This is a genomic window from Lysinibacillus sp. GW247-5R2A (genome assembly GCF_059424475.1).
This window is the reverse complement of sequence record NZ_JBWKZL010000018.1, coordinates 457-57,985: the sequence shown is the minus strand read 5'-3', so window position 1 is coordinate 57,985 and position 57,529 is coordinate 457. Positions and strand designations below refer to the sequence as shown.

The window sequence follows — 57,529 nt, the reverse complement described above, 5'->3', positions numbered from 1 at the left end:
CCACCTGTCACATGCTGTACCTCTAATACTGACATAACCTCACTCCTCTTCTTGTTTTATATTTTATCAAAAATTAGCAAATGATACAGGTTTGAGTATGATAGAATGAATTTACATATACGATAAGGGGGAAATTCTCATGAGCGATTGCCTATTTTGCAAAATTATCGATGGATCCATTCCAAGTACAAAAGTTTATGAAGACGATCATGTTTATGCATTTACAGACATTTCACCAGTTGCAAAAGGTCATACTTTACTAATTCCAAAGCATCACTGCCAAGATCTATACGAAATGCCAGAGGATGTTGCACGCAACTTATATGCTGCGGCACCGAAAATTGCGAATGCCATTAAGGTAGCGTTTGAGCCAATCGGATTGAATACCATTAATAATAATGGGGCAGCGGCTGGACAAACTGTGTTCCACTATCATCTACATTTTATTCCGCGTTATGACGAAAAAGAAGGCTTAGGTTTAGTTTGGCAAACACAAAAATATTCACCAGAACAATTGGCTGAAGTGGCAGAAAGTATTAAGGCCAACCTTTAACGGTTTTTGTCATATATTAACATTTTAATAACCCACATACTGTATTGCAAATATAAAATTTTTAGCGTACAATCACAAATAAGTTTCGCTAACGGTCAAGAGGACACGTTGGGAAACTAATAGATTAGCTCAGTCGAGGAGAGATAAAAATGAATACAAAGAATTTAGTATTAATGGCCCTTTTAGTTGGGATCGGTGCGGCACTATATGTCGTTACACCGGGAATGATTAACGGCATGAAACCCGATTTCATGTTAACAATGATGTTCATTGGCATTTTATTGTTTCCTACAGTGAAAGAAACGTTTTTACTTTCGCTAGCAACAGGGGTACTTTCAGGTTTGTTCACCACATTTCCTGCCGGTCTAGTTCCAAACATTATCGATAAAGCTGTAACAGGCTTTGTGTTTTTAGCTGCTGTAATTGTTCTAAAAAAGATAGCAAATAGTTTCGCTGTCTCTGCAGTTTTAGTTAGTTTGGGTACTATACTATCAGGTACGGTCTTTTTAACAGTGGCACTTTTTGTTTTTAATGCAAATGTAGGTGCAACGTTTGCGATGCTATTTATTGGGGTTGTCCTTCCAGCGGTAGCATTTAATGTCGTTGCTTTTGCTATTATTTATCCTATTGTTGCAAAATTAGTGAAGCGCTCTAAATTTGTGACTGCCATTTCTCAGATTTCATAAATACTAACTTTAAAATAATCGAAAGAAACTGAACGGTGATGCTCTATCACTTACTCAGTTTCTTTTTCTTTTTCTTTTTCTTTTTGTATTTATGCAATTCATGGTTTAATAGTAGTTAATCATGACAAGAAATGAGGTATATAATATGAAAGCAAAACCATTCTTAATTGGACTAGCAACAGGTATTATTGGTGGAACAGTTGCTGTTCTGTTCTCAACCCCACAATCAGGCCAGCAGTTACGCACAACGTTAAAACAAAATGCAGACCAAACAAAAGGTATGCTCCTTGATGTTAAACAACAAGTAGGGACTGTGAAACATTCTGTCAATACATTAACAAACGAAGTTAAAAATAATATCCCACAAATAATAAATGATTTAAAACAAACAATTACGACTTTTACAGAAGAAATAGAGCCAAATAAAAATAATTTGCAACAAGAATTAGATGCTTTACAGAATTCGATAAGCGAAATCGAGAAAAACATTGCACAATTCACAGAAAACAAGAAAAAACCGCAAGAAAAAATCAGCGACTAAAGTCCTCTTCGGACGCTAATTAATCTATTTTTTCATCAAAAACTATTGCTATAATATTATTTTTTAACCACTTTTCAATTTTTTAATTTTTCTAACTTTAAACTTTTTTTCTTTACTGCTATAATATTTTTAAAAATGTGAAAGAAAGCAGTAGGTGATGGTTTTGTCAGAGGAATTATACACACAAAAAGAAGCAATGCTTTATAGTCAAAGAATCGCACAATTATCGAAGGCGCTATGGAAAGCGGTTGAAAAAGATTGGCAACAATGGATTAAACCATATGATTTAAATATTAATGAACACCATATTTTGTGGATTTCCTATCATTTAAAAGGAGCCTCTATTTCTGATGTAGCAAAGTTCGGAGTCATGCATGTATCTACAGCATTTAATTTCTCCAAAAAATTAGAAGAGCGAGGCTTCCTTAAGTTTTCGAAGCGAGATGATGATAAGCGTAATACGTATGTTGAGCTAACTGAAGCTGGTACAGAGCTTATTGTAGAGATGAATAAAAACTACCATAATACTTATCATTCTGTATTAGAAGGATCATTGGCCTTAAAAGACTTATACGGCCGTTTCCCAGACTTTTTAGACGTAATGGCTGTCATTCGAAATATTTATGGTGAGGATTTCATCGATATTTTTGAACGCTCCTTCCAGCATTTCCGTGATTCCTTTGACACGCTTGAAGAACGTCCAACTGTAAAAGGATAAAATAAGGCTATCGATCGTACCGTTATTTTTCTGCGGATTCTAGCTGTTCATTCAGAAATAAATCATGTGAAAGGAGGTATTTCAGAAATATTTCTGAAGTACCTCCTTTCTCTTGCATTCTAAGACAATTCAATTTACATTAAATAGGACACTTCCTATTTTCGGAGTTGATAATAAACCATGCATTGTTGGAAAATTTTAAATCTTGAACATCATTACGGCACTACGCGTATTATTATAATGGGTGTTATTACTTTTTTATCCGTTTTTTCAGTATCGTATGTGACGTTTAATTTATTCAATGAAGAGCATTATACAGATCGTTTATTCTGGCTCTTTGTAATAGCTGTATTAACACTTTATCCGGTTCACAAGTTTTTACACTTTCTCGCTCTTTACGATTTACGCCAGCATCTTAAATTGCGCGTCCGTACGCAATTTTATCTAATTCCAGTATTACACATGCGTATTCGTGAGCCTTTATCCAAAAACCGTTATATACTAGCACTTCTTACGCCTTTTATCGTTCTTAATACTAGTATTATAATAGGTACTTGGCTACTACCAGCATACACACATTACGGTACTTTGCTGTTAGCGTATCATTGTAGTCTATGTTTGATTGATATACTTTACGTGAAATATTTATTGAATTCACCAAAAAACTCACAAATTGAAGAAACACCAAAGGGCTATGAAATTTTAGTTCCACCAACTGTTCACTAAATTGCTTGTACTTGTTTTTTAATGGCGTTCTTTGTTATGCTATTACTATTGAAAGAGGGGAGGAATAGACTTGCTATTAATGATTGTAGTTCTATTCTCGGTATTCTATTTATTTCAAATTAACCGTATGACATATGCTCTATGTATGCGACGTGAAATTCCCGAAGAAAACCAGCCAAAAATATTCCGAACTATAAATATACTTATTACCATTTTACTTGTCTCATTTTATATTGAAATTTTATATGCAGTATAACAATTGAAAAGTAAATTATATTCACATCCGCATGCGACAAGATAAGTTGAGTCCCCATAAAACAACTTACTCAAACCATTACTAATGGCTTGAATCTCTAGCATGCGGCGTGAATGTCTAACATTGTTAAGAAAAGCTAAGAGTTAATGAAGCTCTTAGCTTTTCACTGTTTTATTAATTAGTATAGGAACGCTGCACCAACGATAATTAATAAAATAAATAACACAACTAATAAAGCAAAGCCTGAGCCGTAGCCACCGCCACCGTATCCTCCGTTGCCCATAACTTCACCCCCTTTCTTTTCTATATCCTATGCGCTTCAAAAATTGAAATATAGGCAATACTCAAGGGGGAACCATTTTGTTTTTAAAACGTTTATGTTATAGTAAAAAATGGACGAAACCATGTTAGGAGAGAATATCCACTATGAAAAAGACAGTTTTATCTTTAACTTTAGCTGCTTCTGTTTTAGCGCTTGGTGCGTGTAGCGGCGGAGATAGCAAAGCAATCGTTACTTCTAAAGTTGGCGATATTTCAGTTGCTGACTTTAATGAAAAAGCCAAATCTTTAACAGGCTCATATGTATTACAACAAATGGTGACTGAAAAAGTATTGTCTGACAAATATGAAGTAACAGATAAAGAACTTAAAGAAGCTTATGATACTACAGCTTCACAATTTGGTGATGGTTTTGCACAAGCACTTGCTGAAAGTGGCTTAACAGAACAAGGCTTTAAAGATTCTTTACGCGTTCAACTTCTTCAAGAAAAAGCTTTAAAAGATCAAGCTATTAAAGAAGAAGATGTAAAAAAATACTATGAGCAAATGAAAACAGAATTAAATGGTCGTCATATTTTAGTAGCAGATGAAAAAACAGCAAAAGAAGCTATTGAGAAAATTAAAGGTGGCGCTAAATTTGCTGATGTAGCAAAAGAGTACTCTACAGATACAGCTTCTGCACAAAATGGTGGAGAGCTTGGTTGGTTCTCTGTTGGTTCAATGGTTGATGAGTTTAACGATGCGGCTTATGCACTTGAATTAAACACGTTAAGTGAACCAGTAAAGTCTAGCTTCGGTTATCACGTAATCGAAATTACGGACAAGCGTGACGTGAAAGATGTTGGTGAATTTAAAGATGAAGAAGAAAAAATTCGTACATCGATGTTAAGCAAACTGAACCAAACGGGTGAAGCACAAACTATTCTAAAAGACATCGTTGCGAAAATGGCAAAAGATGCAAATGTTAAAACTTCTGATAAGGATTTAAAAGATTCCCTAGATTTCTTTACTACAACAAGTGAAGAACAAGCTAAGGCAGCTGAAGAAGCAGCTAAAAAAGCAGAAGAAAATGCTAAGGAAGAATCTAGCGACAAAGCAGAAGATACAGATAAAGAATCTAAATAATGAGGATGATTAACCTTTTCCATTAAAGGAGCAATATCCTCAAAAAAAGGGAGCATCTTAAAATACAGATGCTCCCTTTCTCTTTTGCTATTTTACTTTAAATTGGCTTATTTCGGCTTGTAAGTCATTTGACATCGTCTGGAGGACATTTGCTGCACTTGCAATTTCCTCGTTAGAAGCCGTTTGCTGCTCAATAGAGAGCGCGATATGCTGTATACCTGAAGAGGTGCTATTTGCAATACCTACAATTTCTTTCGTGGCATAATCAGTTTGGCTGGCCTTCTCATTTACACGCAATACTATATCGGTAACTTCCTTTGTACGATGGCTAATTTGTTGGAGATATTCTACAATATTTTTAAAGGCACCGCCTGTTTGTTCAACAGCCTCTCGCCCTTCCTCTACAAATTGTGTACCACTATTAATAGCATAAACTGCGCTTGATGTTTGGCTTAAGATATCATCTACTATTGTTCTAATATTGTCAGCAGCCTTCCCAGATTCCTCAGCTAGTTTTCTTACTTCATCCGCGACAACCGCAAATCCTTTTCCTGCTTCTCCTGCACGTGCTGCCTCAATGGAAGCATTCAATGCAAGTAAATTTGTTTGATCCGTTATGCTTGTAATGAGTGCCACAATTGTACTAATTTCCTTCGATTTTTCCCCTAATGCATTGACAACCTCTGTTGATTGGTGAACAGATTCATTAATAGTATTCATTTTTCCAATCGTTTGTTCAATTAACTGTAATCCTAAATCAGCCTTTTGGTTCGTTTCATTCGCTATATCCGCTACTGCCTGTACTGCGGATGAAGCATAATCCATATCTTTGGAAATTAAGTTAGCAGAATCAGATAATAAGTCCATTTGCTCCAATTGACCTTCCGCACTAGCGGCAATTTCTCGAATTGCAACAGAGATGGTTTCAACTGTGTTACTACTTTGCTCTGTAATCGTAGTAAACTCATTTGTATAAGCAGAGACATCCGTAGATGCCTTATTCGCCTTTTCAATAACTGAGCCGATTTGCTCTAACATATGATTAAATTCAGTCGATAATTGACCAATTTCATCTTTCAATTTATCATCTATACGTACTGTTAAATCGCCATCTGCAGCTTGCGTCATTGCTTTTAACACACGCTTTACACGCTTTAAGACGATATATCTTGTACATAAGGAAATAATTACCGTCCCGATAAATAGCGAAATAAATGTATTGATGGCAACACCTGCGCTACCGTTTAACTCCACTACCTTTTCGATTTGTTGGCTAACGAACTCAGAAATATGTGAGCTAATAAATAAACTGATACCAATCGCTAGTATCATTTTGAAAATCAAACTTTTCCAAAACTTTATTTTACGTGAAACAAGTCCCTCTTTATCCATTGTTTTTCCCCATTCCTATAAATTCTTCCTATATTCTAAAATAAATACAGTATTGGTACAATGGATAGGTACTGAAATTCCACAGATATATAATTAGACTTATATAAAAGCTCGCCCACACAGTTATTTAGAAACAAAAAATTCACAAATAATGTGTTGAATGATTAAAATGTTGGCTTATAAAACGATCGGTTATCCAGAGGGAATAGTCGCTCTGTAAATTCACCAGGTGCCGTTTTACCTAATGCTCTAGTCAGCATATTCATCTTAGCATCGATGTTATCAATATAATGTAAAATTTCTGCTTCTTGAACCATCGGCTTTTTCGGACTACCCCACTCTTCCTTACCGTGGTGAGATAATACCATGTGCTGTAAGAGCATCACTTCTTCACCTTCGATTTCTAGCTCACTAGCAATCTTAGCAATTTCATTCACCATTATTGTAATATGTCCTAACAGGTTGCCCTCCACTGTATATGTCGTGGCAACTGGTCCTGACAGCTCCACAACTTTTCCAATATCGTGCAAAATAATACCTGCATATAACAGGTCTCGATTAAGAGTCGGATATAAATCAGCAATGGCTTTACCTAGTTTTAACATGGACACCATATGATCTAATAAGCCGGAAGCATAATCATGATGATTTTTAGTTGCCGCTGGAAAAACTAATATAGCATCCTGATGTTTTTTAATGGCTGCTCTCGTTATACGTGAAATATTTGGATTTTTAATATCAAAGAAAAATTGATTCAACTCTTCAAATAGTTGTTCCTTCGGTGTTGCAGAGGAGGGTACTAAATCATGAATGGCAATTCCTTCTTCTGGCTTTGCCACACGAATGGCTTTAATGCGCAATTGATTTTTCCCTCTGTAGTCGTGAATTTCTCCACCGACACGTACAATGGCTTCAGCATGATACATCTTTTCATGATCCTCATTTGTATCCCAAAGCTTTGCCTCAATATCTCCACTTTTATCTTGTAATATTAGCGACATAAATGGCTTCCCAACAGTAGTAACTCCTTTTGTCGCTTGTTTAATTAATAAAAATTGATCAACTGCTTCTCCAACCTGGAGCGTTGTAATTCCTTTCATGTTGACGCCACTCCCCTTTCATTTGCTAGTGCTCCTACATCAATAATTTGCTCTTTCGGCCAATGTTTGAGCATTTCATCATGGCAAGTAAAATATAAAATTTGACGTTCATATCCTACTTCTTTCATTAATTGTACCATTTTGTCTGTACGGTTTCGATCAAAATGGACAAACGGATCATCCATAATAATCGGGAATGGTGCAGAGGTCATCAACGTTTGCGCAAGTGCCATACGTAATGCCATGTAGGCTTGCTCCTTAGTCGCCTGTGATAATTCAACCATTTGATAACGAATTCCTGCCACATCTTTCGCAATGAAGTAGCCCTCTTCATGAATCGTAAGTTGATCGTAGCGCCCTCCAGTAAGTAATTGGAATATCGCATTAACCTTCGATAAAACATGTGGTAATTTTTCTTCTCGAAGACGAAATAATGTTTCATGAATAGCAGTCGCCACAGCTTTTTTCGTTGCCCAATGCTCAATCAATTGCTGTAACTCCGATTTTTCTTGTTCAAACTGTTGAAGCATTTGGCCATATTTTTCGTCATTTAATAACTGTTCCTTTTCAATTTGCAAGGCAGCACGATGTTCAAGACATCGGTCTATATCCACTTGCAAAGAAGTTTGCTCCTGCTCTAAAACACGCATATTATCCATAACAGAGTCCTCTATTAACTCATCGTGTTCAGATAAACTCAACGAGCCTAGTTGAGCCTGAACTGTTTGAAGCTCTGTCGTAATTTTTCTCTGCTGCTCAAATTGCTCATATTTCTCATAATAATCTCGTTCGTTTTGCACCTGTGCTTCGTTCAATAGCTGTGTCATATCAGCGGTATAACGATCTATTCGTGTTTGTCCACTTTGTAGTTTAATCTTGATGTCAGCTAGCTGCGCTTGTGCTTGCTGTACTTGCTGTTGCTGTTGCTGTGCTTCCAGGTAGGCTGTACGCAAATACATATATATTTCATGTTCATTATAAATTTCATTTAGTACTTGTTGAAGCTGTTCATAAAGGCCGTTCTTTTCAGCCTGAATTTCTTGCAAAAGGCTAATGGAGCCGTCCCTTTTAACCGCCAGTTCTTGCACATTTCGTATGCGCATAAATAATTCTGGCATTAACGTTCTAGCGATCGTACCTTGTAAGCGATAGCGTTTTAAAAATTGCTGCAATGACTGAGTAGTTTCTTCACTCTCTAACTCTGCTTGCTGAATTTTATATTCCAATTGGGCATACTGCTGCTCCTTCTCGCTTTGCTGGTCATGGACATGTAACCAGCGATCTTCCAATCTTTGTTTTTTTAGACGTATAGTTTGTACAGTCATTTCATCTTGCTCTAATTGTCGTAAGAGGTGACTATTTTCTTTATTGGGCTCCTCTGTGGCTTGTCTAACAACCTTCATCAACAATATTGTTATGATTGTTAAAACTACCCCAATAATGGCCACCGCCACATTTTTTTGAATAACTCCATAAACAAATGACAATACACCCATTAATAAAATCATCCAAGAAAAATAATTAGGCTGCCTTTGTTTAGTCCGTTGTGATTTGGCAGCACGCAATTGCTCAAGCCTCCGCTTTCGTTGAGGCCACTGTGCTAAAATATGTTCTTCTTCCTTTGTTAATGACTCCTGCTTTAGCCTTTGCTGTTGTTGTGTTATAGCATCTAACTCTTGATGGACTTGCTCTAGCGAACGTAAATGAAACTTTAGCTCATCCTCCGCCTCCTCCAGCCTTTTTAATTGCTGTTGAAATTGCTGTTCCTGTTGTAAGGATACTGTTTCTCCAAGAAGAATGTTCTGTGCCTCTTTTTCTTGCACACCTAATAAACGAAACTGCGTATCAATTTCTTGCTCCAGCATAAAGAGATCATCTCGTAAGTTTTTCTCCTTCACGATCAGCTGATGCCATGTTGCCTCCTTTTGCATAAGGCGGCCCATTTCATTTACGGTTTGCTCATTCATAGTGGCTAGCACTTTGTCCTGTAGCAATTGATATTGTTCTTTTAATTGCAGCAACTGCTGACTTTCGTGTAAAAGACGGTCTTTTGCTTGTTCATATCGTCTTACACCTTCTGCTGGAAATTGAACATATTGATCATCCCCTAATGCTTGCTGCAACATCTGTTGTTGCTTAATAAGAGGCAGGGCCTGCTTTTGAACCGTTAAGTATTGCCATTGCTGTTGTTGCTTTTTTTGAGTGGCATAAAATTTCTCTAGGTTTTGCTCAAGGAGTTGCAATTGTTGTAATTTATCCTCAAAAGTTTGGATTTTACCTTGCTCGAGTCTAATCGTTCGCTCCAATTGCTTTAACTGCTCAATTTTTTGATTGATTACTGGAACTTTACCTGTTTTCTTAAATAACTCGTTCGCCTCTTTATCCATTTTTTTCTCAAGAGCAGACAGGTGCTGGATACCTGTTGTGCCAGAGGAGAGGAGAAGATGTGTTAATTCCTCCTCTGACATTTTTTCAATGCCTTGAAGCTCATGCAATGAAAAGGAAAAAATAGATTCAAAGGATGCTCTAGAATAGCCATATAAAAGCTTAGCTAACAGCTCCTCCTGTCCCGTTGTACCATCTTCAAGATAAACAGTAACATCACCTGTGGCCTTGCCTTTCACACGTTCAATAATGCATAAACCATGAATTGGGTGTAATAGTGTCAGTTGACCACCAAACTTCGTCGATGCTTTTGGTTCATATTTGCGCTGAGTCTGCTGCCTTGTTGGAAAGCCAAAGAGCATCTGTAAAACAAATTGCTGAATCGTTGTTTTCCCTGCCTCATTTAAACCATAAAAAATTGTAACGCCTTCATTTAAGGGAATTGTCAGGTTTTCATGCTTACCAAAGCCATAAATTTGTAGTTTTTTGATTGTTAGCATGTGCATCACGCCCTTTGAATTTCTTCCGCCAATAGTGACTGTGCGTTGTGCGTTAAATTCTTTATATCCTTTTCAGACAAAGGCTCGATCAGCCTAGCACCACCAGCATACTGGTACAAGTCTTTTAGTATATCCTTCCAGTCAGTACTATCCCATTGCTCCATTAAACTTACGACTGATTGCGTAGCAGCAGAATATTCACCGTGACTCGAAGGTTTTTGTAACACCATTTTTTGTACCCAGCACATTGGCTCAATCCCTTCTTCTGCCTCGCGAATGGTCTCCAGCCATGCGTCCACCGTCGCATGCTCAAACAAGGCCTCTGTTTGCTCATCAATATTTTTTAAATAAAGCTCCACTACCGCCGCTCCCAATGAAGTTCGATTGACAGCAATTGCTTCCTCGCATCTTTTAAGTAATTCATTAGCATGGACGATATTCGTACAATCCACCTCTATCGTGTTATAAACAATGGCGGAGGTAGGAATAAAATCTAATTCACATGCTGTTTGAGATAAAGTTACATCATAGCAACCTTTTATTCCTTGTTCTTTACGATGGCGGCTTTGAATATTGCCTGGATAAACGATAGGAGGGTTTTCATGTAAGAGCTGTCGTTTATGAATATGCCCCAACGCCCAATAATGATAGTTCCGTTCAAGGAGCTGCTGTTTTGTAAATGGAGCATATAAAGCGTGTGAAGTATCGCTAGCCTCACTGCCATGCAGCATGCCAATATGAATTGCATGAGAATCTTGAGCGATTGGATACGTATCAATAACCGACTCCTTTAAGTGGCGTTCACTATAGCTAAAGCCGTATATACAGACTTGCTGACCGCGGATTTTCAACTGGACAACACTCGTCTCAGCCGGTAATTCATACACATTGCTTGGTAAAGAAAAACGTGTCCAAGTCCCTTTTAAATGATCATGGTTCCCATAGCTAATAATTACAGGAATATTGTGTTGAAACAGTTTCTCCATTGCTTCTTGAAATTTCCTTTGGGCTTGTAAACTGCGATTTTCACCATCGTAAATATCTCCGACAATTAATAAAAAGTCGGGCTGCTCCTGAATGGCCTTTTGAATAATTTTATCAAAAGCATCAAACGTACTTGATCGAATCTCCTTCAAAATGTGTTCAGGTAAGCCAAATAAGCCCTTAAATGGACTATCTAAATGTAAATCTGCCATATGGAAAAAACGAATTGCTGACATCCAATCACCCCAACTATAGATAATTTCCACCTTAGTTAGTTACTACAAACTATCAACCAAAGCAGTCATATGATTACAAAACCGAATATTTGTTCTATTTTATCATACTTCCCTATTTATGAAAAATGGTAATGCTTAAAAAAATGGGTCGACTTACTTTTTCCACAATTTTCGTAATTTATCAAATAGTTTACTAGTTTTACCGTGAAGTTTATAAATCTTCTATGTATAATAGATATATATTTAAATAAAAGGGTGGGGTTTGTATGGAGAATTACCGTTTCACAGCTTTCGAAAAAACAGGGGAAACATTGTTTGATGAAACATGGACATTTGAAAATGATGAGGCTGCTAAATTAAATGGTCAACAACAAATTGAAGAAAAAGGTGTTGCCAACAAAACTCATCGTCTTGTAAACGCTTCAGGTAAATTAATTTTATTCCATGTTTAATAATTGAGAAAAGGCACGTAGGATATCTACATGCCTTTTCTTATTTTTATTTCCCGACAAAGACAGGTGTTCTTTTCTCTACAAAGGCATGAATTCCTTCTAAATGATCTGTCGATTTACGCATAGATGATTGACCTTCCGCTTCCATTGCAAGGATATTTTCGAGCTGTGCTAAATTTTGAGCGTGTAAAATATTTTTTGTCGTAATCATAGAAGAAATAGGTGAGGCAAGCATTTTACCAACAAGCTGATCTGCCATTGCAAAGACAGTGCCATCTGGGGCTATATAGTCGATTAATCCTGCATCTAATGCTTCTTGTGCTGTAAGGACCTTACCTTCCCAAATCATTTGTTTCGCTTTCACCGTACCGACACGTTCCTTCATAAAGAAGTGACCTCCTCCATCTGGAATCAGTCCTATGCCTATGAAATTCATAGCTAGCTTACTCTTTTCACATGCCACAACAATGTCTGCCCCTAGTGTTAAACTAAAGCCTAGACCTGCCGATGCACCATGAACTGCCGCAATGACGATCATTGGTAGCTGATAATAGGCCTTAACGATGCGTGTCAGATATACCATCGCTTCATCAATATTTAGAGGCTTATTTGAATCAAGCATCGCCTTAATATCGCCCCCAGCAGAAAAGACCTTCCCTTCTCCACGAATAACAAGTACTTGTATATCTTTTTCCTGTTGCAAAGCCTCAAAGCATTCAGCGAGTTCTCGCATCATAACGTCATCCATCGCATTCATCGCCTGAGGACGGTTCAAAGTTAACGTTGCACGGCGATCTAACATTTCTAAAGTAATCGTTGAAAATTCCATCTCCATTACCCCCAAATATGAATAGTCATTCACTATGTACTATTCGTGTTTTTTTAGAAAACTCCTTCTCCGCTAAACAAATTCGCTTTTGTTATGCTATATTAAAGGACGAATATTGTTATAAAGGTGGTTACACATTTTGACGCAAAAAGACTATCGTATATTACTTTATTATAAATATGTTACGATTGAAGACCCTATAGCATTTGCTGAAGAGCATTTAGCATTATGTCAAGAACTCGGACTTCTTGGCCGCATTTTAGTTGGTCATGAAGGAATTAACGGAACTGTTTCGGGGACTATTGAACAAACTGACGCTTACATGAATCATATGAAAGAAGATCCTCGATTTAGCGATATTATGTGGAAAATTGACGAAGCTGATGGGCATGCCTTCAAAAAAATGCACGTTCGCCCTCGCCACGAGATCGTTCACTTAGGTTTGGAAAATGATATTAATCCATTAGAAATAACAGGGGAATATTTATCTCCTAAGGAATTTATGGAACAAATGCAAGAAGAAAATACAATCATTATCGATGCACGGAATGACTATGAATTCGACCTTGGTCATTTTAGAGGCGCTATTCGACCGGATATAGAAAATTTCCGTGACTTACCAGCATGGATGGAAACACATAAAGAAGAATTTGTGGATAAAAAGATTTTAACTTATTGCACAGGTGGAATTCGTTGTGAAAAATTTTCTGGTTGGTTAAAACGTGAGGGCTACGGAAAAAGTGTTGGTCAATTACATGGTGGAATTGCCACATACGCAAAAGATTCCGAGGTAAAAGGTCAACTCTGGGATGGGCAAATGTTTGTTTTTGATCGTCGTCGCAGTGTGCCTATCAATCAAGTGGAGCATGTCGTTATCGGAAAAGATTATTTCACAGGTGAGCCTTCCGAACGTTATACGAACTGTGCAAACCCCGAATGCCATAAATTAATGCTTTGTGAAGAAAAGCATGAAGACTTTTATATGCGTAGCTGTTCTGATGAATGCCGTCGTGCCAAACGTAATTTTTTCGTTGAGGAGCATGACTGGACAGTAAATCAAATCGAAGAGCAAATCGCAAAAATTGCAGATGTCCAAAACGTAAATTCCTAATAGACGTCACCCCATTACTTGGGGACAAAAAGAGCATCGTTTATGACGATGCTCTTTTTCTACTGGCATTAAACTTCTCCTAAAAAACGTCCTACCTGCCTACCACTAAATATACAACCACCAACAAACGTTCCTTCTAAAGCGCGGTAGCCATGAACACCACCGCCTCCGAAGCCGCTTACTTCCCCAGCTGCAAATAATCCTGGAATAGGCTGACCATCCATCCCTAACACTGCCCCATTTAAGTTTGTTTGTAAGCCACCTAAGGTTTTTCTTGTTAAAATATTTAATCGTACCGCAATTAAAGGCCAATTTTTAGTGTCTAAAATTTTATGTGGCTTAGCAACACGTACTAGCTTATCCCCAATATAATTTCTAGCACCGTGAATGGCGTTCACCTGTAAATCTTTTGTAAACTTATTATCCATTTCTCGATCCCTTGCTAAAATTTGCTCTTTAATTTTCATGAAATCGAGTAAATCATTGCCTGCTAGTTTATTCATTCCATCTACTAGTTCTCTTAAATCATTTGCAATCACAAAATCCTCACCATGATTTTTAAAGGCTTGGATTGGAGCAGGTGGTCCAGGCATGATCCTTTTTAAAACATCACCAATGCTCTTGTTTGTTAAATCAGGATTTTGTTCCGAGCCAGATAAAGCAAATTCCTTTTCAATAATTTTTTCCGTTAAAATAAACCAAGAATAGTCATAGCCTGTTTTTTGAATCGTTTCTAGTGTACTGAGTGTATCGAATCCAGGGAAATTAGGCGCATGAAATCGGTTACCTTCTGCATCAAACCATAAGGAGGAGGGGCCTGGCAAAATCCGTATTCCATGATTAGGCCAAATCGGATCCCAATTTTTTAATCCTTCTGTGTAATGCCACATACGATCACGATTCACAATACGTCCCCCTGCATGCTCTGTAATTTCCAGCATTCTTCCGTCTACATATGCAGGAACACCACATACCATATTTTTTGGAGGGGTCCCTAATCGTTCAGGCCAATTTTTTCTCACTAAATCGAAATTTGCCCCGATACCCCCACTTGCCACAATAACGGCTGCAGCCTCATACGAAAATTCTCCGACTCCTAATCTTGAGCTTTTTTCGCCTCGACTGATAAAGGTTTCTGCAAGTACTGTTCCACTTATCCCCATAATCCTTTCGTCCTGCTGAATAAATTCATCCACACGATGTCGTGGTTTAAATTCAATATAGCCATCTTTTATGGCCTTTTTGACTTTATCCACAAATGGCTTAACAATGCCTGGACCTGTTCCCCATACAATATGAAACCTCGGCACAGAATTTCCGTGTCCACCAGCAAGAGAACCACCCCGTTCTGCCCAGCCAACAACAGGAAAAAATTTAATCCCCTTCGACTTCAACCAATCATATTTTTCACCCGCAGCAAAATCGACATAGGCCCGCGCCCATTTATATGCCCAGGAATCCTCATCTTCTAAACGATCAAAGCCTGCTGTCCCTAACCAGTCCTGCCATGCCAGTTCCTTACTATCCTTAATTCCGAGCCTTCTTTGTTCAGGAGAATTTACTAAAAATATGCCACCAAAAGACCAAAATGCCTGTCCCCCTAATGAATTTTCAGGCTCTTGATCTACTAAAAGTATTTTTTTCTTTGCATCGACTAACTCACAGGCTGCCACTAAGCCTGCCAGTCCGGCACCAACTATTGCAACATCGTATTTCATTACTACACCCCCAAATCAATCATCCTTAATTTAAATTCTTCTCTCATAGTCTATTTACCTTCTAAAACTCAAAGTTTTGTCTAAAATGTGACAAGGTAAAATGTTCGTTTTCTTTCATAAAACAAACTAGTTCTAACATAGAACAATTAATTAATCCCAATTAATTGCCATATAATATTTTCGCTATAAACTTCATGGAACCTTGATACAATCAGTCTTTTTAAATATCGTTAACGCTTTCATTGTACACTCCCAAAAGACGAACATTGTTTAATAATAATACATAAAATGTTCGTGTATTGGTATTTTCCAGACTTTCGAAGTCAATGTTTTTTTAGTTTTTTAGAAATATCGTTGACAAAGGTGAACAATAGGGATTATGATGTTAACAAATTTAATCATAAAAAATATAACGACGGAGACACACTAGTCGAAAGAAAATCCAAAGAGAGCTGATGGTTGGTGCAAATCAGTGATTTCTACGATAATAGTTCCACTCCTGAATAGTTAAGCTGAACCATCTAAGTAAGCTTATCCGTCTCATGCACGTTACGCATATTGCTAAGACTGCAAGAATAAGTTTTTCTAGCAGTGATTAAGGGTGGTACCGCGAACCAAGTTTATGCAGCCTTTCGCCCCTTACAACACAATAACTGTGTTTGTAAGGCGTGAAAGGCTTTTTATATTGCTTTCGATTCGGAAAGGAGATTGTTTGCATGCTGTAAGATGTTAGAATTTTACAAATTCCAGACTATCGTAGATAAAACCACCATTAACATTTATTAAAAAGGAGCTAATTATAATGATTACTGCCACAAAAACAATTAACGTATTTATCGCTGACCCACTAAGTGAGGATGGGATTTTTCCATTACGCCAAGAACAAGATTTAGATTTAAACATTATCGTAGACACTGGCCTAGCACCAGAAGAATTAATCGCTAAAATTGCAGATGTAGACGTGTTACTTGTTCGTTCACAAACTACTGTGACACGTGAAGTAATTGAAGCTGCAAAAAGCTTAAAGTTAATTGGTCGTGCTGGTGTAGGTGTCGATAATATTGACCTTGCTGCCGCCACTGAGCATGGTATTATCGTTGTCAATGCTCCAGATGGCAACACAAACTCAGCTGCTGAGCATACAATCGCCATGATGACATCACTTGCACGTCACATTCCACAAGCTTTTAATACATTAAAAAATGGGAAATGGGACCGTAAATCTTATGTTGGAGTAGAGCTAAAAAACAAAACTTTAGGGGTTGTAGGCTTTGGTCGAATCGGTGTTGAAGTAGCTTACCGTGCAAAAGGTCAGCGTATGAATGTTATGGCATATGATCCTTTCCTAACGGATGAGCGTGCCAAAGAATTAGGTGTCACAAAAGCGACAGTGGAAGAAATTTGTGAAGCAGCCGATTTCATTACTGTACACACACCACTTCTTCCTGAAACACGTAATCTTATTAATAAAGAAAAGTTTGCGATGATGAAAGATGGTGTACGTATCATTAACTGTGCACGTGGCGGTATTATTAATGAGGACGATTTGTATGATGCTATTGTAGCTGGTAAAGTAGCTGGTGCTGCACTGGATGTATTCGTATCTGAACCAGCGACAGACCATAAGCTACTTACTTTACCTCAAGTAATTGCAACACCTCACTTAGGTGCATCTACAATTGAAGCACAAGAGTCTGTAGCTGTTGATGTATCAAATGACATTATTAAATTTTATAAAACAGGTACTGTAACAAATCCAGTGAATATGCCATCTATTCCAAAAGAGCTTCTTGCCCAAGTTGAGCCTTTCTTTGAATTAGCTGAAAAACTTGGTTCATTCTTATCACAAGTAACAACAGAGCCTATAAAAGAAATCAACTTATCTTATGCTGGGGATGTAGCAAACTATGATGTCCGTCCATTAACTTCAAATGCATTAAAAGGTTTATTAGCTAAAAATCACGGGAATCATGTGAATGATGTCAATGCTCGTTACCTGTCTGAGCGTATTGGTATGAAAATTATCGAGCATAAAACGACAACGGCTAAAGGCTTTACAAGTTTAATTACGATTGAAATTATTACTGCAAATGAAACACATACCGTAGCTGGTACCTTATTAAATGGCTTAGGTGCACGTATCGTCAAAGTAGAGGACTATGTTGTAGATGTTATTCCACAAGGTCATCTTCTATATATTAAAAACACTGACAAACCAGGTGCCATTGGTCGTGTAGCCACTAAACTTGCAGAAAAGGAGATCAATATCGCCACTATGCAAGTTGGTCGTGCCCAAGTTGGTGGGACAGCGGTTATGATGTTAACGATAGATAATGTTGTAACAGATGAAGATTTAGCATTTGTGGCACAGCTTGAAAATATTGATGAAGTAAAAGCTATTAATTTATAATAAGCAAAACGAAAGGCAGGGAGTTTTTACTCTCTGCTTTTTTGGATATTCTTTAAAGGGTAACTAGTGAGCATCATCATATTGGTGATAGCTTTTCCATTCATACGCATGGCATAAAATATAAAGTATTCCAATCAAAAAAATGTACTGCATCCATGAAGGTGCAGTACATTTCTTTAAAGTTTTTCCACAACTTGTAATAAGTCTGTCAAAGAGGCTACCTCATACGTAGGTGTCACAGCTCCATTGGCCCTATTATTTTCGCGATTTATCCATACATTTCGCATTCCTACACGAGAGGAGCCTAAAATATCAGTATTGAGATTATCGCCAACCATAATTGCCTCATCTGCTGTAATGCCCACGCTCTCCATTACATGCTCAAAAATAGAAGCGTCAGGCTTACCTTTTCCAAAGTCTCCCGAGATAATAATATGATCAAAGTAAGGAGCTAATTCTGGCGTAATTTCCAGCTTTAAATTTTGCAAACTAGGTGCGCCATTAGTAAGTAAAACAAGCTTGTACTTCCCTTTCAACTCGTCTAACACAGGAAATGTATCTCCATATAAATATGGAGCAGCCTTACGCTCAGCTACAAAGCGTTCTCCTAGTTCTGCTCCGAATTTTTCATCCTCTATACCAAGAGCAGCTAAACCTTTTGTCCATGCTGCTGCACGATAGCCCGGAACAAGTCCCTTCATGGTTTGGAAAGATTCAGTCGGATCATCAAAAGTTCCCCATAGTCCTTCGAAAGGATTAATGCCAATTAATACGGTATAGTCGTATGTTTCATAGCCTTCGTATAATACACGAGCCTCTTGACGAACTGCGTCCTCTAGCTCAGTAGAATTCACATTATGTATCGTAGCAGCATAGTCACATGTTTTTTCAAAAGCAGTTTTTACTGATTTTTTATCCCATAGTAATGTATCATCTAAATCAAAAATAATAGTGTTTATCGACATTTTATCCGTCCGCTCCTAGCTTCTGATTAATACTATTATTTTAGCATATTTTCAAAATATTTAGGATAACAAATTATGTCCAATTCCCCTTAAATTCCATCCGTCTACAGGTCTTTTCTGATTTAACATAAAAACAAGCTGGGGATAACTTCCTCACAGCTTGTCATCTATTATTTATTGATGTTTATGACGTAAACGGTTCATTAAATTCTGGATATCGGCTTTTTTTTGTTCTGTTTCTTCCCTTAAAATTTCAATATGGTAAATGCCATCTATTTCTTCTATCTGTACACGATCCCCAACAACGACAGGCTTATTCAAAGCTGACTGTAAAATAATAATTTGTTCTTCTTCCTCAGGATACTTTAAAAAAACAGCATAACCGTCTTCCATACGATCTAAAGTATATTTAGTCGAGCTCACTAACAAGTTCCCCTTTCTCATTCCGTAATTGCGCAGCATCTCCATCGTTTAGCCATATCTGTTTAGTAGTCCATTTTAAATAATTATCGCCTTCACGAGCATTAGCTCCGCTAGTAACATACATGATTTTACCAGGCTGTAATGATAGATTAGGAAAATTAAAAACTTGATTTCCTTCCAGAGAAATAAGCTGCCAATTGTTTAACGAAACAGCTTGTTGACCATTATTTTTAATGCCTACAATTTCTGTCACTAAATCTTTGCTGACAATCTCAACAGCTGTGGTAGGTAAAACAGTGGAGGGAGTTTTTGGAGCTACCGCTCTGGAAGCTTCCTTTCCATTCACCTTATAGTTTACCCCATTTGTGGCCACCATAATCGTACCTGATTCAGCAGTAGCATAGATGTTACTGCCCATTGCTTGCAATCGATCCACTACTTCTGCATGAGGATGTCCATATTTATTATCTTCACCATAGCTTAATATAGTGACTTCTGGCTTCACTGCACGAATGAATTCTTCTGAGCTACTTGTATTAGAACCATGATGTCCAGCCTTCAGAATAGTGGCTGTCACATCATTTTGCATCATTTCTTTTTCTAATGCTATGCCCGCATCTCCCGTTAATAAAAAGGATACGTTGCCATAAACCACTTTTAAAACAATCGAAGCATCGTTATTATCCGTTGCATGTTCATTTGCATTTAAAACCTTCACCGTTACATCCTTATCAAATTCAATAAGGTCCCCTGTTTTCGGCACATAATAAGGTATGTTTTTTTCATCAATCGCCATCAGCATTTCTTCAAAAGTTTGAGAGGTATGTACTTTGCCCGAATCATAAAATTGCTCAATAGGGATTGTCTGTAACACTGGAATGAGCCCACCTATATGGTCAGCATCGGGATGCGTCGCCACTACCTGATCAAGTTTGTTCACGCCAAGTTCCTTTAAATAAGAAACTACCTGCTGTCCTGCTCCTTTCACACCACCGTCTATAAGCATTGTTTTCCCATTCGGCGATTCAATTATTATGGAATCCCCTTGTCCCACATCAATAAAATGAACTCGCATCTCATGGCCAGCCGTTACAGGCACTTGCTCCGTCTTAACTGCTTCTGTACAGCCTGCTAATAAAAAAATACAAAGGAGTACTACTATTAATTTTTTCATGTGACTAACTTCCTTTCTATCTTTCTATTATACAAAAAAGAGAGCTTACCATGGGCAGCTCTCCCTGTACTTTAAACAAATATCCACCATAAAACCATTGTAATTATGATTGTGACAATACCCTGTAATAATGTGGCAACGGTTTGTGCCTTATAGGCTTGAGTAACTTCCATTCCACTATACTGTGTAATTACCCAGAAGAAACTGTCGTTCACATGACTAACCGTCATTGCACCAGCTCCAATGGCCATTACTACTAATGCTAACGGGATAGCGCCTTCAATACCAAGTGTCACGAGCATTGGTGCTACTAGTGTAGAAGTAATAACAAGCGCTGTCGTTGAAGATCCTTGAGCTGTTTTTAAAGCAGCTGCTACTATAAACGGCACTAGCAGGAATAAAGTACCTGATGCAAACATCCCCAAATCCATTTCCTGTAGCATTTCTCCAACACCAGCATTTTTAATAACGGTCCCAAATGAACCGCCCGCTCCTGTAATAAGTAAAATAGGAGCGGCTTCTTTTAAACTCTCTCCAATCCAACCCGTTAAGGTCGTTTCACTAATTTCAGGTAATAATAAAAAGGCAGCAGCCACCCCTAAAAATAAAGCTACCGTTGGAGAACCTAAAAACTTAAAAATCGTATTGAATGTTGATTCGGGATCCCCTACTAACGATGCTATCGAACCAAGACCAATTAAGACAATTGGGAGAACGATTGGTAAAAAGGCTTTAAAGGTTGAAGGCATTTTGCCAAAGGATTTAATGACTTCCTCATAGTCTAATGCCTCTACCTCATCTTCAGGTACTCGAATTTTGGTTGCAACTTTCACGGACCACATATAGCCTACAAATGTAGCCGGTATAGCTACTAATAAACCAATGACAATAACTGTCCCTAAATAATCAGCTGCCCCAATATTTCCTGCTGCTGCGATGGGACCTGGTGTGGGTGGGACTAATACATGTGTCGCAAATAAACCCGTCGCTAAGGCTACTGCCATTGATGCAATCGTTACGTTAGCCCGTTTAGCTAATGATTTTTGCAAACTCGATAAAATAATAAAACCCGAATCACAAAATACTGGGATGGATACGATGTAACCAATTAAGGACATCGCTAGTTGTGGACGTTTTGGGCCGACGATTCGTAAAACTACTTCTGCCATTCGATAGGCAGCGCCTGATTTCTCTAATATTAACCCTATAATAGTTCCAGCGATAATCACTAAGCCAATGCTTGTCATTAAACCACCGAAACCAGTGTTAATACTTTCTACCACTGTTAGTAATGGCATTCCTGAAGCAATCCCGACGAAAAAGGCACTCATTAATAATGCCAGAAATGGGTGTAGCTTTAATTTGGCCGTGCCCAATACAACAAACAATACCCCGATTAAAATAATAATGAACAACATCTAGTCAGCCCCCTTTTGTATGTAAAGCTCAAAAATCCTCTTAGTTTTTAACCGAATAAAATAAGCGGGTTCTTGCATTGCTTGCTGAGTAGTAATCTCCTCATCTACTAATGTTTCTACAACGCTAAAATACTTTTGAAGTGCAGGCTTAGCCGTACTATCAATGTCTCCCGATAATAAAGCTACATCTATATGTGCTAACGCTGCGGCTTTCGCAACCCCTAATGGAGCCTTGCCATGTAATGTTTGGAGATCCGATTTTCCCTCTCCAGTTATTACTAACTGTGCGGCTGCTAAATGATCCTTTAACTGGACAGCATCTATGACGATATCAATTCCTGCATGAAATGTCCCTTTTAAAAATGCGATTAACGCGCCTCCCAATCCTCCTGCTGCTCCCGCTCCTTGATAGTCATGCAATCGAATAGAAAACTGTTGTTCGACGATATCTGCAAAATGCTTTAAACAGTTATCAAAATGTGTGATTTGATCGTCCCGCACACCTTTTTGAGGGCCAAATATAGCTGTTGCTCCCCGTTCACCAATGAATGGATTATCCACATCACAGGCAATGGTAAATATCGCTTCTGTTAATCTAGCATCTAGTCCACTTACATCGATTGCAGTTAACTTCAGTAGACTTGAAATTCCATCTTCTAAATCTGAGCCATCTTCCTTTAAGAATCGCACACCTAATGCCTTGAGCATGCCAATCCCTGCATCATTTGTGGCACTTCCACCTATACCGATAATAAATTTTCTAAAGCCTTGGTCGAGAGCCGCCTTGATTAATTGGCCAGTACCATACGTTGTAGCAAATTCAGGATTTTTTTCATTGTCTTGTAGCAGCATGATGCCAGATGCCTGAGCCATTTCAATTACACATGTTTCTTTATCACCCAAAACACCATATTGTGCTTGTATATCTCTTCCTATTGGATTTAATACATCCACTGAAAAATATTGACCATTCGTAGAGGCAATAAGCGAATCAAGTGTCCCTTCCCCACCATCTGCAATTGGTAGAATTATAGTTTCTATTGATGGATCTGCATCCAGAATTCCTTTCTGCATGGATCTCGCTACTTCAACTGCTGACAGAGTACCCTTGAAGGAATCTGGACTAATAATGATTTTCATATAATACCTCCACTTATGTCGTCCATTGACATTTACGTAAATTTTAAATTCCTAAGTTAAGCGCTTACAAATTATTATAATGACAATAAATTCAGAAAACATTATAATAAATGTACAATTTATCTGTGCTATAACAGACCGTTTTTTATCCGAGGTGTATAAACATGTTGACCAAAAAATTAGCAGAAGATATCGTACATCAAACAATGTTGCGCTTACGTCACAATATTAATGTCATTAGCCCTACTGGTGTTATTTTAGCCTCTGGAGACAAGATGAGGGTGGAGGATATTCACGAAGGTGCCGTTTTTGTAGCACAAACAAAAAATACGTTGATTATTAATGAAGACAATTTAGAGTTGTATCCCAATACAAAGCCAGGCATTAATATGCCTATTATGTATCAGGATGAAGTAGTAGGTGTGATTGGTATTACTGGAGATTCAGAAGACATGCTTGAAATCGCTAATCTTGTTCAATTAACGACAGAGATCATGACACATCAAGCACTCGTTGAGTCTAAAAGCGAGTGGCAACGGAAGAATAATGACTACATATTCGAGGCACTCGTTCATGGAAGTAAGCTGGATGCTACGTTAAATAAACGAATTCAGAAATTACCATTCTCACTAATAGCACCCTTCCAAGTTATTTTAGTGAGTTTACATGAAACATCTTATTTAGAAAATACGATACCCTTCTTTTTTGAGGATTTATTTTATAGGCAGCCCATTCTAGCTGGACATAGCCAATTACAGGAGTATTATATACTGCTAACTCATTGTCAGGAACAAAGCCGTCAATCTATCATAAAAGCTCTCAGAAAGAAAAAACAAAAACTACCTTCCTTACAAATTGGTATTGGTCCAGTTGTCCAGCAACTTTCACTACTTCCTTATAGCTATCAGGGAGCTAGGACAGCACTTGAATTCGCTAACGTCCATAACGAGATTACCTTTTTTGAGGATGTAGAGTTATTTTCTCTTTTTAAACATCGTGAATCAGAGGAGGTACAAGCTTTTCATCACCGAATCCTTAAAAATATCAATGCCAAACAGCTGGAAACATTACAGTCGTTTTTTGATTGTAATTTACAGTTAAAGCTTTGTGCACAGCAACTAAACATTCATCGTCACACACTTACTTATCGATTAAATAAAATAAGAGAGTTAACTGGCTATGATCCACAATATTTTGAAGATGCAGTGATCTTGCAAATGGCCTGTACATTACGAACACTATAAATAGTAAAGGCAATCTGAATCACTCAGATCGCCTTTATTTTATAGTTTGTATAGCTCATCTAAAAACTCGATTTTTTTCCCAATAGCCTCTTCAAAGGTCATAATATATGCAGCAGGATCTTTTGGGTTATGGAATTGCGTAATTTTTCCTGTTTCAGGATGAACAAATTTAGAAGATGCGCCACAACCAATCCCTAAGATTGTCTGTACCTCTTCCATGATCACAATATTGTAAATACTCTCTTCACCAGCTTTACTATAGCCGACATTTTCGAGATTACCTAAAATATTTTTTTGGCGATATAAATAATAGGGAACATAGTCATTTTCCTTTGTCCAATCTTGTGCCATTTGCATCATTTCAGCGACCGTATCACGATCCGCTACTTTATATTTATCTTTATTGCGAGTCATTTCAGATGCTCGTTTAAATGATAATGTATGGACAGTTAATGATTCTGGCTGCATCTTAGCGGATTCCACTAACGAATGCTGGAATTCCTCAATACCTTCATTTGGTAAACCAATAATGAGGTCCATATTAATATTGTTCATACCTGATTCACGAGCTAGCCAAAATTTATCAATTGTTTCTTGAACTGTATGATGACGACCAATGGCCTTTAACGTTTCATCTGTATAAGATTGTGGATTTACACTGATACGATCAATTCCCCATTTTTTAAGCACTTCTAATTTTTCAGGTGTAATCGTATCTGGTCTTCCTGCTTCAACGGTAACCTCTCGAATTGTTTCAGGGTTCGGGAAGGATTCATACATCGTTTGATATAAGGCATCCATTTCATCAGCTTCAATGGAAGTCGGTGTACCGCCTCCCCAATAAATAGAGGTGATTTTCCTATTATTGTCCTTGAGCCATTTTCCCATTTCACGTAATTCAATATGCAAGCCATCTAAAAATGTATTCACACGACCTTGCTTACGATTACTTCCGATTGCATAGGCTGGGAACGTACAATAGGCACATTTCGTTGGACAAAATGGAATGCCGATATATACACTAATCTCTTGCCCAATTTGGTCAATATCTGGAATGGTTACTAATTGTCGTTCCACGATATCCTTTAAAAGTACTACCTTCTCCTTAGACAGGCGAAAATCTCGCATTAATAGCTCAGCAATCTCTTGATCCCCTTTGCCTTCTTTTCTAAACTTGTGATAGAGCTTAGTCGGACGGACCCCTGTTAGAATCCCCCATTGCTGATGTACCCCTGTATGTTGCTCAAGAACATCTAAGAATACATGGGATAGTGCTCGTTTCATTCGTATATTGAGCTCACGACCTGTTGCAGCTGATTCGTATTGGATGCTGTAATCATTTGTATATTGTTGTCCATCAACAGTCAAGATCGCTTTTGTAGTTATTGAAAAATTCTCTCCAACGTCGTACGTAAATGAAACCGACATATCAGCTTGCTCCGGCTCCACTCGCAGCTTGGAATCCTCAAAAAATAAATTCGCTATATGATTTAATACGCGAATCCAATCCTCAGGATATTTTTGATCTATGTGAATCATTTTCATATTGTTTCGCTCTCTTCTTTTCTTATTCCATATATATTGCAGATTTAAGTTTAACAAATTTCTATGACTTTAAGCAAAGTAACCGTAAGAAACAGCAAGAAAACAGAATATTCAGTATACATATAGACAAACTATTTTTTTGTCATTATAATTTCTTACAAAAGGTGGTGTTGATAGTGTTTCTTTTAAAAAATAGTAATCGTCCATCCATTTCGAGCTTTATTCATCAAGTAGAAGTAGCATTCCACCATTTTGACTTAGCGCGATGTGATGAAAAAACATTATATGTCACCGTATTATTTAAATATGAAACATATAATGTAATCTGTGACTTTATCTACATCATTGACCAACAAGAAATGTACGGAGCTATTTCTATCAACAAGCACTACGAGAAAGCTAGGGCATTTGTTAAACAGCACTTCCAGCAATTTTTATTGTATTCAGATGAAATGATATTAGCTAAAAATTTTATGAGTACGGTTTCTTTCAAGCAATGCCTGCAGCAATTTGCTAAAAGATATCCTTCCAGAATAGTCTCTTAAAAAATAAAACTAGTATGCCACAAAAGTTGGCATACTAGTTTCAAATTTATTTCAAAAATTCTTCAATGAACTCAACTGGGACATAAGTTTTTGTGTCTTTTAGCGTTGGTGCCACTGACAAAGTGCGTAATGATTTGTTATAACCAAACGTTTTATCTCCACGTGTGATTGTATAAGATCCATTGCCCTTTGTTAGGATAACCGTTTTACCTTTTGATTCAACTTTAAAGCCAAGCTTTTCTGCAATCTTACGTAATGGCACCATTGTTGTTTCTTCTACCATATAAAAATCTGTGGCGATGATTTTATTAATTTCCTCATCTACTGGATTCAACGAACTTTCCGAATTGTCATCTAGAACAATCACTTTCGAAGGTGTTGTTTGTGCTGGAATACTCTTAGTGGATGCTGTATAGAATACAGCTAAATGCTTCTCCGCTAATTCTTTTGACGTTACTTTTTCACCTTTTGCATTGAGCAGCTCTGTTTCTTTCCCAATATTTAATTTTAAAATATCATATGTGTTTGTTAAATCCTCAAAGAAATAATCCACTTCTACAAACCCAACTTCTTTTGACTCTACAATGACAATCTCTGGGTTGAATTGTGATGGATAGATATATTTTTGTGGTTTATTGGCAAAAGTATAGGCCTCTACTTTATCCCCTTCTTTAAGCTCCACTTTTTTACCCGTATTATCATACACAGGCGTATCTTTTGTAATTTCTAGTACATTTGTTTGCTCTCCGTCTTTAACAGTGTAATATGTAATGTCTTTAGCAACACGAATATCTTCAACTGTTCCATGTGTTTGATTGAAAATGTGGACTGGATCAATTTGGATTTGTGGAATTTCAACTTCATCCTTCTGCTCATTTGCCGAAGCAACAGGTATGACAACACTTCCCATTAATAATGCAGACAAAGCTGCTGGTGCTAATTTTTTCATATACATAACATATCTCTCCTTATTGTTTGGGTTCTTAGGAGTAGTAGTTTCAACATGGAAAAAGTTTCATTATCTATAGCGAATTTTTAAAAAGAGGTGACAGTAACTACCGACACCTCTTTCCATTTATTCTTTTACAAGTTCGCTCAATCCTGTAATATCAATACCCTTTAATGCTTGTGTAGCAAGCCGATCTGCTTCTGAATTGTCCTTGCGAGCGATTAGCTGATAGTCCGGTTGAATAGTAAGCTGTGCTAATTTGGCATCAATCTTATCTGCCCAACCTACTAGATCCTTTTCTAATGCTGCCCACTCCCCATTTAATTGATTGATAACTACTTGGGAGTCTCCTTTAATTTGGACAGGTAGATGATGGACATTTAGTAATTCTAGCTCCACTAAGCCTAAATAAAGCGCAGCATACTCTGCTTCATTATTAGATTTAAGCTCGGATGAAAAGGCATTTCTTCTTAAACGATAGGGCTTACCATTTTGTTCATAGTAAATAGCACATCCAAGCCCTGCCTGTCTTGTCCCCCTATCAAAACCTCCATCGAAATAGACAATAATATTATGCGGCTCTGTATCTATTTCTTTTAAATAGGCTTTTAGCTCTTTTAAGGTCCAACTCGTTTCTTGACGATCCAAACAATGAATGGACTTGACTCTTCCGGTCTTTTCCATATCCTCTGCTAGTAATAGCGCTTGCGCTGCAGGCATTTCTTCAGAACGTAAAACAGTTGTTGCTCCCTTCGGGGTTTTATAGGTCCATTCAATGAATACATACATAGTTATAACCTCCAATACAATCGACTGGTGTATATAAAGTAAAAACGTGCTCCGGTTAGCGGATACACGTTTTCCTCTTACTTGTATATGTGCAATTTCTCAGACAATTATTCCTTACGATATGGATGATTTATTGAATATCTTCATATAGGCCTTGAATTGGCTTTATTAAAATACGATTCACTTCTTCAATGACTTTACTTAACTTCATTTCTGCCTCAAGCATAGCTGAAATCTTTTCATTTTGCTGCACAAGCTGTGATGCCTTTTGAGCATAAACAAGTTCATCCTCCAATATATCCTCTCCAGCTAATTGTTTCTTTTGTAATTCAATTTGAATTTTACGGAAGTTTTTAAAGACATTTAACGCCTCTTCATCACTCTTTACAACTTCAACTGCCGCTTGTAAAGCCTCAAATTCTGGAGTCTTACGGAAAGTTGCCTCTAGCGCATTAATGTCATTATAAATATTAACCATTTATACAATCTCCTTTTTAAATAAAGTAAACAATTAAACCTTGCACAATTCCAATCAATCCACCAAGAACTGCACCTAATACGGTAATCATTTTAAATTCACGTTTTGAAATACCTAATACAAGTTCCTCTAATTTCTCTACAGGGAAAGAGTCAACTTGCTCACGAACAACTTCTTGTAAATTTAAGCGTGTAAGTACATCCTCTAGTTTTTCCTCTGCCTTGACAAAAGCTTTTTCAATAGCCTGGGGGATGACCGAATTTTTCATCCATTCATTTCCTTCAGGCCAATAATAAGAAATAGGTTGATTTAAACGTTCAGCGACAGCTAATTGCTCTTTTACATACATTTGTAATTTCGATAAAATTGGATCAAACTGCATGTCTTGTAAAAAGTCCATCGCTGGTCGATCTTTTAATTTTTCCCATTCTTGTGTAAATATTTTTGTTAATAATGTTGACGTACCCGGAGCTTGTAAAAACTTGACGAGCTCACGTTGAACTTTTCCTACAAGGGACGATGAATCACCTAAAAACATATTGATCATACCACCAAATGATCCTTTTGATGATAAGAAATCATCAATCATAGCTTTAATTGTCATTTCACCTTCTGGTGATAAAAAGTAATCCTCGCCTTTTTCTAGTATATGACTGACTGCTACAGGAATCTTGGCATCAAGAGTATCCTGCATATCTGAAGATAGCAGTGTACGAATTGATTTTGTTGATAGTGTATTCTTCACTGATGCAAATTGTCCCTCAACAATCGCTTCAACTTTCTGCTCAATCGTAGCTGGCATATGAGCAAACCCTGCAATATTTAACCAATCTTGAATCGTTTTATCGTTTGTAAAGATGGTTTCCTCTACTTTCGTTTGCACAAACTGTTCAACCTTTTCCTGAATATCCTTCGAGAAAAATTTCTTTCTAAATGTTTCAGGCGTTAATAAATAATTTACAACGGTAAGACCTAGCTGTTTTGCTAATTCATCGCGTCGTTTTGGAATAAGACCAGGTGTAAATGGAACGCGCCAGTTTTTAATATATATTGCGTTATGTGGACGAAAAAGCATTTTAATGGCTAGGTGATTAGTAACGCCTCCGATTGCTGCGCCAATAATTGCCATAAAAAGTAATGTCACTATAAAATTGTCCATTAGTATCCTCTCATTTCAGTTGAATTCACGATTGGCGTTTTTTGTCGCCTTCTGCACTTATTATAGCAGAGCAATGATTTCCAACGAAAGAAATACCCCCTTTAGATTTCAGTATAAAAGTGAATAGTTGCAAAATGACCATTATCCTTGAATAATATGAACTACATACTATAGAAATGAGGTTGGATGATGATTCAACATTTCAGTTTTAAGCCATTATTTGAAAATACTCAACTTCCAGGATGGACTGTTTCATTTTTTTATCAGCGTGAACGCTTCTCTGCTGAATATTTAAAAGACGGCACTATTCAATGGACAGGACCAACACCACCAAATGAAGAAGATGTTAAAAAAATGATTCATGAGCTAATGCTATTCCATGTGTATGATTAAAAAATATAGTAATTTTTTCGCTTAATTCCCCGATAAAAATACCTATATTTACTATATATAGCACGTCCTTTATGCTAATTATGTTGATACATGTTGAAATTCCTATATATTTCTTATACATTAGGGTTAGCAATTTAATAGTATATGTTTTTTATGCAGGGGGCCATTTCAATGAGTAAAGTCACGCTTTCAGATGACTTAAACAGTTATCATTCAAAAGCATTAATACGTGTAAAAGTAAAAGAGTTTTTTTCAGAATTTTCCGCGAAAATATTCGAACTAGCTGATGAAGCTGGGAAATTAGATCACAAAAAATTTGAAGCCATCTCTGGCATTAATGGCGATTTCTATAATGAATATTGTAGTCAACTTAAAGGTTTCTTTGACTCGTCTGCTAGCACTTTTGGTAAAAAATCAATTAAAACAATGTACTTTACTTATAACGGTAAACATTACATTTTGACTCAGCAAGGTATCACAGAAAAAGCACCAATATCTATAGCACCATATACGGATAATTTACCTTTAAAAGAATCCTTTCATGATGTAGAGAAGGCATGTTTAAAATTACGTTTCCAACAGGAATAAACTTAGAAGGAGCAGTCACATCAAAGACTGCTCCTTCTAAGTTTTTTTTATCACAAAAAAGGAAAGTCTCAAATGATGATTGAGTCTCTCCTTTAGCTATAAAAAATAATTCATTTAAAAAAATCCGCAAGTAAAAGCACTCTTGAGATTTTTGACGTGTCGTATTATATAAGATGCAAATTGCTTCTTTCCCTAAACAAACTATCTTTGCTCAATTAAGTTAGCATATTGCAATCACGTTTACAATCACTTTGCTTTTGAATCTAGCTACTTTTTAAAGGGATAGAATATGAACATAAAAAGTTGTTGTCAATATTTGTGTTTTTCTTTTAAATAATTTATTATTGAAACATCCAACAATTTTTTAAATCATAGGAGGTGTACACTTTGTTTACTTCCCTCATTTGGGCGGGAACAAAGGAATTATTTGGACGGAGACATATTGGAGATAACCATTAGGTTGGCGGCATTCGCCCTACTAATTATAATGACAGGATTTTTCGTTGCAACAGAATTTGCAATCGTTAAAGTGAGAACTACCCGCATTGATCAATTGCTCGCAGAAGGGCATAAGAAGGCGAAAAATGCAAAACGTGTTGTTTCAGATTTAGATGAGTACTTATCTGCATGTCAGTTAGGTATTACCATCACTGCACTCGGTTTAGGTTGGTTAGGTGAGCCTACATTCGAAATTATTTTGCACCCAGTGTTTGAATTTCTAAATTTGAATGGTAGTATAACATCTATCCTTTCATTTATACTTGCATTCTCAATTGTAACGTTTATGCATGTTGTTATTGGGGAATTGGCGCCAAAAACATTAGCCATCCAAAAAGCAGAACTTGTCACATTAAACTTTTCTGGCCCATTAATTTTATTCCACAACATTACGTATCCAGTCATAAAGTTATTAAACGGATCTGCCCGTGGCTTAACTGGCCTTTTCGGCTTAAAAATGATGTCGGAATCAGAAGTAGCTCATACAGAGGAAGAACTACGTATGATTTTATCGGATAGTTTAAAGGGTGGAGAGATTAATAACGCAGAATATGAATATGTAAATAGTATTTTTGAGTTCTCAGATCGTCTTGCAAAGGAAATCATGGTTCCTCGAACAGAGATTGTCGGCATTGAAAAAGAACTGACAATTAAAGAGGTATTTGATTTAATGGGTGTTGAACAATATACTCGTTATCCGATTATTGATGGCGATAAAGACCATATTATTGGTTTAGTTAATATGAAGCATTTATTAACCGCTTACATTAAAGACCCGAAAAATGGGGATAAACCAGTTATTGACTATATGCAGCCGATCATTCGAGTGATGGAAACAACGCAAATTAACGAATTATTACTCAAAATTCAACGTGAACGTATTCATATGGCCATTTTAATGGATGAATATGGCGGAACATCTGGTTTAGTGACGATCGAAGATATTATTGAGGAGATTGTCGGCGATATTCAAGATGAATTCGACGAAGATGAAATCCCAGAGGTACAAGAAATTGCAGATAATCATTTTATTTTAGATGCCAAAATGCTTCTTGAAAATGTAAATGATATGCTAGGTACTGACATAGAAGATGATGATATTGATACTATCGGTGGTTGGTTTATGACAAAGCGCTTCGATGCAGTCGAAGGAGACAGCATTCAGGAGCAAGGTTATGAATTTATTGCAAAAGAATTAGATGGTCACCATATTTTATACTTAGAAGTTCTGAAGTTACCTGAAATTGATTTATCAAATGAATTTGACGCTGTTACTGAGTAAGATTCATAAATATGGACTTTTTCTCACACCTTATATAGGTGGGAGTTAATACCGTGATAATAGATATAAACGACTCCCTTTTAATAAGGGGGTCGTTTTCTAATGTCCGAAAATTTTGCGAGGGGGAAACAAAATGGAGCTCTATACAAATTTACGTGAAGGGGAAAAAGGCGCTTGGTTATCCATTGGGACTTATTTAATCCTAAGCACCATCAAACTAACGATTGGCTATATTGGCACCTCTGAGGCGTTAAAGGCAGATGGTTTAAATAACACCACGGATATTATCGCTTCTATCGCCGTCTTGATTGGCTTACGCATTGCTCAAAGACCGCCCGACTCCAATCATCAATATGGGCATTTGCGTGCTGAGACCATTGCCTCTTTAGTAGCATCATTCATCATGCTTGTTGTTGGTCTCCAGGTTTTAATTAATTCTTTAAAAAGCTTATGGGCACCACCTGGCACTACACCTTCCCTCTTAACATCATTTGTAGCAATAGGTAGTGGTGCTGTCATGTATATTGTTTATCGCTATAATTTGGCACTATCTAAAAAAATAAAAAGCTCCGCTGTCAAAGCAGCAGCATTTGATAATCGTTCAGATGCATTTGTCAGCATCGGCACAGCAATAGGTATTTTTGGCGCGATTTTTGGTTTTCCCATTATCGATTCTCTAACAGCTCTTATCGTTGCCTTGTTAATTATTAAAACAGCAGTAGAAATTTTTTGGGAGGCTGTTCAAAGTCTTACAGATGCATTTGATATCGATGAAGTGGAAACGTTGTCAGTCCTAATCCGTAATGTGGACGGTGTGATCGAGCTCTTAGACTTTAAAGGCCGCGCTCACGGTAATATGCACTTTATCGACATAACCATAACGGTTGACCCCTATTTAAATGTTTTTGACAGTCACCGCATTACTGAAGAAATCGAACGTACCATCATGCGAGAAAATCGTTTTTGTCAGGTTCTCGTGCATATCGAACCACATATTGAAATAATTCCCCCTCCAAACGACAAAAAGTCTCCTACCAATTGATTGGTACGAGACTTATTTTTATTTAATAGCGATATAAACTTCCACCTGTGCCTCTTGTGGGTTTGCACAGCGTTCATCATACAATTCAAAATCACCAGTATATGTTCGTTCCACCTCAGAATTTGCAAACCATGCCCAAATTTCTTGCCATGTTTGGATAACAATCTCCGGCATTTTTCCTTTCTGAGATGTGAATACTAAATATTTGGCTGCTGGAATAGTCTTGATGACTAAATCAGAAGGTACTATGCTTAATGAGCCTTCTACACCAAGTGTTATGGAATAATTGCCGTTTACATCGGTTTCATAGTCCGAATACAAACCATACACGTTTTGATTATCCAACTTAGATAGTTGATCAACAATATTTTGCTCATAAAAATCATGCCATAATTGCGGGATTTTGGCTTGCGCTGTCATTTCATTGGCATTGCTTGTTTCCGTTGAAATTCCTATGATTTGAAATGCCTCTCTTTTAATAATTTTTGGTTCTGACCATTCCTGTTTTCTCCATCTTTTTAAGCTTGGCAAAAAAGATGTTAGCATACGACGGGCCTCGCTTTCAGGCATGCCATCTCCCTTTAGATGTGGCACACAAATGTCAATCATTGCTTCAACGGTTAAATCAGGTTGTTTAAAACTCCCCTCCTCATAACAATATGTACAATAATCTTGATTTTTGTGACCTTCTTTTTCCGTCCCTAATAAAGCCTCATCTGTTAGAGGCATTCCACAACTTTGACAATAGCTTTGCATCATGGTTAATTCCACCCTTCACTTTATTTGTCCTTACTATAGCAAGGGAAACCTGACAACTGTCTGTCAACTATTATCTAGATTTTTATATAATTGAACAATTTCCTGCGCACGTTTTTGAAGAATGTCTCTTATGTGAGGCGGTTCTATTACTTTTATGCGATTGCCAAAACTGAGTAAAAAGCCGTACAGCCACTCATCCTCTGGTATAGATATATTAATTTTGGCCTGCACATGATCAATAAATTCTACTCCAAAGGATTCTTCCACTAATGTCGTCACAGCCGTATCAAAACTAATTACTAAATCGACTACGTTTTGTGGCTGATACCATTCTTTCCCCCATGGAAGTTCACTTAAATTAATTTCCTTCCGCTCATAGTGTAGATTTTCTCGCATTAAGTTTTTAATTCTTGCCAGTTTAAAGAGACGAAAGTCCATTCTTAACGTGCAATAGCCATATAAATACCATGTCTTTCCTTTTTGAACCAAAGTATGCGGTTCAACTACTCGCCTTGTTAACTCTCCATGTGTCGTCAAATACGTAAAGCTTACACAGTGCTTATTTTCTATAGCACTTTTTATAATCGTAATATGTTCCTTAAAAAGGATAGTTGGCCCCCATGGACTCAGATCTATAAATAGGTGGTCCATAGATTGTTTGACATGATCATCTGCAATACTTGTTAGCTTTTCAAGAACAGCTTCTGCATGTGAATCTTCATAGGTAGTCAAAGCGCTTTTAATGGCAATAGTCAGAGATGCAAGCTCATCCTTTGTTAAAACCTGTTTATCCACACGATATCCATCTATCAAGCTAATTCCTCCGTGCACCCCTTGTTGGCTAATCACTGGTACCCCTGCACAGCTTAGTGTTTCAATATCTCGATAAATAGTACGAACTGACACATTAAATACTTCTGCTAATTCTTGTGCGGTAACCTTTTTTCGATTGATTAATATCATTATCATTGTTAGCAGACGCTCTAATTTCATAGCGTAGCCCCCTTCTTCATAGATCTTATTTTTTTCTCAGCAAAATGCATTTTAATTACTATCATCCTATATTTTTAAGTATTTTTTAAGTACTTTTTTAGTTTTATTTAAGACAAATGTACTATAATTACGCCTGATTAATTATTACAATCATTATACTATTTTTACAATATAAGAAAAAATATTACTTTTTAAAGTCGATCTCTTCCAGCATTATGTTCCTACTAAATATAAACTATTTCAATTTTTTATAAGAATAGTTTGATACATAAACGCCTAAACAATTATTTCAATTCTCTTAACACAAATAAATAACTTCTTTCTTCTATATAATGAACGGCGAATACTTTCTAAGAAGGGATTTGGCGTGATGTGACACCCCCACAGGATTACTAACTCTCGCCTGTGGAAGACCTACTATAAATTGCTTTATTTTAGTATCAAATTTTTAATAGAGAAAATTAAGTGATTTTAACTTTTCATGCCCTTCAGTATATATAGAAAGCCTTTTCAACCAAAATGAACTAGAGTTTAATGGTTTTCAATTTAATTGTAAAAAGGAGAGTTTGATGTGATTCGAGCCGTTTTAATAGACAATGAACCTTTAGCTTTACACTATTTTCAAAATAAACTACAAGTATTTCAGCAAATACAAATTATTCAAACCTTTACGAGTGTAGAAGTATTTCTTAATGAGCTACCCTCGGTAGAATTTGAGGTTCTATTTTTAGAGGTAAAACTCAAAGAGCTTTCTGGACTTGAAGTAGCGGACATTATTAAAACAGAGCGTCCACATGTCAGTGTTGTTTTTATTACTTCCCATCATGAATTTGCTTTACAGGCTTATGAAATTGGCGGCCTTGATTATTTATTAAAACCCATCAGCCATGCTCGTTTAGAAAAAACAGTGACTCGTATTGAGCATGAATTTTCTATACAGCAAATGCTACAACAGGCAACTCAAACGTTATTAAACGTACAATGCTTTGATCAGTTTGCTGTTTATAGCAATAAAAGCTTAGTAGCATTTAAAACTGAGAAGACGAAGGAATTATTTGCTTATTTTATTTTGCATCCAAATATTCCTATACACCGAGATTATTTAATTGAAATCCTTTGGCCAGATTTAGATTATGTAAGAGCCAAATCAAATCTTCATACAGCTTTGTCGTACTTAAGGAAAACATTAAATACGATTGGCTATGAAAACTGTATTGTTTTTTCAAATAAATACTATATCTTTGAAAAACCAAGCCTCGTGTGTGACTTATATGATTTTCAAAAACTTCATGAGGATTTTTCACGATTAGAATTTCCTTCTATTTCTTTAATTCATCAATGTCTAGCAATTTATAAAAATGGTTTATTTGTATTTGATGATTATGAATGGGCAAAAGCCTATAAGGATAGATTAACGAAATCATACATAGAGATATTAGAAAAAGGGTTCCAAACTACTGTCTTTTCAGATACTGATAAAGCCATAGAATTTTTGCATGCATTATTAGAATATGATCCCTATAATGAACAAAAACTTGAGCACTATTTATACACATTAATTCAGGCAGGTCTTCATGAGCAGGCGCACAAAATTTTCCTAACGTATAAACAAAAACTAAAAGAGGATTTAGCATTAGCTCCAAGCTCTACTTTATTAGAGATATCCAAAAAGTTATTTGTGGAAAGTAAATAACCAAACTAAAAACGACGAGCTCCTACCATATTGTAGAAACTCGTCGTTTCGCTTTAGCTACCGCTACCCTCTGTCAAACCATGTTTAACCGCATATAGAGCAGCCTGGGTACGATCTTGTACTTGTAATTTTGTAAATATATTAGAAATATGGGTTTTAACTGTTTTTTCTGTAACAAATAGTGAGGATGCAATTTCTCGATTACTTTTCCCTTTTGTTAGCTCTGCCAGCACATCCTGTTCACGAGGTGTCAATGGGTTTAATGAATGTGGGGCACTCTGTGCCTCCTGGCGATCCATTTCAAGCGTCGTTGTAGCCTCTGGGTGTAATGTATTTTCGCCACGCATAATGCGACGAATAGATAAGACCAATTCATCTGGCTCAATATCTTTCAATTGATAGCCTGCTGCCCCAGCCTCCATTGCAGGGACAACATGGTCCCGATCTGAAAAGCTTGTCAGCATTAAAATCTCTATTTTTGGAAATTTTGCTTTAATGCGCTTTGTCGCCTGTATGCCGTCCAACTCAGGCATTACTAAATCCATTAAAATAATGTCCGGTTGGATACTTTCTGCTAATGATACGGCTTCATGTCCATTTTTTGCCTCTCCAACAACCTCAATATCCTTTTGTGTCTTTAAAAAAAACAGTAACCCTCGACGCACTACGTGATGATCGTCTGCAATTAATACACGTATCATGTCCTCTCCCCCTTAATATGGCAAGCGGATCAGCAGCTCCGTACCTTTGCCCATTTCACTTACCCAGTCGGCAGTGCCACCCACTGATTTTGCACGGTCCTTAATGGATTGTAAGCCCATTGACAGTAGCTTCGTATTATTGTCAATGACAAATCCTCGTCCCTCATCGCGTATAACTAATAAAATATCTGTAGACGTGACGGTAATATAAAGTGCTGCCTCTAAAACACCTGCATGGCGTCGCACATTATTTAAAGCCTCTTGAGCTACTCGAAATAATGTCTCTTCAATCCGCGATGGAAATTGTAAGACTCCTGAAACCGTAACATGTAATTTTAAGCCAAGCATCTCAGCATATACTTTTATCGCTTCCAGTAAGCCATTTTCCAATCCCTTTGGTCGTAGCTGCCAAATTAATGCCCGCATCTCTGTTAGCGCATCCTGAGTTAAATGCTGTATCTCTTTAAATGTTTCTTTCACATCGCTATCCTGTGTCATTTCAATTCCAGCCCTCGCCGTTAGCGTAACCGAAAATAATAGTTGATTGACTGAATCATGTAAATCTCTTGCTAGGCGGTTGCGTTCCTTTACAAGGGCCATCTCTTGCTCTTGTTTCGTCAGTAAAATTCGCTTTATAGCAGAACCCATCTGAAATGCTACCGACTCCAATAGGGCTAGCTCCTCCTCTGAAAAGCGTACCGTATCCTTTGAGGCAACATTTAATACACCAAAACGTTCTTGGCCAGATTGAAGGGGCACTGTGGCATGATGGGTGATGCCTTCATGATCCCCCACATTAGCTGCAATGGCACTTTCAATACGTTGACATTCAATAATATTAGATGCCTTTTTTAGCTCCTCATTACGATAACGGGATACACACCAACAGCCACCTTTTTTTAAATAATGGCAGTTGTTAAATTCCAATGCCTCAGGTAAATTTTCATGAACAACAAGCTCCGAGCGTCCCTTTGCATCAATAAAAAAGATCCAGCCTGTTTCAAAATTCGTGCCATTTAAAAATTGGATAAGGGCCCCTTTTAGCATCGTAACGATTTCAGTTTCTTCATTTAATAGCTCTGCAATTTCCTTTAATATACTAATATTGGAATGCTCATTTTCCTTCACGAAAACACCTCTTCTTTAGCATTACTATTGTTAATGATACCATTAAGGCATTAGGCTCGTCTTCATTAGCCGTTCATACTTTAGACTGAAATTATCGTCCTTATTTTGCGTAAGTTAATTTACATATAAAACTAGAACAACTATAATCGTACAAGTAGTGTTTTTATAAAGGGGAGAATCGATATGTCTAAAAAAGAGGAAAATGGCTTATTATTTATATGGATAGTATCTGCTGTAGCTACACTGGGTTCATTATACTTTTCTGAAATTCGTCATTATGAACCGTGTAAATTATGTTGGATACAGCGTATTTTTATGTACCCTATCGTCATTATGGCCACTGTAGCCTTCATACAAAAAAATGCTCGTATTGCTGTCACAACAGCGGTTTTCTCCGTTATCGGAGGCTGTATCTCACTCTATCATTACGGCATTCAAAAGCTTAGTTTTTTAGCGGATAATGCCCCCTCTTGTGGCGCCGTATCATGTACAGGACAATATATTAACTGGTTAGGCTTTATTACTATTCCATTTTTAGCATTAACTGCATTTATTTTAATTGCAGGGGCAAGCTTCTATTTAATAAAAGCTACAAAAGCTGCAAAATAATCAAGGGACCGTGTTCTACCATTGGAATACGGTCTTTTCTACGGAGGAAGATTAATGTTTCTTTATACTTTCAATGAAGATCACTTAACGATTGAGGAACTGTTACGTAATCATTGGCGACTAGGCAAAAAGCTCGTCCATGAACTACGTATGGCAAAAGCTATTACATTAGAAAATGATGAGCTTGTTCAATGGAATACTCCTTTACAAATAGGGACTATTGTTAAATTTACATTCCCAATCCCAGCGTCTAGCTATAAACCAACCCCTATTTGTGCGATTGATATCGTTTATGAGGATGATCATTGCTTAATCGTATCGAAGCCAAAGGGTATGGCAACGCACCCTAATGATGACCGAGATACTCATACATGTATGAATCACGTTATGGCACATATTCAGCAACAAGGTGGTAAGTATGCAGAGCATGTCCATCGACTAGATAAAGGGACACAAGGTTTATTACTCGTAGCCAAGCATCCTTTAGCGAAATCAATTTTTGACCGGATGATTGAAGAAAAGTCTATTATTCGGACGTATGCGGCAGAAGTACAAGGAAATATACGCTCCTCATCAGGTACCATTTCTGAATCTATTGGTAAAGATCGACACCACGCATCTAGACGTGTCGTGTCCAAAACTGGACAGCATGCAGTGACACATTATGAAGTCGTTTCACGCTACAAAAATTCTTGTGTGGTCCATTTGATTCTTGAAACGGGCCGAACACATCAAATTCGTGTCCATTTAGCCTATATCGGTCATCCTATTATTGGTGATACGATGTACGGTGCAAGAGAAACGGTTAGTGATGACTATGAACTCCATGCTATCCAATTAGAATTTGACCATCCATTTTTAAATAAACGCATTACAGTCAAGGACGAGCAATAATTCAATAAAAAAATCCCGCTTCTCTATTACGAGAGCGGGATTTTATATAGAACTAAAAATCAAATTTGAAATGATCAGGATCTTGCCCAAATCGTTGATTACGATGTAATGACGCTATCTTATCCATTTGAGTCTGTGTTAATTCAAAGTCAAAAATCTGTGCATTTTCTGCAATTCGACTAGGTGTCACCGATTTAGGAATAATCAATGTGTCATTTTGTAAATGCCAGCGTAATACTACCTGAGCAGCCGTCTTGCCGATCTCCTTGCCAATTTCTACGATAGTAGAATCATCAAGTACCCCACCTCGTCCTAACGGTGACCATGCAGTAACTGCAATCTGATGTTCATGGCAAAATGTGCTTAATGCTTGTTGTTGTAAATACGGATGCATCTCCACCTGATTAACCATTGGAGCAATATTGGCCTTTGCCAGTATGTTTTCTAAATGATGCTCATGATGGTTCGACACACCTGTTGCACGAATTAGTTTTTCATCATATAGGCGTTCAATGGCACGATAGGTTTCCACAAATGTTTCTGGAACAGCCCAATGAGTTAAATATAAATCAACGTAATCCATATTAAGTTTCTTCAGCGATACTTCAAAAGCCCGTAAGGTTTGATCATATCCTTGGTCATTATTCCATACCTTTGTGGTAACAAAAATATGTTCACGTGGTACACCTGAATGACGAATAGCTTCTCCTACCTCTACTTCATTCCCATACAAAGATGCCGTATCGATAGCTCGATAACCAACCTTCAGCGCTGTATCGATGGATTGTAATGTTTCTTCATGATCTGTCATTTTATAAACACCTAAGCCGAAGCGAGGCATTTCTACTCCATTTGATAATGTTTTCGATGATTGTAAATTCACGAATCACAACCCCTTTCTTTTTCCTAGTACCATTATACAAAAAATTGGATTTAAGAAAAATAAGGAAGCTACTGTTCTTCACCACTATTCATCCTTTTCCTCGATACTTTCCAATTGAATAGGGTCGGCAATACGCTCATCCTCCGCAAGCTCTAGACCATCACGTAAATGTTCCATTTGTTTGCCCAAATCTTTTAATTCCTTCATATCTCTCGCCATCGTACCATTTTCAATGTTTGGCACTTTTTTTTTCATATGAATCACCTCCTTAATAGTTTTCCCGATAATTATACGTTTGAACCATTTCTGACATATTTTATTCAGGTATGTCGTTTCATTTTCATAGTAGATAGGCTATACTAAATAGAGATGTCTTTATTACATGAGGAGGGTTACTTCCATGAAACTATTATTAATCATTGGTGTAACAGTTGCTTTCTTAACAGCTATTTTTACTGCTGGGTACGAAGGCGATTACAAAGCGGATAAATAATACCTCGAGAAAATCACTAAGCATTAGATGTGCTTAGTGATTTTCTTTTTTTGTCGAACAATCACATTCCTTACTTGACTTTTGGCTATTTTTAAAATAAACTAACTTACATAAAGTAACTAAATGAATAAAAATAACTTACTGGAGGTATTTTGTATGCATTTCCATGAAAAACCTAACACATATGTAACAAATGTTGAAATAAAAGTAAGCGATCTACAACGGTCTTTAGCATTTTATCAAGACGTCATTGGCTTCAACGTTTTACACCAAGAATCACATAAAGCTACTTTAACAGCGGATGGACATACTGCACTATTAACAATTGTCCAACCAAACACAGTGGAAGAAAAAGTAAGCAGGACGACTGGACTTTATCATTTTGCACTACTCTTGCCAACTCGTCGTGATTTGGCAAATATTATCACGCATTTTCATGAAAAAGGCGTATATCTTGGGGCTTCTGATCATGCTGTCAGTGAAGCACTTTATTTAAATGATCCTGATGATAATGGTATTGAGGTATACGTAGATCGTCCTGAAAATGAATGGGGATGGCATATGGATCAAGTGCATATGGTGACAGAGCCCCTAAATATTCGCTCGATTTTAGAAGAAGGTGACGGAATTTGGAATGGCCTTCCTGCTGGTACAGTCATGGGACATATTCACTTATCTGTTTCTAACTTGGCAGAGGCTGAACAATTTTATACAAATGGCTTAGGGTATGATATTGTAGCGCGCTACGGCTCTCAGGCATTATTTATTTCTACAGGGCGCTATCACCATCACATTGGCCTAAATACTTGGCACTCAGAAAATGCGCCAAAGCTGGGCGAAAACCAAGTGGGCTTAAAAACGTACTCACTGCGTTTAGATAATGAAGAACAAGCCTCAATAATGAAAACAAACCTTCGTGCGATGGGTGCACCTGTTATCGATATAGATGGTGGATTCCAAACCGAGGACCCGGCTGGAAATATCGTATTATTAAAACTTTAGTAAAAAGCAGTTCTCACAAGTGTTGAGAACTGCTTTTATTAATGTAAACCTGGATATCCTTGTTGTCGTAATGCCTCATATATAACAATCGCAGCCGTATTAGATAAGTTGAGTGAACGGACATGATCACTTTGCGGAATACGCAAGCACATATGGCGACGTTCATACGCAAATTCTTTCGGCAGTCCTGTTGTTTCTTTCCCAAACATAAAGTAAATGTCACGCTCTTTATCACTAAAATCATGCGTGGTGAACGGCTCATCACTATAAGTTTCGATTAAATATACGTCTCCACCTTTAGAATACGCTATAAAATCATCTAGTGAATCATGATAAACAACATTCACACTATGCCAATAATCTAAGCCTGCCCGTTTTAGCATTTTATCGTCAGTTGAAAAGCCTAGTGGACGAATTAAATGTAATGAAGTATTTGTACCAGCACAAGTGCGAGCAATATTTCCTGTATTCGCTGGAATTTCTGGTTGATATAAAACGATATGCAATGGCATAACGATACACTTCCTTATTGTCATAATTTCTTTTAGTACTACTCATTTAGTTGAGTTGTTTTTTTCATTCATTCTGAAAAAACTGCAAACCTTTGTGAATTTCATGCAATACTTCTTCGTCCTTTTCATTAGCTTCTGCATCATATAAGGCAGACTTAGCCTGGTCCCCACCTATCTTACCTAAAGCCCATGCTGATGTGCCTCGAATAACTGGACGATCATCGTTTTTCAAAAGGTTGATAAGATCTGGAATAGCCCCTTCCTCTTTAAAATGAGCAAGGGCGAGGATCGCATTTCGTTGAATAGGCTTTTTACCTCGCCATGAACCAGAAACGTGGCCAAATTTTTCCTTAAACTCTCTATTAGAAATCGTTAATAGTGGTGTTAGTAATGGCTTGGCAAGCTCTGGATCTGGCATAAATTCTTCATGAATCCAATTAATTTTCCCTTTATTTTTGGGACACACAGTCTGACATGTATCACAGCCATAGAGGCGATTACCAATATGGCTACGAAACTCATCAGGAAGTGTTCCCTTCGTCTGAGTGAGGAAGGCAATACAACGTTGTGCATCCAATTGCCCGCCTTGGATTAATGCACCGGTTGGACAAACATCCAAGCATAGGCGACACTCCCCACATTCATCCTCCATTGGCTTATCGGGCGAGAATGGAATATTGGTAATAAGCTCCCCTAAATACACATAAGACCCGAATTCAGGTGTTATAATCGAACAGTTTTTACCGCTCCAGCCTATGCCTGCACGTTCTGCTACTGCACGGTCTACAAGTGCACCTGTATCAACCATTGACTCAATACGAACACCTTCGACACGCTCCTCAAGCCAAGCAGATAATAACTTCAAACGTTCACGTATTGCTGTATGATAATCGACTCCCCATGAAGCACGGCAAAATATCCCTCGTCTTGCTCCCTTTTTGCCAATGGGTGCATTTTGCATACGTGAGGGATAGGCAACCGCGATCGAGACAATACTCTCTGCCTCATTTAATAATTGCAGGGGTTCGGTACGTTTTTCAATATCACTTTCTTCAAAGCCAGACTGATAGCCAAGCTCCTGCTGACGACGCAGTCGGTTTTTTAATTCTGTAAAGGGAGCTGCTGTTGTAAAACCTATTTTATCAACGCCAATGGATATTGCATATGCCACAAAGTCGCGTTGTAGGTCATGTATGTTCATTTTATTTCCAACTCCTTACATGGTACAATAATAGAAATAGATAAAGTAGGTGATGTTCTTTGGAAATTTCCATTAACGAATCTCTATTAACACAACATCCCGAGCTAAAAATCGGCATTATTCATTATACCAAAATTGTTGTAGCAGAATCCCCTCAAATGATTAAAGGTCGGATGCAATTGTATCAAGAAAACCTTTTTCTAGACATGCAGGACCTTCCAGTGAACCAGCGTGAGGGCATTGCAGAATGGCGAGCACTATGGAAACAGCTAGGTGCCGATCCAAATCGTTATCGTCACTCAGCAGAAAGCCTTATGCGTCGAATTAGTAAACAAAACTATTTAACACCATTTCATTCTGGTGTAGATTTAAATAACTTCTTCTCTCTTCAATATGAAATTCCGATTGGTCTATATGATGTAGCCCTTATGAAGGGGTGCGTAGAAATAGCTCTTGGCCACGAAGACATTGGTTATGAGGGTTTAAATGGTCGTTTTAATACGTTTAACAAAATCCTCTATAGCCGTGATGAAAAGGGAGCGTTTGGTTCACCATTTGTCGATTCTAAACGGACAGCCGTTACAGAGGATACGACTGAGGCGCTCCATATTTTTTATCTTAGACCATCATTAACACATGAAGCAGCGAATGACCTTTTGGCGTCAGCAGGCAAAATGTTTAACCAAATTCATGGTGGTGACTATCAAATTGCCCTCTTGTCAAATAATGCACCATCTACAATACTATAAAAAGGACGTGTTTTCGTGATCAATCTTGCAGAAGCTGTTAAACTAAAAAGTATTTTAGGAAAGAAAACGCAAGAGCTTATTAGTGAATTACATCGTAGTGCCTTTGTGACAGTAGAAAAGGGACAGGCTCCTAAAACAAGTAACCGTGCACTCTCCCTTATTGAAGCGGAATTGGCACAAGTTCGTGTAGATACGCGTACGCTAGATCGTTTAGTATATGAAGCAAACATCCAAAACACAGTAGACTTTAAAGATCAGAAACTAGCACTAGTGGAAGCTATTGAATTAGCTACACAGCTGCGTGCTGAGGCTGAACTATGTAAAGAATTTAGTATGAGGGAAAAAGAAAGTGTCCGCTTTGGGTATGGTGATGGTGCTATGTTATACGAGATTGCATTATATGAGCCAGACGACTATCGAGAACGCGCAATGAAGCTCGAAAAAGAGGCACATAAACTATCCAATCTTATTAATTCAAAAAATTACAGCATCCAACTTAACTTTGACGATTCCCGTTATTTCTAATCTCGGGGCGGTGAGACTCCAAACCGAGTTGGATGTGCTGTTTTCAAATTTAGCTATTCGGCTAATTAAATAAAAACCAATAACAAGTTACCTGTTACTGTATGACCGATGACTAATAACCAACCGTAGGTAAAGGCCATACTCAAAAAACTTGATTCCATTTGAAAACGCCATCCAAGGCTCTCCTACATCTATGTATGGAGAGCTTTTTTATCTGTAGATATGTAAAAATTTCCTATGTCTAGATTGCCCCTTTCAAGGACAAAATGGAAGTATCTATTGGAAAGGGGTCATACTATGACGCAGCAAAATGATTCAACACATGAGCAAGATACAACATTGACAAATCGGCAGGGGCATCCCGTTACTAACAATCAAAATTTACGAACAGTTAGTAATCGAGGTCCTGCAACACTTGAAAATTATGATTTTCTAGAGAAGATAAGTCACTTTGACAGGGAGCGAGTCCCAGAACGAGTTGTTCATGCTCGCGGTGCTGGTGCACATGGTTATTTTGAAACATATGGTGTAGTAGGCAATGAACCAATTTCTAAATATACCCGTGCAAAAGTCTTTCAGGATAATGGGAAAAAAACACCTGTATTTGTACGTTTTTCAACGGTTATACATGGTGGACACTCCCCTGAAACATTACGTGATCCACGAGGCTTTGCGGTAAAATTTTATACAGAGGATGGCAACTGGGATTTAGTCGGTAATAATTTAAAAATTTTCTTTATCCGTGATGCGATGAAATTCCCTGACATGATTCATGCATTTAAGCCTGATCCTATTACTAATATTCAAAACGTTGAACGTTTCTTTGATTTTTGTGCTAGCTCACCAGAATCCTTCCACATGGTAACATTTGTATATTCACCTTGGGGTATACCCGCTAACTATCGTATGATGCAGGGCTCTGGCGTCAATACGTATAAATGGGTTAATCAGGAAGGTAAAGGGGTCCTCGTCAAATATCACTGGGAGCCACTTCAGGGCATTAAAAATTTAACTCAAAAAGAAGCAGAAGAAATTCAGCAGAAAAATTTTAATCATGCCACACAGGATTTATATGATGCGATTGAACGTGAAGAATTTCCTGAATGGGAGTTACATGTTCAAATTATGGAGGATGGTCCACATCCTGAGCTTGATTTTGATCCATTGGATGATACGAAGCTTTGGCCAAACGATCAATTCCCATGGTATCCAGTCGGTAAAATGGTATTAAACAAAAATCCTGAGGACTATTTTGCAGAGGTAGAACAAGCCACTTTCGGTACGGGCGTACTGGTTGATGGTTTAGATTTCTCCGACGATAAAATGCTGCAAGGTCGTACGTTCTCCTACTCGGATACACAACGTCACCGTGTGGGAGCCAACTATCTTCAATTGCCCATTAATGCGCCTAAAAAGCGTGTAGCAACCAATCAAAGTGGTGGGCAAATGATGTATAAACGGGATTTAGCACCTGGTCAAAATCCACATATTAATTATGAGCCATCCATGTTAAATGGCTTAAAGGAAGCCACACAGGATGGCAAGGAATATACTCCGTATATTGAAGGAAATCTTGTTCGAGAATCCATTGATCGTCAAAGTAATACCAAGCAAGCTGGTGAAACTTACCGTAACTTTGAGCAATGGGAGCGCGATGAGCTGCTTGCCAATTTAATTCGTGATTTAGCGGTCTGTCATATGGATATACAAAATGCCATGATTGCACTAGCGGAAGAAGCAGATGAAGAATATGGTCGTTTGCTAAAAGAAGGGTTGCATAAGGCTAGAAAGGAATCTTCTCCTTCAAAGCCACTTGGCAATATTGGTGGAGATCATGCTCCTCAAGATGCGATAGATAAAGGACATAATGCCGAGCCTTATTAATTCACACTTAAAAGACATTACATATTTTTGTAATGTCTTTTTGCATTATTGTTCATAAGCCTTATACCAATGATATGGTTGTATCTCTTTTAACGTTTTAAATATTAGTGAACCGGCTGAATTCGTAACTGCTGCCTTCACATTCTCTCCCCAATAAAAGAGCCTTTCTTGGCAGACCCCACAAGGTGTGAGCACTACGAATTTAGATTTTTCATTTTCTCTAGCAACACAAATCGAATGGGTCACCTTTGTATTCAATTTATGCGCCTCTAAAATAGCACCCGTTTCCATACATAATTCAGTTGCTGCATTGATGACCTCTGGTGCGACACTAGTTAAAATATGCCCGTCCTCAGAATATAAAGCGGCCGCTCCACCCCATCCTGAGGGATATCTTTTCTCCACTAATTGGACGGCTGCTTCATAGAGCTTTTTCTCAATATCCATATCATCTAACATCCCCCACAGTTAATATACTCCTGGTAATATCTTCAATACTTTTTCCTCTGCATCTAAATACGCATCTACGCCCAGAGGAATACCTATATTCGTTGATTCATGTCCTATTTTAAAACCTGCCACAACAGGAATGCCTAAGTCTCCAAAATACTCTTTCATTAAATAATGTAGTGCTGCATCATCCGACTCTGTTTGTGTAAAGGAGCCAATGACAACACCTGCTAGCTGCTCTAATTTCCTAGCTTGCTTTAATTGCTGTAGCATCGAATCAATGTTAGGAATGGATTCAGCTAACTCCTCTATCAATAAAATCTTACCTTCCGTCTGTATCTCAAATTTAGTGCCTAATGTGCTGACAAGACGATAAAGATTTCCTCCTATTAATTCACCACGTGCCACCCCACCAGCAATTGTTATTAGAGGGGAAATTGACTCCGTATATTGTATTTCGATAGGGGAAAATAATTGTACAAACATTTTCTTCGATAGTTCATCCATTGTATTAGCAGCCATTAGCATAGGTCCGTGGAATGTTACTAAATTAGCGTACTCATTGATGGCACAATGCAAATAGGTAATATCTGAAAAGCCCCAGAAAATTTTTGGATTTTCCTCTAATAGCGTATAATCAATTTTTTCAGCTATTCTAGCAGCGCCATAGCCACCCTTTACACAAAAAATCGCTTTCACTTCAGGATTTTTTACCATTTCATGAAAATCAGCTAACCTGATTTCATCACTACCCGCTAAATAATCATGCTTAGCATGGATGGTATCCCCTACGATATAGCGAAGACCCAACTCATCTAAAAAAGCTAATGCGTCCCCAAACTTTTCAGGTTCTACTAGACTCGATAGGGCAACTACACCTACTACATCTCCCTTTTGTAAACGTGGTACGGTATTTTTCACGTTCATTCCTCCTCTATTTTTCTTATGCTGTCTCTAAGCTAGTGCGAAGGCATTTAGCTAGTATTGCATCTTTTTTCCAGCATTCTATATGGTTATTTTCTACTTAAGAAGAAACGCCCGACATCCTACAATTGCAACCTTCAGACATTTAGACATTCCCTTCAACAAGGGTGATTTAATTGTTATTGTAGCAGTAATTTTGGGGAGCGTATATTCATTGCTCATACGTTTTCAGGAAAAACAAGAAAGCAAAGTCTTCAGTCATTAGAAGGCTTTGCTTTTTATTGTTAATTGGTGCCGCCATAAATAATCGTGACGTTAGGATGTTTTAATAATTGACTTGCAGGGAAATCTTCTGTTATATGGCCACTTTTCAATTTTTGGATGGCCGCCAGCTTCTTTTCACCAAAGGCAATCAGGACAATTTCCTTCGCCTTCATAATAGATTGAATGCCCATCGTAATCGCATGTGTTGGGACTTCGGCTTCGTCATCAAAGTAAATCGCATTTTCTGTTCTTGTTGATGCCGTTAATTCAACAATATTTGTCATAGAATCGAACGGAGTACCTGGCTCATTAAAACCTATATGACCATTTACGCCAATTCCAAGAAGCTGTAAATCAATACCTTCTGCTGCATCAATTCTTGCATCATATGCTATGCATTCAGCAGCTAAATCCTCTGCCTCACCATTTGGCAAATGTATATTTTCCTGTTTAATATTTACAGCATTAAATAAATTATTGTGCATAAAAGTCCAGTAACTTGCAGGACTTGTTCGTTTAAGACCTACATATTCGTCCAAATTAAAAGTTTGTACATCCTTAAATGATACTTGACCAGCTTGATGGTGCGCTACTAATTCTTTATACATTCCTACAGGTGAACCACCAGTCGCTAATCCTAGCACACTATTTGGCTTCTTCTGTATTTGCTCTAAAAAAATCTTTGCGGCCACTTCGCTCATTTCGTCATATGTATTGACTTCTATCCATTTCATTTTCCTTATCATACCTACCTTAAATTCTTATTCATTAACTATATTGTAAAATATTTCACTTTATAGTAGCTAATATATTAATTCTACAAGTTATTTAGCTATTTTTCTATCATTTCCCTCGTAATATTATGCGTGTATTCTGTTGCTGTTTCGGTTATGTTATTAATAAGGAAGTGAGGCGATTTTATGAACGCACAGATTCAGCAATATTTACAGCATATTCAATTTCAAGGAACTTTAGAGCCTACCGTCCAACTACTAGGACAGCTACAGACAAAGCATCTATTGACTATTCCCTATGAAAATTTAGATGTTGCCTTGAACCTCGATATCTCATTCGCTATTCCTAATTTATTTCAAAAGATTATTATTGAGCGACGCGGTGGCAATTGTTTTGAACTAAATATTTTATTTAGCTGGCTTTTACGGGAGCTCGGCTTCTCAGTTACCAATCGCTATGCCCAGTTTTGGCGCAATGTTGAAGAACTTACGCCTCCTGAAGATATACCCATGCATCAGCTATTACTAGTAAAGGATGCGAAACAATACTATATTTCAGATGTAGGCGTTGGTGCTTTAGCGCCTTGTAAACCAGTACCATTAATAGCAGGATATCAACACCGAGAAGGTCGAGAATTATATAAAGTAGAGTATGATGAAAAAAATGGTTGGATGCTTTTTGAGCAAACCAAACAGCAATGGCGTTTGCTCTATTGCTTTCATGATGATGCGAATGATGCAAAGTTTGCCCCACGACTCTCCAAGCAAAAAAATAAAATCGCCATGATTCGAACGGCTCGTGGTCGTCACACGATGATGAACAATGAATTTAGAATTTACGAGGGACCAACCTTAACTACTTATACAACAAACACCGAGAAGGAATGGCAGCAAGCCTTACAGCGCTTTTTTCATATTTCGATACAACAATAAAGGAAAGCGAGTCCATCAGTGGCTTGCTTTCCTTTTCTGATTATTTCATTGTTCGATTGAGTAATTCAAACACAACTATATCATTGTCTAGCTCCTTGATTAAACCAATATCATCGACGAAATAATAGGTTTTTATTACATCACTAAATTTTGACCTTTTCTCTACTATTATTACACCCGTATATTGGACTTGACCAGCTTGTACTGTGCTATTAGTTGATTTTACAGTTACTCGTTCTCCTGCAGTAACCCCTGGATCATCTTCATGTAAAATAACACCTAATCTAAGTGGTAGTTCCATATATAAATCATAATGTGTGTTAGCGTCACTTGCAATGGCTTGACCATATGCACGATCATGACCATATAAAAGCTCATCAGAAAGTGTTTGTCCTGTACTTACATTTTTGACTGTCCATACATCATTTTTACCGTCATGTTGCTCATATTGATAGCTTAAAGTATAACGCTTATTGTCACTTAAAGAATAATGGGCATACGTATAAACAAATGCCGGGTCCTTTAGCAAGTTGGGCTTAGAAAGAGTCAATGCTCGCGCCAAAAATGCTGAAAAATGTGCACGTGTAACAGGGGCATTCGGCTTAAACGCACCATCCTCATAGCCCCTTACTAAATGATTATGAGCCAGTGTTAAAATTTCTTTATAACCACGTGTCTGCTCCGTCACATCTGTAAAATAATAAGGATCTGAGCCTTTTAATTGAAATGCCCTATTTAGCACAATAGCCATTTCTCCTCTAGTAATCGGCGCGTCTGGATTAAATGTCTGGGCTGCATCGAATAACCCTTTGTTTTGTACAGCAGCTATTTCTTTGTAATATTGATTAGCCGGTGTTACATCTTGATAGTGGGGGTTTTCTATGTTGATTGTGTTTAGTCCTAAAGCACGTGTGAGCATGACAGCTACCTGTGCTTTCGTAACATAGTCATTCGGCTTGAATAACTGATTCGAATAACCCTTCACAATATCCTGCTCCACTAAATAATGTATTTCTGTCATCAAGCTATCATCCGTTAAATCTTTAAAGCTTGCTGCCTGCACTTCCTTCGGTATTATGCCAATCGTTATCAGGATCAAACATACTAATTTCAATATGTTCCTCACATTATCCCTCCTCCATCGATTCTTTACCCATAAAGACGTGTAGTTATGCTTAAAATGAAAAAAGACTCTACTGAAAGAGACTTTATTTGTTATTTTTATGTTGAATTAATCCGATTCCTATTCCAGTCGGATCCACTAAATAAGCAAGATAAAAGTCATCAAACTCCATTTTTTCACGCAAAATAGTTGACCTATTGCTTGTTGCCTGTTCGATAACTTCGTCCATTGCATCCACTTCAATTTGAATTCGTGTACCATGTGGATAGTCACTCGGACCTTTACTAATGCACCATTAATCCCCATTTTGTTTTTTAGCCCAGTTGTCACGGGCCAATAATCCCCATTCGGGGCCGCTACCTCCCAGTCAAACACCTTGCTATAAAAAGCTGCCGCTTTCTCCGGTTCCTGACTATTTAATTCAAAGCCAATTACTCTTCCCATACATATCCCCCCTTTTTATTTTTGCATAACAAATAATTCAACAATTAAGTGGCATTTCCTTCCTGAAAACCCTATAAATTTGCATGTCACACATGTTTAACCTAAACGTTACACAAGGCTCCCTACTAGTGGGAGCCTTGCTTATTTTATAAAACGACGCCATCGCTCATTTTAATAATACGATCTGTATAAACCAACATTTCTTCGTCATGCGTCACTAATAATGTTGTTATATTTAACGTTTTTGTTAATGTTCTTACTAACAACATAATTTCTTTAGAGCGCTGTGAATCTAAACTTGCTGTTGGCTCATCTGCAAACAATACTTTTGGTTGATGAATAATGGCGCGAGCAATCGCTACACGTTGCTTTTCTCCACCAGACAAGGAAGAAGGATAAGCATGTTGACGATGAGCTAACCCAACTAACTGTAATAAATGATTTACTTCATGCTTTTTCTCATGCTTCTTCAGTGGCGACCCAGCAACGTCCAACATTAATAGTAGCTGCTCCGCTACGGTAAGAAAAGGTACAAGATGAGCAACCTGAAAGACAAAGCCAAATTTACTTGCACGCAGCCCTCGTACCTGTTCCTCGTTCATAGCCGTTAAATTATGTCCCTCAAAAAGGATCTGTCCATCTGTCGGTGGTTGTAGTCCAGCAGCTATAGTTAATAGCGTGCTTTTCCCTGAACCAGATGCACCTACCAATGCGGTAATTTCTCCTTCTCTTAGAGATAAATTAATGCCTTTTAAAATTTCCTCTTCGACATCACCATTTTTAAACGTTTTTCTTACTTCATCAATCGTAAATAACGTCATGACTAAGCCTCCCCTTGGTGTATTGCTTGTAACGGTTCAATTTTTTTAATTTGTAGACCGGACAGTGTAGCTCCCACAAAACCAATGACAAGGAACACTAACGATAGTTGTATAGTTGTACCTAGGTTTAACGAAAACGGCATCTCCTTTGGCGCAACTATATTGAATAATTGACTAAGGCTGACTGATAATACTAATGAAAAGGCAGTAATAATCACCATTTGTGTCCAGATCATGTTAAATAACCTACTTGTTTTTAATCCAATCGCCTTGAGAATGCCGTATAGTCCAATCTTTTGTACATTCATCATATAGAAGAAAATAGCAAATAACATACCACTTATGACAACCAAAAACCAAATTATCATATTTAAGGACATCTGTTCCGCACTGTAACTCGGAATAGCATTCAGAAATTCCTTATTGCTATAAGACTGTAGCCCCTCAAATGCCTTAGCCGTATTTTGGGGAACGAAAATTAATTGCATATCCTTTACCCGATACATTTCCTGATAAGCCTCTTTACTTATATAAGCAACAGGCGCATGGCTATATTTCTTTTGCTCCACAAAGCCTTTCACTATAAACTCGCCACTATATTGATTGTTCGTTAATATATCTCCAACCTTAATTCCTTTATCCTGTAGCGAGCTGTCTAACAGCACCTCACCATGACGTACATTTCTAAATAGTGTTGATTCCGTCGACGTGACAAAGGCCACACTTTGCTGCTTATCATCCTGATCACTTAAAAAGCCCATTTGAATAGAAAAGGCAACTGCCTCCTTCTCCTCAGTCATGACTTCCTGTTGTAGATTGCTAGGGATTCTCGAAAGATTAAACGTCCCATCAGCATCCTCCGTCATGTAAAATTGTCCCTGAGGTAAGTCTTTTATTAAAGCTGCATTATCCTGTGACAAGCCATTCGCCAAACCTGAAATAATAAACGTTAAAAAACTAACTAGGAAGATGATGGAGCCCAAGATTAAAAACCGTACTTTATTTTTCTTCATTTCTTTCCAGGCAAGATTCATCCTTAACCCCTCCATTTCTTTGATTATCCTTAGCTTAAAATTGTTACATGAACAGAACATGAACTAATCATTAAAAATGCAGGGGAAAACGAATAACCCGCTCTGAAGGAAAGTAATTTATCCTACAGAACGGTTTATATCTACATCTAAAAAAACTCATATAATCCATTTTTAAAGTAATTGTACTCGTTTTGATTAATTAATTTTCTCCCATATCCTTCATAAAAAATCTTCCTGTCTCTTTCAGTTTCAAAGGCTTGTGGTTTAGGTCGTACTGCTAACGCAAAATCGTATCGTGGATCACCGAATGCTCCACCACTCCAATCAATAATACCCGATATTTTCTGATTATGAACGAGAACATTATCGATTGTAAAATCACCATGTATGAATGTTTGCTGAATAGGTTCAGGCTTATTCGCTTTTAAGTCATCTAACAACTCTGACGTACCAGCTACCTCAAAATTTTTTAGATTAAACTCTGCCTGACCCAACATATCATCGATCCAATCCCCAACAGCCTCCTCCTTTATTTCCAGTGGGCATGGCGTCGAATGAATTGCTGCAAGCACCTTTCCATAATGAAAGATGATTGCTTGCCTGTTTTCCTCTTTCGTTTCATTCTCTAATGCCTGTCTAATCGTACTACCTTCTATATATTCCATCAATGCCCATGCCTGCTCGTCTAATGGCTGTTCAATAAAGCAATATAAACGAGGGACAGGTAATGTAGAATTAGACAGACATTTTAGGACAGTCGCTTCTTTCTTTAACCATGAGCTATATTGCTTTCCTTTTGTTCTTTTTAAAATGAAAGTGCCTTGTGCAGAAAAAAGGATTCCAACATCCGATGTATGCCCCTGTCTCGGAAAAGAAATATGGGTAACCCCACCAACATAATCGACTATTTTTTTAGGTATTTCTATAAGCTGCATCGGCTTCAACCTGATCACCACCTAGTTAAAAAGTTAGGTCAAATATTGTAATAAAAAAACAATTCCAATTGCTAATCTTATAACTTTAGTTTCAATAGTTTTCTTTTAATCTTATCCGTTTTATACGTTTATAGTGTTTTTATATACTTTACGATATTGCTAATATTTTCAGAATTATATTCTGCCTCTGATAAAAGATAGTATCCACTTTTCGAAAAATCAATATGACCCAGTAAACTTTTTAAGTATGGAGAAATTAAAACCAAAACGCCATCGTTTTCTAATAATTCCTCTGGCGATTCAAATCCATGAGTAACTTCAACGTTAAAAGAACTCATATGATTCTCTTTCAATGCAATTTCTATGCTTTTTTTTAATCTCGTTTACCTTTTCCTCAAAAAGAAGCCTTCTCTATCTAAACCTGTGGCAAATCCCCTAAATCCCATAGCTAATTTGGGATAAATATATATTGTTTTCATTATGATGACTCCCTTCAAAAAAGATGGATGACTCCTTTAATCCCAGTCTATTATTAGGTATTGCGCTTTAGATTAATTTAATTTAATATACAAATGATAACTACACAACCATTAACTTACAAGTATAATTCTAAAAATTATTATATGGGTTCTTTATCCTAAAAACGGTTGGGAAAGTTTTTTAGTTAGCAAGTTTTCGTATAAACCATAATGTAAGGATGTAGAATTTTATGAATCTTATTAAAAAAAGCCGCTTGAAAAAATGAATTCCTTGCTGCTATTTCAAATTGTCTCTGATTTTCCTTATAGTAAAGAAGCCATAAGTCAGTAAAAACAGTTAAAAAAGTTAGTTCAAAAATTTCTAGTAGGAGCGTGTAAAATGAATTTAAAAGAAAAGTTGCTATTCATACAAAAAAATGGGTACCAAGCCCCCCCTGATACATTCCAGTTGACACTAGAAATGTTACATAACATCGGTTCTTTGGATGCCCAACTACGTGATGAGCTAATTTATACAACCTTATCACATTGGATTCCTAATAGTTCTCTAACAGCAAACGAACTAGAACAACTTCTACCGGTTATTTTGGATGAAAATCATTTGCTTTTTAAGCTTGGTGAAACAAATACAGACTCTGTCTTCACTCGATCTTTCTCCATGCTAGTCATACCGCTCCTCTTCACGAGGCATAGAGAATCTCCATTTCTATCAAGAGAGCAAATTCATCAGATAAAAGAGAAAGTATTTTACAATGTACAAGAAGAGCGAGATTACCGTGGCTATGACGAAGAAAAAGGCTGGGCTCATGCTATAGCCCATGCAGCAGATGCTTTAGAAGATTTGGCTCAGTGTCCCGAACTGGATAAAAATGACCTCTTAACTATCCTCGATTTGGTTTACGAAAAGATGACCATAACAGATCGAATATACGCCGATGGGGAAGATGAGAGAATGGTAAAATCCATAATTAATGTTTTAAATAGAAAAATACTTAGTCAGACTTATATAGAGCAATGGATTCAACGTTTTGGGGATGTGGAGACAAATTCAGAATTTCTCCCTGCCTTTAAGCAAAAAAACAATATAAAGAACTTTTTAAAATGCTTATACTTTCGAGTTAAATTTTACAAAGCGGATGCCGTTCTCTGCTCGACTATCGAGCATACATTATATAAAGTAGAAAAAGTATACTATTCCTAAATTTCTATAAAATGATTTCGATTCTTACCGTTTTCTATCGTAACCCCAAAAAACAAAAAGCTCACAAATCCTCTATTATCAAGGTTTGTGAGCTTTCTAAATTTATTAATCGTGACGTATATGTACGTGATGATACCGGTGGCCGGGGTCGAACCGGCACTCCAAAGGAACACGATTTTGAGTCGTGCGCGTCTGCCAATTCCGCCACACCGGCATAGTGTAGATAAAAAAAATCGGATAATCCGATTAAAAAATAAATTATGGAGGCGGCAACCGGATTTGAACCGGTGGTAAAGGTGTTGCAGACCTGTGCCTTACCACTTGGCTATGCCGCCATCATACTACTTGGAGCGGAAGACGAGGTTCGAACTCGCGACCCCCACCTTGGCAAGGTGGTGTTCTACCACTGAACTACTTCCGCATTAAATGGCTGGGGTACCTGGATTCGAACCAGGGCATGACGGAATCAAAATCCGTTGCCTTACCGCTTGGCTATACCCCAAAAGATAATTATATATAAAAATGGGG

General features: G+C 37.4%; 59 protein-coding genes, 4 tRNA genes, 1 pseudogene and 1 other annotated feature (1 of these 65 cut by a window edge). Of the genes and pseudogenes, 25 read left to right on the top strand and 39 right to left on the bottom strand.

Annotated elements, in window-relative coordinates:
- A protein-coding gene (locus tag AC07YC_RS21505) for an ABC transporter ATP-binding protein (protein WP_494920391.1) crosses the window boundary here: on the bottom strand, nucleotides 1-35 show its 5' end (the start). The gene continues 715 nt to the left of window position 1, outside the view; the window shows 35 of its 750 coding nt (coding positions 1-35); the start codon lies at nucleotides 33-35; its stop codon lies off the left edge, out of view.
- A 104-nt stretch (nucleotides 36-139) separates the two neighbouring features.
- Between AC07YC_RS21505 and AC07YC_RS21500 the strand changes: the two genes are divergently transcribed.
- The 6 genes from AC07YC_RS21500 (at nucleotide 140) to AC07YC_RS21475 (ending at nucleotide 3,480) form a co-directional block, all read left to right on the top strand.
- Nucleotides 140-553, top strand: a complete 414-nt coding sequence (locus tag AC07YC_RS21500; RefSeq protein WP_494920390.1) for an HIT family protein — start codon at nucleotides 140-142, stop codon at nucleotides 551-553.
- 149 nt (nucleotides 554-702) lie between these two features.
- Nucleotides 703-1,239 carry a tryptophan transporter gene (locus AC07YC_RS21495; protein WP_494920389.1) on the top strand — a complete coding sequence of 179 codons (537 nt, stop codon included), beginning with the start codon at nucleotides 703-705 and terminating at the stop codon, nucleotides 1,237-1,239.
- 145 nt (nucleotides 1,240-1,384) lie between these two features.
- Nucleotides 1,385-1,780, top strand: a complete 396-nt coding sequence (locus tag AC07YC_RS21490) for a YtxH domain-containing protein (RefSeq protein WP_025117254.1) — start codon at nucleotides 1,385-1,387, stop codon at nucleotides 1,778-1,780.
- A gap of 157 nt (nucleotides 1,781-1,937) precedes the next feature.
- On the top strand, nucleotides 1,938-2,498 hold the full coding sequence (locus AC07YC_RS21485; protein ID WP_008173331.1) for an HTH-type transcriptional regulator Hpr: 561 nt from the start codon (nucleotides 1,938-1,940) through the stop codon (nucleotides 2,496-2,498).
- Between the two features lie 180 nt (nucleotides 2,499-2,678).
- Entirely contained in the window at nucleotides 2,679-3,224 is a 546-nt protein-coding gene (locus AC07YC_RS21480) for a DUF3267 domain-containing protein (protein WP_036120334.1), read from the top strand.
- Between the two features lie 70 nt (nucleotides 3,225-3,294).
- Nucleotides 3,295-3,480: a hypothetical protein gene (locus AC07YC_RS21475; protein ID WP_008173337.1), complete on the top strand. Its 186-nt coding sequence runs from the start codon at nucleotides 3,295-3,297 to the stop codon at nucleotides 3,478-3,480.
- Between the two features lie 178 nt (nucleotides 3,481-3,658).
- Here the strand turns inward: AC07YC_RS21475 and AC07YC_RS21470 are convergent, their stop codons facing one another.
- Nucleotides 3,659-3,763 carry a YjcZ family sporulation protein gene (locus AC07YC_RS21470; protein ID WP_004230765.1) on the bottom strand — a complete coding sequence of 35 codons (105 nt, stop codon included), beginning with the start codon at nucleotides 3,761-3,763 and terminating at the stop codon, nucleotides 3,659-3,661.
- Nucleotides 3,764-3,906: 143 nt separating this feature from the next.
- On the opposite strand from AC07YC_RS21470, the gene AC07YC_RS21465 reads away from it, so the two are divergent.
- Nucleotides 3,907-4,884 carry a peptidylprolyl isomerase gene (locus tag AC07YC_RS21465; protein WP_336637096.1) on the top strand — a complete coding sequence of 326 codons (978 nt, stop codon included), beginning with the start codon at nucleotides 3,907-3,909 and terminating at the stop codon, nucleotides 4,882-4,884.
- A gap of 87 nt (nucleotides 4,885-4,971) precedes the next feature.
- On the opposite strand, the gene AC07YC_RS21460 is transcribed toward AC07YC_RS21465, so the two are convergent.
- From AC07YC_RS21460 to AC07YC_RS21445, 4 genes are all read right to left on the bottom strand, one after another.
- Nucleotides 4,972-6,276: a methyl-accepting chemotaxis protein gene (locus AC07YC_RS21460; RefSeq protein ID WP_494920388.1), complete on the bottom strand. Its 1,305-nt coding sequence runs from the start codon at nucleotides 6,274-6,276 to the stop codon at nucleotides 4,972-4,974.
- Between the two features lie 164 nt (nucleotides 6,277-6,440).
- Nucleotides 6,441-7,376 carry a 3'-5' exoribonuclease YhaM gene (gene yhaM, locus AC07YC_RS21455; RefSeq protein WP_171366003.1) on the bottom strand — a complete coding sequence of 312 codons (936 nt, stop codon included), beginning with the start codon at nucleotides 7,374-7,376 and terminating at the stop codon, nucleotides 6,441-6,443.
- Nucleotides 7,373-10,261 (bottom strand): ATP-binding protein, encoded by a 2,889-nt coding sequence (locus tag AC07YC_RS21450; RefSeq protein ID WP_494920387.1) that lies wholly within the window; start codon nucleotides 10,259-10,261, stop codon nucleotides 7,373-7,375. The genes yhaM and AC07YC_RS21450 overlap by 4 nt, the downstream gene beginning before the upstream one ends.
- 5 nt (nucleotides 10,262-10,266) lie before the next feature.
- A complete protein-coding gene (locus tag AC07YC_RS21445; RefSeq protein ID WP_336637093.1) occupies nucleotides 10,267-11,481 on the bottom strand; it encodes a metallophosphoesterase family protein in 1,215 nt (404 codons plus the stop codon).
- Nucleotides 11,482-11,747: 266 nt separating this feature from the next.
- On the opposite strand from AC07YC_RS21445, the gene AC07YC_RS21440 reads away from it, so the two are divergent.
- Complete coding sequence (locus AC07YC_RS21440; protein ID WP_008173354.1) at nucleotides 11,748-11,933, top strand: YhzD family protein; 186 nt, start codon at nucleotides 11,748-11,750, stop codon at nucleotides 11,931-11,933.
- A 46-nt stretch (nucleotides 11,934-11,979) separates the two neighbouring features.
- On the opposite strand, the gene AC07YC_RS21435 is transcribed toward AC07YC_RS21440, so the two are convergent.
- Complete coding sequence (locus AC07YC_RS21435; protein WP_494920386.1) at nucleotides 11,980-12,762, bottom strand: enoyl-CoA hydratase; 783 nt, start codon at nucleotides 12,760-12,762, stop codon at nucleotides 11,980-11,982.
- Between the two features lie 139 nt (nucleotides 12,763-12,901).
- Here AC07YC_RS21435 and trhO point away from each other — a divergent pair, with 139 nt between their 5' ends.
- Complete coding sequence (gene trhO / locus AC07YC_RS21430) at nucleotides 12,902-13,873, top strand: oxygen-dependent tRNA uridine(34) hydroxylase TrhO (RefSeq protein WP_494920385.1); 972 nt, start codon at nucleotides 12,902-12,904, stop codon at nucleotides 13,871-13,873.
- A 68-nt stretch (nucleotides 13,874-13,941) separates the two neighbouring features.
- Here the strand turns inward: trhO and AC07YC_RS21425 are convergent, their stop codons facing one another.
- Nucleotides 13,942-15,591: an FAD-binding dehydrogenase gene (locus AC07YC_RS21425; RefSeq protein WP_402797623.1), complete on the bottom strand. Its 1,650-nt coding sequence runs from the start codon at nucleotides 15,589-15,591 to the stop codon at nucleotides 13,942-13,944.
- Nucleotides 15,592-15,994: 403 nt separating this feature from the next.
- Nucleotides 15,995-16,234, top strand: a binding site (T-box leader).
- Between the two features lie 159 nt (nucleotides 16,235-16,393).
- Between AC07YC_RS21425 and serA the strand changes: the two genes are divergently transcribed.
- Nucleotides 16,394-18,001 carry a phosphoglycerate dehydrogenase gene (gene serA, locus AC07YC_RS21420; RefSeq protein ID WP_494920384.1) on the top strand — a complete coding sequence of 536 codons (1,608 nt, stop codon included), beginning with the start codon at nucleotides 16,394-16,396 and terminating at the stop codon, nucleotides 17,999-18,001.
- A 176-nt stretch (nucleotides 18,002-18,177) separates the two neighbouring features.
- On the opposite strand, the gene AC07YC_RS21415 is transcribed toward serA, so the two are convergent.
- From AC07YC_RS21415 to AC07YC_RS21395, 5 genes are all read right to left on the bottom strand, one after another.
- Nucleotides 18,178-18,966: an HAD family hydrolase gene (locus AC07YC_RS21415; protein ID WP_494920383.1), complete on the bottom strand. Its 789-nt coding sequence runs from the start codon at nucleotides 18,964-18,966 to the stop codon at nucleotides 18,178-18,180.
- A 174-nt stretch (nucleotides 18,967-19,140) separates the two neighbouring features.
- On the bottom strand, nucleotides 19,141-19,389 hold the full coding sequence (locus tag AC07YC_RS21410; protein WP_336637087.1) for a DUF3006 domain-containing protein: 249 nt from the start codon (nucleotides 19,387-19,389) through the stop codon (nucleotides 19,141-19,143).
- Nucleotides 19,376-20,563 (bottom strand): MBL fold metallo-hydrolase, encoded by a 1,188-nt coding sequence (locus tag AC07YC_RS21405; protein ID WP_494920382.1) that lies wholly within the window; start codon nucleotides 20,561-20,563, stop codon nucleotides 19,376-19,378. Before AC07YC_RS21405 ends, AC07YC_RS21410 begins: the two co-directional genes overlap by 14 nt.
- Before the next feature lie 71 nt (nucleotides 20,564-20,634).
- Entirely contained in the window at nucleotides 20,635-21,981 is a 1,347-nt protein-coding gene (locus AC07YC_RS21400) for a GntP family permease (RefSeq protein WP_336637085.1), read from the bottom strand.
- Nucleotides 21,982-23,121 (bottom strand): glycerate kinase, encoded by a 1,140-nt coding sequence (locus tag AC07YC_RS21395; protein WP_494920381.1) that lies wholly within the window; start codon nucleotides 23,119-23,121, stop codon nucleotides 21,982-21,984.
- Nucleotides 23,122-23,285: 164 nt separating this feature from the next.
- On the opposite strand from AC07YC_RS21395, the gene AC07YC_RS21390 reads away from it, so the two are divergent.
- On the top strand, nucleotides 23,286-24,365 hold the full coding sequence (locus AC07YC_RS21390) for a CdaR family transcriptional regulator (protein WP_494920380.1): 1,080 nt from the start codon (nucleotides 23,286-23,288) through the stop codon (nucleotides 24,363-24,365).
- A gap of 39 nt (nucleotides 24,366-24,404) precedes the next feature.
- Here the strand turns inward: AC07YC_RS21390 and AC07YC_RS21385 are convergent, their stop codons facing one another.
- Nucleotides 24,405-25,910, bottom strand: coding sequence for a coproporphyrinogen III oxidase (locus AC07YC_RS21385; RefSeq protein ID WP_494920379.1), 1,506 nt, complete (start codon nucleotides 25,908-25,910; stop codon nucleotides 24,405-24,407).
- A gap of 176 nt (nucleotides 25,911-26,086) precedes the next feature.
- Here AC07YC_RS21385 and AC07YC_RS21380 point away from each other — a divergent pair, with 176 nt between their 5' ends.
- Entirely contained in the window at nucleotides 26,087-26,455 is a 369-nt protein-coding gene (locus tag AC07YC_RS21380; RefSeq protein ID WP_008173382.1) for a hypothetical protein, read from the top strand.
- A 46-nt stretch (nucleotides 26,456-26,501) separates the two neighbouring features.
- Here AC07YC_RS21380 and AC07YC_RS21375 read toward each other — a convergent pair whose 3' ends face one another.
- From AC07YC_RS21375 to AC07YC_RS21360, 4 genes are all read right to left on the bottom strand, one after another.
- Nucleotides 26,502-27,410 (bottom strand): copper amine oxidase N-terminal domain-containing protein, encoded by a 909-nt coding sequence (locus AC07YC_RS21375; protein ID WP_494920378.1) that lies wholly within the window; start codon nucleotides 27,408-27,410, stop codon nucleotides 26,502-26,504.
- 120 nt (nucleotides 27,411-27,530) lie between these two features.
- Entirely contained in the window at nucleotides 27,531-28,193 is a 663-nt protein-coding gene (locus AC07YC_RS21370; RefSeq protein ID WP_494920377.1) for a ribonuclease H family protein, read from the bottom strand.
- 130 nt (nucleotides 28,194-28,323) lie between these two features.
- A complete protein-coding gene (locus AC07YC_RS21365; protein WP_336637079.1) occupies nucleotides 28,324-28,671 on the bottom strand; it encodes a YlbF family regulator in 348 nt (115 codons plus the stop codon).
- Nucleotides 28,672-28,687: 16 nt separating this feature from the next.
- The gene (locus tag AC07YC_RS21360; RefSeq protein WP_336637078.1) at nucleotides 28,688-29,830 is read right to left on the bottom strand and encodes a DUF445 domain-containing protein; all 1,143 of its coding nucleotides are present in this window, start codon (nucleotides 29,828-29,830) and stop codon (nucleotides 28,688-28,690) included.
- A 189-nt stretch (nucleotides 29,831-30,019) separates the two neighbouring features.
- On the opposite strand from AC07YC_RS21360, the gene AC07YC_RS21355 reads away from it, so the two are divergent.
- From AC07YC_RS21355 to AC07YC_RS21340, 4 genes are all read left to right on the top strand, one after another.
- Nucleotides 30,020-30,223: a YheE family protein gene (locus AC07YC_RS21355; RefSeq protein ID WP_336637102.1), complete on the top strand. Its 204-nt coding sequence runs from the start codon at nucleotides 30,020-30,022 to the stop codon at nucleotides 30,221-30,223.
- Nucleotides 30,224-30,394: 171 nt separating this feature from the next.
- Nucleotides 30,395-30,811 (top strand): hypothetical protein, encoded by a 417-nt coding sequence (locus tag AC07YC_RS21350; RefSeq protein ID WP_336637077.1) that lies wholly within the window; start codon nucleotides 30,395-30,397, stop codon nucleotides 30,809-30,811.
- A 460-nt stretch (nucleotides 30,812-31,271) separates the two neighbouring features.
- Nucleotides 31,272-32,591 (top strand): hemolysin family protein, encoded by a 1,320-nt coding sequence (locus tag AC07YC_RS21345; RefSeq protein WP_336637101.1) that lies wholly within the window; start codon nucleotides 31,272-31,274, stop codon nucleotides 32,589-32,591.
- Between the two features lie 133 nt (nucleotides 32,592-32,724).
- Nucleotides 32,725-33,633: a cation diffusion facilitator family transporter gene (locus tag AC07YC_RS21340; protein WP_494920376.1), complete on the top strand. Its 909-nt coding sequence runs from the start codon at nucleotides 32,725-32,727 to the stop codon at nucleotides 33,631-33,633.
- A gap of 18 nt (nucleotides 33,634-33,651) precedes the next feature.
- Here the strand turns inward: AC07YC_RS21340 and AC07YC_RS21335 are convergent, their stop codons facing one another.
- Nucleotides 33,652-34,392, bottom strand: coding sequence for an effector binding domain-containing protein (locus AC07YC_RS21335; protein WP_494920375.1), 741 nt, complete (start codon nucleotides 34,390-34,392; stop codon nucleotides 33,652-33,654).
- A 63-nt stretch (nucleotides 34,393-34,455) separates the two neighbouring features.
- Nucleotides 34,456-35,385: a helix-turn-helix transcriptional regulator gene (locus AC07YC_RS21330; protein ID WP_494920374.1), complete on the bottom strand. Its 930-nt coding sequence runs from the start codon at nucleotides 35,383-35,385 to the stop codon at nucleotides 34,456-34,458.
- Between the two features lie 571 nt (nucleotides 35,386-35,956).
- On the opposite strand from AC07YC_RS21330, the gene AC07YC_RS21325 reads away from it, so the two are divergent.
- Nucleotides 35,957-37,078, top strand: coding sequence for a response regulator (locus tag AC07YC_RS21325; protein WP_402797657.1), 1,122 nt, complete (start codon nucleotides 35,957-35,959; stop codon nucleotides 37,076-37,078).
- 53 nt (nucleotides 37,079-37,131) lie between these two features.
- On the opposite strand, the gene AC07YC_RS21320 is transcribed toward AC07YC_RS21325, so the two are convergent.
- Nucleotides 37,132-37,779: a response regulator gene (locus AC07YC_RS21320; protein ID WP_336637072.1), complete on the bottom strand. Its 648-nt coding sequence runs from the start codon at nucleotides 37,777-37,779 to the stop codon at nucleotides 37,132-37,134.
- 12 nt (nucleotides 37,780-37,791) lie between these two features.
- Complete coding sequence (locus AC07YC_RS21315) at nucleotides 37,792-38,907, bottom strand: GAF domain-containing sensor histidine kinase (RefSeq protein WP_336637071.1); 1,116 nt, start codon at nucleotides 38,905-38,907, stop codon at nucleotides 37,792-37,794.
- A gap of 183 nt (nucleotides 38,908-39,090) precedes the next feature.
- Between AC07YC_RS21315 and AC07YC_RS21310 the strand changes: the two genes are divergently transcribed.
- A complete protein-coding gene (locus AC07YC_RS21310; protein WP_008173406.1) occupies nucleotides 39,091-39,516 on the top strand; it encodes a disulfide formation protein C in 426 nt (141 codons plus the stop codon).
- 54 nt (nucleotides 39,517-39,570) lie between these two features.
- A complete protein-coding gene (locus tag AC07YC_RS21305) occupies nucleotides 39,571-40,410 on the top strand; it encodes an RluA family pseudouridine synthase (protein ID WP_336637070.1) in 840 nt (279 codons plus the stop codon).
- 52 nt (nucleotides 40,411-40,462) lie between these two features.
- On the opposite strand, the gene AC07YC_RS21300 is transcribed toward AC07YC_RS21305, so the two are convergent.
- Both AC07YC_RS21300 and AC07YC_RS21295 read right to left on the bottom strand, forming a co-directional pair.
- A complete protein-coding gene (locus AC07YC_RS21300; protein ID WP_494920373.1) occupies nucleotides 40,463-41,293 on the bottom strand; it encodes an aldo/keto reductase in 831 nt (276 codons plus the stop codon).
- Between the two features lie 84 nt (nucleotides 41,294-41,377).
- Nucleotides 41,378-41,548: a hypothetical protein gene (locus AC07YC_RS21295; RefSeq protein ID WP_008173412.1), complete on the bottom strand. Its 171-nt coding sequence runs from the start codon at nucleotides 41,546-41,548 to the stop codon at nucleotides 41,378-41,380.
- 394 nt (nucleotides 41,549-41,942) lie between these two features.
- Between AC07YC_RS21295 and AC07YC_RS21290 the strand changes: the two genes are divergently transcribed.
- A complete protein-coding gene (locus AC07YC_RS21290; RefSeq protein ID WP_494920372.1) occupies nucleotides 41,943-42,788 on the top strand; it encodes a VOC family protein in 846 nt (281 codons plus the stop codon).
- Between the two features lie 38 nt (nucleotides 42,789-42,826).
- Here AC07YC_RS21290 and trmL read toward each other — a convergent pair whose 3' ends face one another.
- Both trmL and queG read right to left on the bottom strand, forming a co-directional pair.
- Nucleotides 42,827-43,300, bottom strand: a complete 474-nt coding sequence (trmL, locus tag AC07YC_RS21285) for a tRNA (uridine(34)/cytosine(34)/5-carboxymethylaminomethyluridine(34)-2'-O)-methyltransferase TrmL (protein WP_336637067.1) — start codon at nucleotides 43,298-43,300, stop codon at nucleotides 42,827-42,829.
- A gap of 64 nt (nucleotides 43,301-43,364) precedes the next feature.
- Nucleotides 43,365-44,501, bottom strand: a complete 1,137-nt coding sequence (gene queG, locus AC07YC_RS21280) for a tRNA epoxyqueuosine(34) reductase QueG (protein WP_494920371.1) — start codon at nucleotides 44,499-44,501, stop codon at nucleotides 43,365-43,367.
- A 59-nt stretch (nucleotides 44,502-44,560) separates the two neighbouring features.
- Here queG and AC07YC_RS21275 point away from each other — a divergent pair, with 59 nt between their 5' ends.
- From AC07YC_RS21275 to AC07YC_RS21265, 3 genes are all read left to right on the top strand, one after another.
- The gene (locus AC07YC_RS21275) at nucleotides 44,561-45,250 is read left to right on the top strand and encodes a B3/B4 domain-containing protein (RefSeq protein ID WP_336637065.1); all 690 of its coding nucleotides are present in this window, start codon (nucleotides 44,561-44,563) and stop codon (nucleotides 45,248-45,250) included.
- 15 nt (nucleotides 45,251-45,265) lie between these two features.
- Nucleotides 45,266-45,775: a hypothetical protein gene (locus AC07YC_RS21270; RefSeq protein WP_336637064.1), complete on the top strand. Its 510-nt coding sequence runs from the start codon at nucleotides 45,266-45,268 to the stop codon at nucleotides 45,773-45,775.
- Between the two features lie 297 nt (nucleotides 45,776-46,072).
- Nucleotides 46,073-47,659 (top strand): catalase, encoded by a 1,587-nt coding sequence (locus AC07YC_RS21265; RefSeq protein WP_494920370.1) that lies wholly within the window; start codon nucleotides 46,073-46,075, stop codon nucleotides 47,657-47,659.
- Nucleotides 47,660-47,704: 45 nt separating this feature from the next.
- On the opposite strand, the gene AC07YC_RS21260 is transcribed toward AC07YC_RS21265, so the two are convergent.
- From AC07YC_RS21260 to nagB, 3 genes are all read right to left on the bottom strand, one after another.
- Nucleotides 47,705-48,106: a cytidine deaminase gene (locus AC07YC_RS21260; RefSeq protein WP_494920369.1), complete on the bottom strand. Its 402-nt coding sequence runs from the start codon at nucleotides 48,104-48,106 to the stop codon at nucleotides 47,705-47,707.
- A 21-nt stretch (nucleotides 48,107-48,127) separates the two neighbouring features.
- A complete protein-coding gene (locus AC07YC_RS21255) occupies nucleotides 48,128-49,036 on the bottom strand; it encodes a S66 peptidase family protein (RefSeq protein WP_494920368.1) in 909 nt (302 codons plus the stop codon).
- Nucleotides 49,037-49,317: 281 nt separating this feature from the next.
- Nucleotides 49,318-50,031: a glucosamine-6-phosphate deaminase gene (nagB, locus tag AC07YC_RS21250; protein ID WP_494920367.1), complete on the bottom strand. Its 714-nt coding sequence runs from the start codon at nucleotides 50,029-50,031 to the stop codon at nucleotides 49,318-49,320.
- Nucleotides 50,032-50,217: 186 nt separating this feature from the next.
- On the opposite strand from nagB, the gene AC07YC_RS21245 reads away from it, so the two are divergent.
- Complete coding sequence (locus tag AC07YC_RS21245; protein WP_336637059.1) at nucleotides 50,218-50,964, top strand: arylamine N-acetyltransferase family protein; 747 nt, start codon at nucleotides 50,218-50,220, stop codon at nucleotides 50,962-50,964.
- Nucleotides 50,965-51,004: 40 nt separating this feature from the next.
- Here AC07YC_RS21245 and AC07YC_RS21240 read toward each other — a convergent pair whose 3' ends face one another.
- The 6 genes and pseudogenes from AC07YC_RS21240 to AC07YC_RS21215 form a co-directional block, all read right to left on the bottom strand.
- A complete protein-coding gene (locus tag AC07YC_RS21240; protein ID WP_494920366.1) occupies nucleotides 51,005-52,090 on the bottom strand; it encodes an S-layer homology domain-containing protein in 1,086 nt (361 codons plus the stop codon).
- 82 nt (nucleotides 52,091-52,172) lie between these two features.
- Nucleotides 52,173-52,531, bottom strand: a pseudogene (locus AC07YC_RS21235) (VOC family protein).
- Nucleotides 52,532-52,677: 146 nt separating this feature from the next.
- Nucleotides 52,678-53,352 (bottom strand): ABC transporter ATP-binding protein, encoded by a 675-nt coding sequence (locus AC07YC_RS21230; RefSeq protein ID WP_494920365.1) that lies wholly within the window; start codon nucleotides 53,350-53,352, stop codon nucleotides 52,678-52,680.
- A 2-nt stretch (nucleotides 53,353-53,354) separates the two neighbouring features.
- Entirely contained in the window at nucleotides 53,355-54,386 is a 1,032-nt protein-coding gene (locus AC07YC_RS21225) for an ABC transporter permease (protein ID WP_494920364.1), read from the bottom strand.
- 146 nt (nucleotides 54,387-54,532) lie between these two features.
- The gene (locus AC07YC_RS21220) at nucleotides 54,533-55,321 is read right to left on the bottom strand and encodes a phosphotransferase family protein (RefSeq protein ID WP_494920396.1); all 789 of its coding nucleotides are present in this window, start codon (nucleotides 55,319-55,321) and stop codon (nucleotides 54,533-54,535) included.
- Nucleotides 55,322-55,449: 128 nt separating this feature from the next.
- Nucleotides 55,450-55,674 carry a hypothetical protein gene (locus tag AC07YC_RS21215; RefSeq protein ID WP_494920363.1) on the bottom strand — a complete coding sequence of 75 codons (225 nt, stop codon included), beginning with the start codon at nucleotides 55,672-55,674 and terminating at the stop codon, nucleotides 55,450-55,452.
- A gap of 505 nt (nucleotides 55,675-56,179) precedes the next feature.
- Between AC07YC_RS21215 and AC07YC_RS21210 the strand changes: the two genes are divergently transcribed.
- On the top strand, nucleotides 56,180-57,001 hold the full coding sequence (locus tag AC07YC_RS21210) for a DUF2785 domain-containing protein (RefSeq protein WP_494920362.1): 822 nt from the start codon (nucleotides 56,180-56,182) through the stop codon (nucleotides 56,999-57,001).
- Between the two features lie 133 nt (nucleotides 57,002-57,134).
- Here the strand turns inward: AC07YC_RS21210 and AC07YC_RS21205 are convergent.
- The 4 genes from AC07YC_RS21205 to AC07YC_RS21190 form a co-directional block, all read right to left on the bottom strand.
- Nucleotides 57,135-57,215: transfer RNA gene (locus AC07YC_RS21205), tRNA-Leu, on the bottom strand.
- Nucleotides 57,216-57,262: 47 nt separating this feature from the next.
- A tRNA-Cys gene (locus tag AC07YC_RS21200) sits at nucleotides 57,263-57,336 on the bottom strand.
- 11 nt (nucleotides 57,337-57,347) lie between these two features.
- Nucleotides 57,348-57,422: transfer RNA gene (locus AC07YC_RS21195), tRNA-Gly, on the bottom strand.
- 6 nt (nucleotides 57,423-57,428) lie between these two features.
- Nucleotides 57,429-57,503 (bottom strand) — tRNA-Gln (locus AC07YC_RS21190).
- Nucleotides 57,504-57,529 lie beyond the last annotated feature (26 nt).

Excerpts from the sequence above, each read along its gene's own strand:
- AC07YC_RS21500 (WP_494920390.1), top strand. The coding sequence starts at position 140 with ATGAGCGATTGCCTATTTTGCAAAATTATCGATGGATCCATTCCAAGT.
- AC07YC_RS21495 (WP_494920389.1), top strand. The coding sequence starts at position 703 with ATGAATACAAAGAATTTAGTATTAATGGCCCTTTTAGTTGGGATCGGT.
- AC07YC_RS21490 (WP_025117254.1), top strand. The coding sequence starts at position 1,385 with ATGAAAGCAAAACCATTCTTAATTGGACTAGCAACAGGTATTATTGGT.
- AC07YC_RS21485 (WP_008173331.1), top strand. The coding sequence starts at position 1,938 with ATGGTTTTGTCAGAGGAATTATACACACAAAAAGAAGCAATGCTTTAT.
- AC07YC_RS21480 (WP_036120334.1), top strand. The coding sequence starts at position 2,679 with ATGCATTGTTGGAAAATTTTAAATCTTGAACATCATTACGGCACTACG.
- AC07YC_RS21470 (WP_004230765.1), bottom strand. The coding sequence starts at position 3,763 with ATGGGCAACGGAGGATACGGTGGCGGTGGCTACGGCTCAGGCTTTGCT.
- AC07YC_RS21465 (WP_336637096.1), top strand. The coding sequence starts at position 3,907 with ATGAAAAAGACAGTTTTATCTTTAACTTTAGCTGCTTCTGTTTTAGCG.
- AC07YC_RS21460 (WP_494920388.1), bottom strand. The coding sequence starts at position 6,276 with ATGGATAAAGAGGGACTTGTTTCACGTAAAATAAAGTTTTGGAAAAGT.
- yhaM (WP_171366003.1), bottom strand. The coding sequence starts at position 7,376 with ATGAAAGGAATTACAACGCTCCAGGTTGGAGAAGCAGTTGATCAATTT.
- AC07YC_RS21450 (WP_494920387.1), bottom strand. The coding sequence starts at position 10,261 with ATGCTAACAATCAAAAAACTACAAATTTATGGCTTTGGTAAGCATGAA.
- AC07YC_RS21445 (WP_336637093.1), bottom strand. The coding sequence starts at position 11,481 with ATGTCAGCAATTCGTTTTTTCCATATGGCAGATTTACATTTAGATAGT.
- AC07YC_RS21440 (WP_008173354.1), top strand. The coding sequence starts at position 11,748 with ATGGAGAATTACCGTTTCACAGCTTTCGAAAAAACAGGGGAAACATTG.
- AC07YC_RS21435 (WP_494920386.1), bottom strand. The coding sequence starts at position 12,762 with ATGGAATTTTCAACGATTACTTTAGAAATGTTAGATCGCCGTGCAACG.
- AC07YC_RS21425 (WP_402797623.1), bottom strand. The coding sequence starts at position 15,591 with ATGAAATACGATGTTGCAATAGTTGGTGCCGGACTGGCAGGCTTAGTG.
- serA (WP_494920384.1), top strand. The coding sequence starts at position 16,394 with ATGATTACTGCCACAAAAACAATTAACGTATTTATCGCTGACCCACTA.
- AC07YC_RS21415 (WP_494920383.1), bottom strand. The coding sequence starts at position 18,966 with ATGTCGATAAACACTATTATTTTTGATTTAGATGATACATTACTATGG.
- AC07YC_RS21405 (WP_494920382.1), bottom strand. The coding sequence starts at position 20,563 with ATGAAAAAATTAATAGTAGTACTCCTTTGTATTTTTTTATTAGCAGGC.
- AC07YC_RS21400 (WP_336637085.1), bottom strand. The coding sequence starts at position 21,981 with ATGTTGTTCATTATTATTTTAATCGGGGTATTGTTTGTTGTATTGGGC.
- AC07YC_RS21395 (WP_494920381.1), bottom strand. The coding sequence starts at position 23,121 with ATGAAAATCATTATTAGTCCAGATTCCTTCAAGGGTACTCTGTCAGCA.
- AC07YC_RS21390 (WP_494920380.1), top strand. The coding sequence starts at position 23,286 with ATGTTGACCAAAAAATTAGCAGAAGATATCGTACATCAAACAATGTTG.
- AC07YC_RS21385 (WP_494920379.1), bottom strand. The coding sequence starts at position 25,910 with ATGAAAATGATTCACATAGATCAAAAATATCCTGAGGATTGGATTCGC.
- AC07YC_RS21375 (WP_494920378.1), bottom strand. The coding sequence starts at position 27,410 with ATGTATATGAAAAAATTAGCACCAGCAGCTTTGTCTGCATTATTAATG.
- AC07YC_RS21370 (WP_494920377.1), bottom strand. The coding sequence starts at position 28,193 with ATGTATGTATTCATTGAATGGACCTATAAAACCCCGAAGGGAGCAACA.
- AC07YC_RS21365 (WP_336637079.1), bottom strand. The coding sequence starts at position 28,671 with ATGGTTAATATTTATAATGACATTAATGCGCTAGAGGCAACTTTCCGT.
- AC07YC_RS21360 (WP_336637078.1), bottom strand. The coding sequence starts at position 29,830 with ATGGACAATTTTATAGTGACATTACTTTTTATGGCAATTATTGGCGCA.
- AC07YC_RS21355 (WP_336637102.1), top strand. The coding sequence starts at position 30,020 with ATGATTCAACATTTCAGTTTTAAGCCATTATTTGAAAATACTCAACTT.
- AC07YC_RS21350 (WP_336637077.1), top strand. The coding sequence starts at position 30,395 with ATGAGTAAAGTCACGCTTTCAGATGACTTAAACAGTTATCATTCAAAA.
- AC07YC_RS21340 (WP_494920376.1), top strand. The coding sequence starts at position 32,725 with ATGGAGCTCTATACAAATTTACGTGAAGGGGAAAAAGGCGCTTGGTTA.
- AC07YC_RS21335 (WP_494920375.1), bottom strand. The coding sequence starts at position 34,392 with ATGATGCAAAGCTATTGTCAAAGTTGTGGAATGCCTCTAACAGATGAG.
- AC07YC_RS21330 (WP_494920374.1), bottom strand. The coding sequence starts at position 35,385 with ATGAAATTAGAGCGTCTGCTAACAATGATAATGATATTAATCAATCGA.
- AC07YC_RS21320 (WP_336637072.1), bottom strand. The coding sequence starts at position 37,779 with ATGATACGTGTATTAATTGCAGACGATCATCACGTAGTGCGTCGAGGG.
- AC07YC_RS21310 (WP_008173406.1), top strand. The coding sequence starts at position 39,091 with ATGTCTAAAAAAGAGGAAAATGGCTTATTATTTATATGGATAGTATCT.
- AC07YC_RS21305 (WP_336637070.1), top strand. The coding sequence starts at position 39,571 with ATGTTTCTTTATACTTTCAATGAAGATCACTTAACGATTGAGGAACTG.
- AC07YC_RS21295 (WP_008173412.1), bottom strand. The coding sequence starts at position 41,548 with ATGAAAAAAAAAGTGCCAAACATTGAAAATGGTACGATGGCGAGAGAT.
- AC07YC_RS21290 (WP_494920372.1), top strand. The coding sequence starts at position 41,943 with ATGCATTTCCATGAAAAACCTAACACATATGTAACAAATGTTGAAATA.
- trmL (WP_336637067.1), bottom strand. The coding sequence starts at position 43,300 with ATGCCATTGCATATCGTTTTATATCAACCAGAAATTCCAGCGAATACA.
- queG (WP_494920371.1), bottom strand. The coding sequence starts at position 44,501 with ATGAACATACATGACCTACAACGCGACTTTGTGGCATATGCAATATCC.
- AC07YC_RS21265 (WP_494920370.1), top strand. The coding sequence starts at position 46,073 with ATGACGCAGCAAAATGATTCAACACATGAGCAAGATACAACATTGACA.
- AC07YC_RS21260 (WP_494920369.1), bottom strand. The coding sequence starts at position 48,106 with ATGGATATTGAGAAAAAGCTCTATGAAGCAGCCGTCCAATTAGTGGAG.
- AC07YC_RS21255 (WP_494920368.1), bottom strand. The coding sequence starts at position 49,036 with ATGAACGTGAAAAATACCGTACCACGTTTACAAAAGGGAGATGTAGTA.
- nagB (WP_494920367.1), bottom strand. The coding sequence starts at position 50,031 with ATGAAATGGATAGAAGTCAATACATATGACGAAATGAGCGAAGTGGCC.
- AC07YC_RS21245 (WP_336637059.1), top strand. The coding sequence starts at position 50,218 with ATGAACGCACAGATTCAGCAATATTTACAGCATATTCAATTTCAAGGA.
- AC07YC_RS21230 (WP_494920365.1), bottom strand. The coding sequence starts at position 53,352 with ATGACGTTATTTACGATTGATGAAGTAAGAAAAACGTTTAAAAATGGT.
- AC07YC_RS21225 (WP_494920364.1), bottom strand. The coding sequence starts at position 54,386 with ATGAATCTTGCCTGGAAAGAAATGAAGAAAAATAAAGTACGGTTTTTA.
- AC07YC_RS21220 (WP_494920396.1), bottom strand. The coding sequence starts at position 55,321 with ATGCAGCTTATAGAAATACCTAAAAAAATAGTCGATTATGTTGGTGGG.
- AC07YC_RS21210 (WP_494920362.1), top strand. The coding sequence starts at position 56,180 with ATGAATTTAAAAGAAAAGTTGCTATTCATACAAAAAAATGGGTACCAA.